Origin of the sequence: Streptomyces sp. NPDC079141, assembly GCF_040686775.1 — a bacterium.
Lineage (GTDB): Bacteria > Actinomycetota > Actinomycetes > Streptomycetales > Streptomycetaceae > Streptomyces.
The window spans coordinates 1-57,671 of the sequence record NZ_JBFBLP010000004.1; the positions used below are offsets into that span (position 1 = coordinate 1).

The following is a 57,671-nucleotide window of genomic DNA, read 5'->3' on the forward strand; positions in this document are numbered from 1 at the left end:
TCGCCGACGTACAGGCGGATCCGAAGGTGCAGGAGGTCTATCTGGGGCACGCACCCGCCGAACCCGCCCCCACCCGCCGAAGGACACAACAGCGGCATCGTTGGTTCGTGGTCCAAGCCGCCGCCAAGGAACACCTCTCACCGCTCGGCGAACGCGCAGTTCCGCAGCTGACCGAGACCCCTGACGACCGCTGGGATTGCGAACGACTGATCGGATGACGGGCCCTTGAGCCCTGCCATTAGGAAGACGCGCATCCCCTGCCAGGCGAGGACCAGCACACCACGCCAACCAGAGGACACCTCTATGACCACTGTGTTCTGCGGTATCGACTGGGCCACCGACCACCACGACATCGCCCTGCTCAACGAGAGGGGCACCCTCCTCGCCAAGCTCCGCATCGACGACAGCCCCGAGGGCCTGGCCCAGCTCCTCGACCTTCTGGCCCGCCACGGCGACCGTTCCGACAACCCGATCCCCGTCGCCATCGAGACCTCTCACGGACTCCTGGTCGCCTGTCTGCGTGCCACCGGCCGACCGATCTACGTCATCAACCCGCTCACCGCCGCCCGCTACCGCGACCGCTACGCACTCAGCCGCAAGAAATCGGACCACCTCGACGCCAAAGTCCTGGCCCACATCCTGCGCACCGACCCCGCCGAACACCGTCCTCTGCCCGCAGACAGCCACCTCGCTCAGGCCATCACCGTCCTGGCCCGAGCCCAGCAGGACGCCGTCTGGGACCGCGTCCAGACCGGCAACCGGCTGCGCTCCCACCTGCGCGAGTACTTCCCCGCCTTCCTCACCGTCTTCAGGCACTTCCGCGAGGGCCTCGCCTCACCCGTCACTCGCACCCTGCTGGCCGCGGTCCCCACACCCACACAGGCCGCCCAGCTCACCCGTTCCCAGCTCCGGTCCATCCTCAAGACGGCCGGCCGCCAACGCGAGATCACCGGCGAGGTCGAACGCCTCTACGCCTTACTGCGCGAACCGCAGATGCACCAACCGCCCCTCGTCGAAGACGCCATGGGGACCAAGACCCAGGCCCTACTGCGGCAGTTCAACGCAGCCTGCGCAAGCGCCGACGAGCTGGAGGCTGCGGTCGTCGACGCCTTCACCACCCACCAGGACGCCGAGATCATCACCAGCTTCCCCGGCCTCGGCCACCTCACTGGCGCCCGCGTCCTGGCCGAGCTCGGCGACGACCACACCCGCTTCGCCACCGCCCGCGCTCTCAAGGCCTACGCCGGATCCGCTCCCATCACCAGATCCTCCGGACGCAAGACGACCGTCCTGGCCAGACGCATCAAGAACCAGCGCCTCGCCTCAGCCGGCTACAACTGGGCTTTCGCCGCCCTCACCGCGTCAACCGGCGCACGAGCCCACTACGACCACCGCCGAGCGACCGAAGAACGACACGTCGCAGCCCAACGCAACCTCTTCAACCGGCTACTCGGCTGCCTCCACCACTGCCTCACCCACCGCATCCCCTACGACGAACAGGCCGCCTTCCCCGACACAGTTTGACTGATCAACCGCATCGGATGTCTGTCTCCGCCCCGCTCCAGCCCGGCCGGCGCCCGTTCCGCGCTCAAAGCATGCAGCCGCCTGATGCCAGAGAAGGGGTACGTCGTGGCTGGGGCGGTCGGCTCCACGGCTTTAGCCACCTCCCCGGTCCGGGTCCCGCGTCGAGCAAGACCAGGGGACCACTCGTGCTAATTGCGGTCAGGCCCAAAGCCTGCCCGAGTTGCTGGCCAGCGTACGGTCCCCTGATCATGCTCGACCCCAGACCGGGCAGGCCACCGGCCAAACCCGCTCCGCCGACCTCATAGGTGAAGCTTCTGCTCCGTGATCCTGCCAACAGACCAGCGCCGTCCCTATGCTGCTCAGAGGAGCACTGTCGCAGGAACTGTGGCCGACATCGGAGAACTGTCTTGTACATCGAGAGAGTAGTACTCAAGAACATTAAAGGTTTTGAGAGCGCAGACCTTGACTTCTCCGGTTTCGATGGAGAACACGCAGGCTGGGCAGTGATCACTGGCGACAACGGGTCTGGAAAGACTGCCCTCCTGAAATCCATCTGCATGGCGATTCTAGGGCCAGATGATTCACGCGTACTCCTAACGGACACCCGAGGATGGGTTACCGAGGGCGAGGAATCAGGAACCATCTCGGTTGAAATCAAACCCTTCAGAGAGTGGGATCGCACCGCTAAGGGTGGATTCCCCGTCCAAAATACTTTTTGGGCCGAAATTGGCTTCTCTCGCGAAACAAGCGCGTGGGTAATTTCTTCTGTAGACGTGTACAGAAACAAAAAGAAGGGAGCATTCAACGGCCCGTGGGCTCCAGGAACACAAGGCTGGTTCTCCCTTGGATACGGACCCTTTCGTCGCCTCTACGGCAGTTCACCCGACGCGCAGCGACTGATGGTAATCCCTGGGCGTGTTCCCAGATTCGCCACTCTTTTTAAAGAGGATGCAACCCTTGCAGAGTGCGAACAATGGGTTAAACAGCTTAACTATAAGAAGCTGGAGCAGCAGGAATCTGAAAAGGTCGCCCTGGAAAGCCTCCTTGAGCTACTTAATGACGACTTCTTGCGTCAGGGAATGGCAGTCAGCGAAGTTAACTCTGAGGGGATCTGGCTTACGGATTCTGCTGGCCGGCGGATGCCTCTCGCGGACATGAGTGAAGGGTACCGATCTGCACTCGCAATGCTGATCGACATCTTCCGCCATATGGTGGACGTTTACGGAACAACAGATTTGACCAAGAAACGCGATGACGGATCCACTTACATCAATCGCCCAGGCGTGGTGATCATTGATGAAGTGGACTCACACCTGCACCCTGCTTGGCAGCGAGAGATTGGATTTTGGCTTAAGAAGCATTTCCCGCTGGTCCAATTCATCGTCACGACGCACAGCCCGCTCGTATGCCAAGCAGCTGACAGGGGCAGGGTGTACCACATGCCTCAGCCCGGTCAGGGGCAACCGTTCCAGCTTGCCCCTGATGATTTCAATCGGGTGATCGCGGGGAAGCCGGACCAAATCCTCCTCACGCCTGCTTTCGGAATGAGTCACACCCGCTCTCCACGAGCCGTTGCAGCTAATAAGAGACACTCCCGACTGCGAGCAAAGCAGATCGCTGGAAAGCTCACAAATGATGAATCCAGCGAGTTGGAACAGCTGTCGCTCTTCGCTGAAGCGGAGTGACGGGAAGCAGATGAGAAGGATCTACCGAACCAATCTTGACTTTTCTACGCGTTGCGACCTAGCGGCAAGGCGAAGGAAGGCAACAAATAAAGAGACCGCGAGGACGGAGTGGAACAGCTATCGCAGATCAGTAAAGAGCCGGCCAGTACTTGAAGCGTTGAAAGAGATGAACGGTCAGCGCCAGCGCTGCGTTTACTGTTGCGATTCTCGTTCCGCTGACGTTGACCACTTCACTCCGATCTCAGTGGACTACTCCCAGGCTTTCGCATGGAACAACTTCATCCTGGTATGCCCAGAGTGCAACAGGAAGAAAGGCGCAAGGTTCCCCAGGGACAAGGACGGGAAACCTTTGATTATTAATCCTACGAGAGAAGACCCCTGGGACTTTTTGATCCTTGACACCAAAACCGGATACTTGGCAGCCCGTTTCCTCGACGAGGATTTCGACCCTAAGGGTGAGTCAACCGTGGAGGTCATATCCTTCATTAATCACGAGGCTGTCGTTGAAGGGAGACGCCGCGTAATCGCACGATACAACGAAGCCGTTGACTACCTACTTTCGAGCGTCGAACCAAAAAAGTCCACGGGCAAACTCCTGAGAGAGATCCGTGAAGACGAGCACGGCATCGGGGAATGGTTTGCACGTCGAGAGGGCTCATTAGAACCACGTTTCTCGGAATTGAGGGCCCGTTTCCCTTCGATCTGGAGGAGATTCGTCCGGGAAGCGTGCAGCGCCTAGGATGATTCCAGTCGAGACAGAGTTCTCTAGCTGCTCGGGTACTTTAACGATGAGACGCCGTCGCCGTAAGGCGTTGCGCTGTCAGTTGTGAACGCTCTCTCATGCCCGTGTCTCAACGCGGCGCAGGCCCTAGGTAGTCCTCAATGCCTTCTGTGCCTGGTAGCCCGCGACGTGCATCGCTGACGAACATCCCAGAACGGACTTGATCAACGCAGAGTTGCGCGCTCTGCAAGACAGAGATGAACTGCGGATTCCGGCACCTTGATTCGTTACACCGCCTGGCGGGACGCCACCAATGTTTTAGGATCGCCGGGACAGATGAATACCCTTTTGCGCTTTGTTCTTAAGTATCTTCTGCATCCCCGGCTTGTCTGCAACACGCCACATTCTCTCCCATGCGCGCATGTCTGTCAGGTAGCCCGGAATCTTGATTTCTCTTTCGCATGCACATTCAATGAGCGCTTCAACGATTGCGACAACCCGACCTCTACTTGGGTGAGTAACTCCCTTAAGATAGGAAGCCAGCTTCGCGACCTCGTAACCGGTCTTCGACGACACAATATCGAGATCGGGTGCTCCAGCACGGCGATGCAGCGCGCGCAGCTGAGAAGCAAAGGCGAAGCGGAAGTCTTTCGGCGTCGCTTCTTCTACCGTCTTGCCCATAACTGAAACCAGCAGATCGATGGCACCTGCCAGCTCATAGTCAGCTTGTCGTACAGATGTGACTCGCGTAGGTTTCGTTGTTATCGTGCCGCCACTGATCTGACTTCGAGCCGGAATGCCGAGGTCATTTCTGCAGGATTCATTCAGTTTATTCTTCAAAGGGACAAGCACTTTATGGCCCTGCCCTGCGACAATGACCGTATCATCGTTCACGTGCTGCCAGTAAATTTGCTCAGATTCTGGCTCGAACAGCATGAGAGTGACTGGAAGTGAGTGATTCATCCAATACTCGACATGGTTCGCGTCGCAATAGAACCACCACCCGAGATCTGTCGACTTTGTGAATTGACTGGCGCCAGACTTTATCTGTACAGCCAACAGTCGGCCAGTTCCTCGTCCAGAGGCGCTGCTAGGGAGGTCAGCCCCCTCGACCACCTCAATGTGGGCGTCAATTCCAATATCACTGGTCTCCTGTTCACGGAAGATCCAGCCCAATTGGGTGGTGACCAAGTATGCGGCCCGAGACACTCCAGCCCGGTCCACCAGGTGGGTGGGAGGGACGACTGTCAAAGTTGCATCTCCTCATGCCTGCTCCGGCCAACCAACGAGTCCCTAGCCTAGAGGGAGGGACTGACAGCTGGTACGTAACTCAACCTCGCGGAAGGGGGGGTTGGTCTCGTTGCCGAAGGTCAGGCAGATGAACGCCCCGTGCGTCACGACCTCACCATCTCGGTCCGCAGAGGCACAGCGAGAACACGCTACGTCCTTGAACAGGCCGCACTGCCAGCCGACCCGCGTTCGAAGGCCCAGCTGAATGCCGAGGGCCGCCGTTGGCATTGGGGGCACACAGCGCTGTTCGACTTCACCTTCAACCAGCTCGGGACTGGCTACCGACCCGGTGAGCGCGTGCCACACGCGTGCCAGAACGGGCGGGGAACAGCGGGGAATCACGGGGCAAAGAGGCAGCGCACCGAGGGGTGGCGATCAAGCCGTTTCGGCAGGCCAGAGGTCCGGATGATCTCCAGATGACCTAAGCTTCCCAAGCTGAGAGCGCGAGTTCGATTCTCGTCACCCGCTCCATGATTAAGGCCCAGGTCAGAGACCTGGGCCTTGTTTGTTGTCTAGACCGGTGGGCGCCTGCCGCACCACAACCGCACCATTAGCTCTCGGCAGCCTCCTCATTGTGGTGCGCCGGGTCGTCCTTGTGGTGCTTCGCACGCTCGGCGCGCACCAGGTCGTCGAGTCGGGCGGCCACCTCGCGCTGCCGCTCCTCGTCGGAGTGCTGAAAGATCAGCGCGGCCTTCTCGGAAGACTGCCCGGCGCGAACCATCGTGTCCTTCCGCGAGGTCGGCGAGGCGCTCGGAGCGGCCTTGCCGGGGCGGGATCGCGCTGCTGTCACCCATCCTCCCCGACCAGCCGTCAGGCGTTCGCCTCCGCCGGCGTCAGGTCTGCCGTGCTCCGCGGCGAACGGGAAGCGGTCAAGGCGAAAAATCTGCGGATCTTCGCGGCAACCTTTTCGGCCTCTCGGACCACTAGGCGTTGTCCGGCCAAGTGGTCCGGTCAAATGCAACGGCTGAAAGAGAGAGCGCAGGCATGTCCCTGGAACCAGAGCACAGACATGTCCCAGGCCCACCCAAGTCACCGGTGGCGTCCCGCGTCGGCGGCCACCGTGCCGACGGCGGCGCGCGCGGTGACCGCCCGAAGCATCGTGGCCGTCGGTTGCTCGCGCGTCGGGGTCTCTGGGGAGGTCTCGCCCTGGTGGTCGTGGCCGGCTCGGCTGTCGTGGTCAACCAGGCTTCGGCGGACCAGAAGACCCTGGATCTGAAGAAGTGGTACGTGCTGGTCAACCGCAACAGCGGCAAGGTGCTGGACGACCGCGGCTCCGCCAAGAACGACGGCGCGGCGGTGGTGCAGTGGAGCCGTCACGGCGGGGCCAACCAGCAGTGGCGGTTCGTCGACTCGGGTGACGGGTACTACCGGCTGCAGAACCGGACCTCCGGCAAGGTGCTGGACGACTACGGCTGGTCGAAGACCGCCGGCACCGCCGTCGTGCAGTGGAAAGACCTGAACGCCACCAACCAGCAGTTCAAACTGGCCAAGTCGTCGAACGGCTACGTGCGTCTGGTCAATCGCTTCAGTGGCATGGCTGTCGGTGTCGAGAACGCCACCAAGGCCAACGGGGGCGACGTCGTCCAGAACCGCGACCGGGGCGGTGCCAACCAGCAGTGGAAGCTCGTCGCGGCCGGTAGCGTCGCCGGCGGCACCGGGAACACGGGGAACTCCGGCAGCACGCCCACGCCCGGCGGCAGCACTCCGGCATCGCCGCCGACGTCTCCGACCCCCGCCAACGGCAGCTCGACGCCACGTTTCATGGGCAGCGACAAGGTGTTCATCGGCGGTTCGATGACTGACGCCTCGGCGAACGCCGCGCCGTTCGACGTGCGCTACGCCTATATACACAGCCAGCCCGCGCCCTCGTCGGACGCCTATACGGCATCGCGTTGCAAGGCTGAGTGGTCGGCCTGGTGGGGCTGCTGGGGCGGCACCAGCACGGCGCCCGGAAACCAGGTGACCTGGCAGGACAGCGTGGCGGCCAAGGCGACCTACCAGGGCAAGTCGCGACCGCAGAAGTACCTGTGGACCTGGTACTCGTTGCGCGACCTCGGCGACATGGCGGGCGAGGGTGACGGCCCGGGCGAGGTCAAGGCCATCGACAGGCGTGACCTGCTCACCAAGTACCTGAACGACTACCGGTTCTTCCTCCAGAAGATCGGCAAGTCCCACGACATGATCGACCTGGAGCCCGACTTCTGGGGCTTCGCCCGGTCGCTCGGCAATCTGCACCAGGTTCCCGCGCAGGTCACGGGCGCCAACCCGACGGACTGCGGATCGCAGGAGAACAGCGCCGCCGGACTCGCCCAGTGCCTGATCTCGATGGCGCACAAGTACGCGCCGAACGCCGCCGTGGGGCTGCACCTCTCCTGCTTCGACTGGGAGAGCAACCTCCAGAAGTGCGTCAAGGACTACGCGGACCTCGGGGCGAAGAACGCCGACTTCCTGGTCACCGATGTGTCGGACCGCGACGCGGGCTGGTACGCACAGCCGGCCCACGGCAGCCGTGACACCTTCTGGACCGACCAGAAGGCCGCCGCCTCGCTGAAGTTCTGGAAGACGATGGCCGAGTCCGTGGGCAAGCCGGTGGTCCTGTGGCAGATCCCCGTGGGCAACATGGCGGGGAACAACACTCCCGGCCACTTCAAGGACGACAAGGTGGACTGGCTCTTCGGCCACATGGACCAGGTGGCGAACGCCCACATCGCCGGCCTGCTGTTCGGTGCGGGGTGGACGGAGCAGACGACGCCCGAGACCGACGGCGGAAACCTGATCCGCAAGACGATCGCGTATCACAACTCGGGTGGTACACGACTCAAGTAGGCGAAGCCGGCGAATGCGCCCCCATCTCTTCGATGGGGGCGCATTTCGTCGTCTGCGTCGGGCTGAGGACTTCTCCGGAAGGGGACGATCGTGCTGACCGGTGACGGCGGGGAAGCCGAGTTCGACCGCGAGGCCGGGACAGTGCGGGCCGTCCGGTCGATGAATGCGCCGATGCGGCGGAAGGTGAATGCGGCTCGGGACGCCGGCACCCACACCGCGCAGGAGGACCAGGAGCCCACCCATCAGCCCGACAAGCCTCGCCGAGCCTCCGTCTGGTCCCCAGACGACTGGAACCCCAGCCGGCGCACGGCTGGGGTTCCTCGATGCGGTGAGGAGCGGTCAGCGGGTGGAGGTGCCCACGCCGTAGACCGCTCGTCTACGCGCCGGTGCGGCGCACCCGATCGCCATCACCGTGGCGGGTCAGCGCTTCAGGGTGAGGATGCCGGGCCGGTACGGCAGGTTGTCGTAGGAGGTGTTCGGCGGTGTGTTGGGGGACTTGCCCTGGTAGAGGAACTGCAGGTTGCAGGGGTCGATGGTCATGGTCTGGTCGGGGTTGGCGCGGACCAGGTCGCCGTGGCTGATGTCGTTGGTCCAGGTGGCGCCGCTGTTGGCCTTGCCTGCGAAGGGGTTGGACTCGGTGGCGGCCTGCGGGGTCCAGGGGCCGTTGAGGCTGGTGGCGGTGAAGGAGCGGAAGTAGCGCTGCTCGCTCGCACCGCGGGCCTCGACGATCATGAGGTACTGGTTCTGGCCCTGGACCTTGTAGACCTGCGGTGCCTCGAACAGGTTCTTCACCGTGTCGCTCATGACCGTCGTGTACGAGGAACCGAAGCTGCCGGGGAAGTTCCCGATCGGCATGCTCGACTTGTAGATCTTGCCGTTGTCACCGGCGAAGAACAGGTGGATGTTCTTGTCGTCGGCGATCAGGGTCTGGTCGATCGGCCCGGTCGGGGAGTCGGTGCGGGGGATGCTGCCGGTGAACAGCGGCTGCGGCGCGGACCAGCCGTCGGGGTTGGTGGGGTCGCTGGAGGTGCGGTAGCTGAAGGGCGACGGACCCCACTGGTACGCCAGCACCCAGATCTTCTTGGGCGCGAAGTAGAACAGCGTGGGCGCCACCGTCTTCTGGCTCATGCCGGTCTGGCGGGCCGACGCCATGTCCGACCAGTTCGTGAAGGGGCTGAACGCCATCGAGCCGTAGGCCGATCCCGAGTAGTTCGACCCGTAGACCAGGTGCTTGCCGTTGTACGTCGTGGTGGTGAAGTCCTTCAGCGAGGCCCACCCGTTCGCCGGCTGCGCCAGCGCGCCCGTCGAGGTCCACCGGTACGTCGACGGAAGAGCACACGTGTCGCTCTTCGGCGCCGTGGTCGGCTGGAAGTTCCAGCGTTGGTTGCCGCCGCCGTTGGTGTCCCAGATCTGGACGGGAGTGCCGTTGGCGGTCCGGCCGCCGGGGACCTCCAGCGCGCGGCCGCTGGCGACGTTGGTGAGGGTGTAGGAGCCGTCGCTGTTCTGGCGGGCCTTCCAGCGCTGGTGGGCGCCGCCGTTGGCGTCCCAGACCGTCATCCTCGTCCCGTTGGCCGTCCGGCCTGCCGGCTCGTCCAGTACCCGGCCGCTGGCGATGTTGGTGAGGGTGTAGGAGCCGTCGCTGTTCCGGTTGGCCCGCCACTGCTGGTTGGCGGCGCCGCTGGCGTCCCACACCTGGAGCGGGGTGCCGTTGTCGTTCTGTCCCGCGGGCTGGTCGAGAACGCGTCCGGAGGCCGCGTTGGAGAGCGTGTAGACGGTGCCGGAGGTGATGCCCCCGGCCTGTGTGCCGCCACTGCCGCTGCCGCTGCTGCCGCCCAGGGCGCTGAGCACCGCGCTGTAGGCGGGCTTCTTGTTGCCGCCCGCGTCGAACAGCAGGGCATTCTCACCGGTGCGCCAGGAGTCGCTGTCGCGGATGCCCCACACCGTGATGCCCGTGCAGCGAGCGACGTTCATGCACGCCTGGACGGCGTTGCTGTACGCGGTGGCGGACGCCTGGGCGATGTCGAGCTCGGTGATCTGGACGTCCACGCCGAGCGCGGCGAAGTTGGACAGGGTGGTCTGGAAGCTGGCCGGCGGGCCGCCTGCGCCGAAGTGGCTCTGGAGGCCGACGCAGTCGATGGGCACACCGCGGGACTTGAAGTCCTTGACCATCTTGTAGACGCCCTGGGTCTTGGCGTCGGACCAGTTCTCGATGTTGTAGTCGTTGTAGCAGAGCTTGGCGGAGGGGTCGACGTTCCGGGCGGTGCGGAAGGCCTCCTCGATGAAGCCGTCGCCCAGTACGTCCTGGAACACGGAGCTGCGGTGCCGGCCGCTGCCGCCGTCGGCGAAGGCCTCGTTGACCACGTCCCAGGCGTAGATCTTGCCCTTGTAGTGGGACATCGTCTGGGTGATGTGGTCCTTCATCACCGTGCGCAGGGTGCCTGCGTCGGTGATGGACTTGACCCAGGCGGGCAGTTGGGAGTGCCAGACCAGGGTGTGGCCGCGCAGGCGCTGGCCGTGCGCGGAGGCGTGGCTGACGATCGAGTCGGCGGCGGCGAAGGTGAACTTCCCGCGGGAGGGTTCGATGGCGTCCCACTTCATCTCGTTCTCCGGGGTGATCATCTTGAATTCCCGGTCGAGAATGGCGGAGTACGTGGAGTCGCCGAGCCTGCCCGCGGCCACCGCCGTACCGAAGTAACGGCCGCTGCCGGCCGCCGCGTCGGCGGCCGTGGCCGGTGCGGAGGCCTCCGGCGTGAGTGCGGCCAGGGCGACCAGTGGTACGGCGGCACCCGCAGCGGCGAGAACCACGGCGACGGCGATCACGCGGCGGGTCGCCGGACGGCGGCGATGAGAGCGGTTCTGATCTGACAACGGTATGTCCTTCTGGCACAGCGGGCCTTGATCCGGCCCCGGATACCTGTCAGTTGCCGCCCCGCACACAAAGGTTGCCGCGATCAAGGGAAGCATTTTCACGGCCGCCGTCGTCGCCTTGCCGCGCAGCGGCGTTCACCGTGCCGGGACGAACCCTCCCCGGACCGACGCGGAGCCGCCCGAACCCTGTGCGTCGACGCGATAGCCGTCGCCCGCGGCACTGCGCGCGCCGTCGGTGCCGTTGTTGAACTGCGCGGCGAACTCATGGCTCCCGGCCGGCACGGTCAGGCCCGGCTTGAGGACCCAGCGGTAGACCAGCGCGCCGCCGGCCTCCTGGACGGTGAGGGTGAAGTCACCGCTCGGCAGGGTCTGCCAGGTGCCGGTGTTCTTCGTACCGCCGGTCTGCACGATCCGGATCTCGACCGTGAGCGAGGTGAGCGGCTGCGTCGTCTTGAGGACGAGGTTGCTCTGCGTCCAGTAGACGGTGCTCTTCGGATCCAGCGAGCCGGCCGACCGCAGCGGCCCGTTCCGGCTCTCGTCGGCGGTCGGCGAGGGGCTGGTGCCGGTGCCGGTGGCCGACGGAGTCGGGCGCGAGCTGCCCGGGGTGGTGGCCGGGGGCGGCACGACAGGGGTCGGGCGGGCCGATGTCGGGGGCGGGGAGCTGACGGCCGGGGGCAGGCTGGCGGGCGTGGTCACGGTGGGCGGCGACGGCTTCGCGACGATGGCGGCGACGGCGAGGCCGCCGGTCGTCAGGATGCCGCCGGCGGCGAGCCCGGCGAGGGCGACCCTGGTCCCGGACCTCGCGAAGGGCCGCGCACGGTGACGGACGGCGGGGCCGGCCATGCCGCGTTCCACCCGGGCCAGCATCCGCGCGCGGTCGGGCCGGTGGGCCTCGGCGGCCTCGCGCAGCCGACGGTCGATCTCCTCGTTCACCGGTTCCTCCTCCCTGGCACCAGGTCCCCGGCCGCTCGTGCGCCCAGTAGCTTTTGCAGCTCGGCCATCCCCTTCGAGGTCTGGCTCTTCACCGTTCCGACCGATATGCCCAGCGCCGCCGCCGTGTCCTTCTCCGACAGGTCGAGGGCGTGTCGCAGCACCACGCAGGCGCGCTTGCGGTACGGCAGCCGGGCGAGCGCCGCGCGGACGTCCAGCACGGCCGTCGTGTCCGGCCCCTCCACCTTCTCGGGGCTGCGGGACCAGAACAGCGTGATCCGACGTCGCTCCCGCACCGAGCTGCGGATCCGCCCCCGCGCCAGGTTGGCCACCACACCGCGGGCGTAGGCGAGCGGGTGGTCGGCCTGCCGCAACCGGTCCCAGCGCTGCCACAAGGCGACCAGGGCATCCGCGGCGAGGTCGTCCGCCGCGTCGGTCTCGCCGGTCAGGAGGTATGCCAGACGGGCGAGTTCGGCATAGTGGCGTTCGAAGAATTCGTGGAACTCCGCGGACGCGTCATCGAGGACCATCCCCCGGTCGCCCTCTCCTTGCCATGATGTGCGCATTGGTTGCGTGTTTAACAACAACGGGGGGCGCAGCCTAACAGTGCTCCGTCTGGGATTCGAACGGTGGTCGTGCTCGGTTGCGGGGCGGTGAAGGCTGACCGGCGAACTGGTCGATGCCGGGCGAACCGGACGCCGGTCGGCTGCGCGATGTCCGGCTGCACGGCGGTGCCGTCGACGGTCAGCCGCTCCCCGTAGATGTCGGTGGTACTTCACCGCTTCCGCTCTCCGGGGGGACGGCACGCCAGCACACCGCCGACCAGCAGCGCAAGGGAATGCCCGTGGCCAGTCCGCGCCTGCGCCACGGTTGCGGCGCGGCGTGCTTCGTTGCCCACATGCCCGTCCATCCGGTAGTTCGACTCGGCCTTCCGGCTCCCAGTTGCCGCAGATGACGAGAAGGTTGCCGCCCCGACGCTGTTTTCTCGGAGACCGGCCAGGTGGGCAGGTCCTCAATGCCCCTGGCGCCTCGTCCTCCCCGACGGGCGACGTAGGTGGAATGGCGAACTTCTCCGGGTTTTTGAGATCCCGGGTGCCGGCCACCGGTCTTCACGTCCGTAAGGATCCCGGACAGGTGATCGCCGCACCCTCGCTGCGCGAGCGGCTCGCCGGTGGCACCCTGGGCCGCACCACCGGCCGCGAGGACTCCACGCTCGTAGGCGAGGAGGCCCAGCGCGGACACCGGTCCCCGGGTCGCATCCCATCTCGAAGGTGAGAGTGCAGGTCTGGGAGGTGCTTTCGCCTTCCCCTCCGTCAAGTAGGGCGTCGAACTCGCCGCGATGGAGGCACCCGCCGCGGGAGTTCCGCTGGTGGTACGCGATCTGCCCGTACTGCGCGAGGCGTTCGACGGCGCCGCCCGTTTCACAACCACCCACCAGGACTTGGCCGCTGGGCTCGGTGCCGCGGTCACCGACCACATGCTCGCGCGGGGCAGGCGTGGGGACCCGCCAGGCAGGACCTTAGGCGGGAGTTTGCGTACGCGTCCGCAACGTCACGTCAGCATCTGATCTCCGCACGCGGCAGCCCATGCATGGTTGTACCGCCGGAAGCGTCGGCCTCTCCCCTTCCGAGGCCCGCGCCCTCCGCGTGCCCGTAAGAGCGGAAAACAGCGGTCAAAGGCGGTGCGATCCGCCCCTCACAACCACCTCAGAGGGAAGGTACCTACGCAGGTCAAAGCAGAGGAGCCCGCCCAAGCGCCGTCGCTTCCCAAGCTGAGAGCGCGAGTTCGATTCTCGTCACCCGCTCCAGGATGAAACCCCAGGTCAATGGCCTGGGGTTTGTTTGTTATCTAGTCCATTTTGGGGGCCGTGCCCTCTGTGTGCCCTAGATCGAGGAAAACCCTCAGAGCTCTCCGCCTGTTCGGCGCGCCGCCCAGTCAGGACGGGCCGGGGTGGTCGTCCCGAAGCCCTGGGTCAGGTCAGCTTCTTGAGCAGTTCGGCTGCGGCGGGTCCGGCGGAGGCGGGGTTCTGGCCGGTGACCAGGTTGCGGTCGACGACCACGTTCGGGGCCCACGGCTCGCCCTCCTGGTAGTCCGCGCCGATCTCGACCAGGCGGTCCTGGAGCAGCCACTTGGCGCCCGCCGCCAGACCGCTCTGGATTTCCTCTGCGTTGCTGAAGCCGGTGAGCCGGTAGCCGGCGAAGGCGTTGCCGCCGTCGGCATCGGTGGCTGCCAGCAGCGCGGCCGGGGCGTGGCAGACCACGCCGAGCGGCTTGCCCGAGGCGAGGGTGTCGATGAGGAGCTTGCCGGAGGTGGCGTCGACGGCCAGGTCCTCCATCGGGCCGTGGCCACCGGGGTAGAAGACGGCGGCATAGTCGTCGAGGACGACGTCCTCCAGCTTGACGGGGTGCTGGAGCTCGCTGATCGAGGCGAGGGCGTCCGCCACCTTCTTCGCGCCCTCCTCGCCGCCGTTGAACTGCGGCGCCAGGCTTCCCTGGTCCAGGGGCGGTACGACGCCGCCCGGCGTGGCGACGACGATCTCGTGGCCGGCGGCGGTGAACGCCTGGTACGGGGTGACGGCTTCCTCGGCCCAGAAGCCGGTCGGGTGCTTGGTGCCGTCGGCGAGCGTCCAGTGGTCGGCGCCGGTCATCACGAAAAGGATCTTCGACATGGTGCGGTCTCCTAGAGGCGGGTTCAGCTGGGTTGTTGTTCGGTGCCGGCCAGGGCAGCGAGGATCAAGTCGCTGACGGCCTTGGTGGACACCGGGTTCTGTCCCGTGATCAGGCGGCCGTCGCGCACGGCGTGCGGTGTCATCGGGATGGTGGAGCGCACGTACTTGGCGCCCTTCGCGCGCAGTTCGTCCTCCAGAAGGAACGGCACCCTGCTCTTCACGCCGGCCAGTCGTTCCTCGACCGTCGCGAAGCCGGTGACGGTGCGGTTCCGTACCAGAGGGTTTCCGTCGGTGTCGCGGAGGTTGATGAGGGCGCAGGCGCCGTGGCACACCGAGGAGACGATGCCGCCGTCGGCGTAGATGGCCTGGGCCGTGCGCTGCAGGCCGGCGCTGTCGGGGAAGTCCCACATGGTGCCGTGACCACCCGTGAAGAAGATCGTGGAGTAGTCGTCCGGATCTGTGTCGGCAACGGAAGGGGTGGCTTTCAGGGCGTCCATGAAGGCTTGGTCGTCGAGATCCGCGAACCGTCCGGTCGACGAACAGGCGACCGAGGCTACGAGGGTCGAGCGGCACCTCGCCGCCCGCCGGGCTCACCACGTCCACCGTGTGACCGGCCTTCACGGCCTTGTCGTAGAAATGGACGAGCTCGGCCAGCCACAGTCCGGTCCGGTGCTCGCTCGCCCCATAGGTGGCCTGATTGGTCACGACCGCAAGAATCTTTTTCCGTCTCACTTTTCCCTCGTCTCCTGGGCGGCCCCTGGCTTCGAAGCTAAAGCTGTTGATGTATCGGCGCCAATGAAGAGCCCGATACCGGGTATCGAAGAACCGATGGCTGGCCCGGGGACATACGGCACCTGGCCGGCCTGCCTACCTCGTAGGCTCGAAGCCGTGAGCGATCACGACATTCATGGCTCCGGTCCGCTGGACCTGAACCTGCTGCGCACCTTCCTCGCGGTGCACCGCCTGGGCTCCTTCACCGCCGCGGCGCGCCGGCTGAGCCTGTCGCAGTCCACCGTCACCACGCACATCCGGGCACTGGAGAGACGCCTGGGCCGCGAGCTGTTCGTACGCCGGGCGCAAGGCGTCACTCCGCTGCCCCACGCGGACGAACTCGCCGCCCGGCTGTCGGCGCCCCTCGACCAGTTGGCCGTCATCAGCGGCGAGGAACCGAGCAGTACCGAGGCGCCGGTCCATCTGGCGGGACCGGCGGAATTCCTGGGCACGCTCGGCCTCACGGTGCTGGCCCAGCTGGTCGCGCAGGGCGTACGACTGCGGATGGCCACCGGGCTGACCGAAGCACTGCTGGAAGAACTGCGGGCCGGGCGCCACGACCTCGTCGTCGCCACCCGGCGGCCCCGTGGCCGGACGCTGCACGCCGAACTCCTCGGCGACGAGGAGTTCGTCCTGGTCGCCGCACCGGGATGGGCAGAACGGCTCAAGGGGCAGGAGCTGCCCACTGCCCTGGAGAGCCTCCCGCTGATCGCCTACGCCGAGGATCTGCCCATCGCCCGCCGCTACTGGCGCCACGTCTTCGACCGCCGTCTGCACGCCCAGGCCGCGATCACCGTCCCCGACCTGCGCAGCGTCCTCACCGCCGTCACCGTCGGCGCCGGCTGGAGCGTCCTGCCCAGCTATCTGTGCCGCTCCGAACTCGCCTCCGGCGCCCTCCGTCTGCTCCACCAGCCGGAGGACCCGCCGATCAACACCTCCTACCTCGTCCAGCGCCCGGGCAACTCCGCGAACCCGCACGTGACACTCGTCCGCGAGCACCTGCTGGCCGCCGCGAAAACCTGGTGAGCCAGCTCGGCGGCACCGGGTCCTGACTCGATGCCGATGTACGATGCCGAACTGCCCGCCCGGGACCCGTGTTCTCGCAGCAGCAGGGACTCGTCTGGATTTGAATGCGATGGAGTGCGCCCGGACGATGACCGGGACGCTTGGGCGAGCGGGAGCCTCTGGCCTTCCCGCACATCCGCCTTCAATCCTGGGCAGATGACCGAACAGAGGCTCCCGGTGCGCACCTGCAATACGGCATGTAAGCGACTCCCGCCCCCGGTGAAGCAGCGCCGCAACGGACGAGTCGAGCCCTGCACAGCATCCAGGCGTCGGCTCGTGCCCAAAGCGTGCCCATAAGACCGGACAACCACGGTAATCAGCGGTGCAAAACCAGCCCTCGAAGCTGCACCGCAAGCGACATATTCGCAGGTCAGGAGCTCACCGTCCGCGCAAGCGCCGTCGCTTCCCAAGCTGAGAGCGCGAGTTCGATTCTCGTCACCCGCTCCATGATGAAACCCCAGGTCAGTGGCCTGGGGTTGTTTGTTGTCTAGTCCAATTTGAGGGTGGCGTGCCCTTCGTGTGGCCTAAGTAGCCTGCGCCACTGCCGTGCGCCATGTCTGCGAAGTCGCTTACGTAAAGCGGCAGATCACAGATGAGGCGTGCGAGGCCCTTCGTCGGCAGCTCCCCGCCACGCGGCCGTGTCGCCAGGCTGCAGCACAGGGGCGCCCACAGCCACAGCGCCCGTTCCTGCGACGGTCGCGCCAGCCAGACGACTGGGCCGCGGATCTCTTGCACGCGGCGCGGGGCTGACGTCAACGGCTCACGGCGCATAGCCGCGCAGCAGAACCGCGATTGTCTCGGCCAGGCCATCCTCGATCTGCTCTGTGGAGAGTGCGCCGCTCAGCGCCAGTACGGTGAGGCCCTGGAGCGAAGCGGTCAGCGGCACGGCCAGGCGGGCGAACGGACCCTCGCGGACCTCGCTCCGGCACTGTCCGCTCTCAATCAACTCACGTAGGTACGGGCGAGCGCGGTGAGCCGGTCGGCGGAAAAGTCGGCGGCCTGCTCCAGTGCCCCGGTCAGTGTGACCTCCGGGCGAGCGAAGCCCTCCAGCGCCGGCGCGTCCAGCAGCGCCTGCCTGCCCTTGACTGCTTGTGCTACGCGCTGGCCGACGCCGGCCATCCGCTTGTTCTGGATGGCGTGGGATCCGGACCGCATGGGCCCACCGGATGTTCCTCGACGACCAGCGGGAACCGCTTGGCCGCACCGTCAGCTCCGCCGGACCGCCCCAAGCTGGGCCCGGTGCAGGTCTGGGGCGGTGAATCGCTGCGCCACCGTGCGCAGGACGCGGGCCATCGCCTGGGCGGGTGGGGTGGCGGGGCGTGTCGCGGCGCGTGCGAGGAGGATGCGGCGGGTGGGGGCCGGGACGTCGGAGGCGAACGGCAGGAGGCGTACGTCGCTGCGTCGGCTGGTGAGGGCCAGGCGGGGTGCGAGAGCGATGCCGAGACCGGCGGCGACCATGGCCTGCGCCTCCTGGTAGTCGTGCGATGAGTAGGCGATGCGCGGCTCGAATCCCGCCTGGCGACAGCTTCGGCGCAGGACGTCGGCGACGGGGTGGTTGTCGGCGCGGATGATCCACTCCTGGTCGGCGAGGTCGCCGAGGCGCACGGAGGGATGTGTGCGCAGGGGTGAGTCGGCAGGGACGACCAGCACTGTGGGGTCGTCCAGCAGGTGGGTGAGGGCGAGCGCCGGATCGTCGAGGCGGTTCCATTCGTAGTCCCAGAGCAGCCCCTGCTCCACCTCGCCGGTGTGCAGCATCTCTCTGAGCTCCGCGAGGACTCCGGCGCGTACCTCGATGCGGATGCCGGCGTGGCGGCGGCGGAAACGCGTGAGCGCCAGCGGCAGCAGGGACGCGCTCGCCGTGGGGAAGGAACCGAGCCGCAAGGTGCCCTGGTCGAGGGCGGTGAAGGAGTCCAGGTCGGCCTGGGCGGCACGCAGTTCCCGGCGGATGGCCTGACCGCGTTCGGCCAGCGCGGCACCCGCCGGGGTGGGGCGGATACCGCGTGGCAGCCGCTCGATCAGCGGCTGCCCTGCCTCCTGCTCCAGCAGGGACATCTGCTGGGAGGCGGCGGAGGTGGTCATGCCGAGGGCTTGTGCCGCGGCAGTGAGTGAACCGCGTTCGGTGGCCTCGGTGAGCAGCAGCAGACGGCGCACGTTGAGCATGCCGTCGACTTTAGCTGAGCTAAACCCAGGTGAAGCGAACCGCGATTGTTCCGAAGTCATGCCTCTGCGAAGGTCTCCGCAATCGCCGAGCGGTTCACCGGCCCGCAATGCGCCCGTAACCGCTTCTCGGCCCTCCCTACCTCCGTTGATCCAGGAAGAGCCTCAGACGTGCACATTCCCGCGACCCTGGTGCGTGGCGGCACAAGCAAGTGCTGGCTGTTCAACCAGGTCGAAGTCCCTGCCGACCGTGGCGACCTCGAACGGCTGCTGGTCTCCGCGTACGGCGCCACCGACCCCGTGGAGCTGGACGGGGTGGGTGGAGCGACCCCCACCACCTCGAAAGCGGCCGTGGTCAGCGCCTCACTCCAGCCTGGCGTCGACGTCGACTACCTGTTCGCTCAAGTCGGCATCGGGACGGGCTCGGTGGAGTGGACGAGCAACTGCGGCAACTGCGCCACCGGCGTCGCCCTGTACGCGGTGAGCAAAGGAATGGTTCCGGTCACCGGCGACCGGACACGCGTGGTGATGCGCAACACCAATACCGGCGCGGTCCTCGAAGGGATCGTCGACACCCCCGGAGGCGTGGTGCACCACTTCGGCCGCCAGACGGTACCCGGCACCCGGGCCGGCGGGGTCGCGGTCGGCCTCACCTTCCGCGACCCGGCCGGTGGCACCACCGGCTCACTGCTCCCCACCGGCCAGGCCGCCCAGGACCTGCGGGTCGGCGCCGCCGAGCCGGTACGCGTGAGCATGGTGACCGCGGGAGCTCCGGTCGTCCTTGTCGACGCCGCCAGTGCCGGGCGTACCGGTGCCGAGTCACTGGAGCGGATGAGCGCGGACGTCCCCTGGCTGCGCACCGTCCGTCATACCGCCGCACCCCTGATGGGGCTGCTCCGGCCGGGCGAGGAACCGGGCGACGCGGTGCCCAAGGTGGGCCTGGTCGGCCCGCCGGTGCCGTACACCACCACCCTCGGTGAACCGATCGGTGCCGAGGACTACGACGTGTCGGTGCGCATGCTCTCCATGAACGCCCCGCACCCCGCGATCGGCCTGACCTCTGCCGTGGCCGTCGCGGCGGCCGGGCTGCTGGAGGGGTCCGTGGTCTCCCGGACCACGGGCGGCCCGACCGACGAGTGGCTGCGCCTCGGCACACCCGCCGGTGTCGTCGCGGTCCGCTGCACCGACATAAGGGACGGCCTGCCGCACCGGGTCACCGTGCAGCGCGCGGCCCGTCTGCTCGCCGACGCCCGAATCTACGTACCGCAAGCAGCCGGCCCGCAAGTCGCCTGAGCCGCGACGAACATCACCTCGGTCAGGCCGGTTCCCAGCCGTCCGCACCGGGATACCCTCGCGCCCTTGGGGCGCGCCACCCCGTCCCCACCGCACCAAGGACAAAGATGTCTGCTGAAGTGATCTCCATAGGCGCCCTGCTGGTGATGTTCGTGGTCGGCACCGTGCTGCCGATCAACCTGGGCATCCTCGCCTTCGTCGCCACCTTCGCGGTCGGCACCGCCTCGCTCGGCCTCACCGAGGACGAGATCTTCGAGGGGTTCCCGGCGAAGCTCTTCGTCACCATCGTCGGAGTCACCTACCTGTTCTCCGTCGCCCGCCGCAACGGCACCATCGACTGGCTCGTCGCGGCCGGGGTGCGGCTGGTACGCGGCAAGGTGCAACTCATCCCCTGGGTGCTCTTCCTGGTGGCCGCCCTGCTGACGGCGTTCGGTACGTTCACCCCGGCCGCGGTCGCGATCCTCGCGCCGATCGGCATGAACTTCGCCTACCGCTACAAGCTCAACCCGCTGGTCGTCGGCATGATGGTGATCAGCGGCGGACACGCGGGCGCGTTCTCCCCGCTGGCCGTCTCCGGTGCGCTGGTGCTCGGCCTCGTCGACGAGACCGATCTGCAGGTCTCCGCCGTGGCGCTGTTCAGCGCCAGCTTCGTGATCAACCTGCTGCTCTCGATCCTCACCTACGCCCTGCTCGCCAAGCGTCCCGCCCCGCTGGTCGAGGGCGCCGCGGAGGCAGCCGACGACGAGGACCTCGCCGTCTCCGGCAGGCCCGACTGGCGGCAGTGGCTCACCCTCGCCTCCCTGGTGGCCCTCGTCGTCGGCGCGCTCGGCTTCCACCTGGAGATCGGCTTCCTTGCGCTGGCTGCCGGCGCCCTGCTGGCCCTGGTGGACATAAAGCGGCAGGAGAAGGCCGTGGACGGCGTCAGCTGGTCCACCCTGCTGCTGGTCGCGGGCATGATGACGTACATCGCGATGCTGGAGAAGGCCGGCATCATCGAGGAGATCTCCGAACACGCCGCGGGCCTGGGCGCCCCGCTCGTCGTCGCCCTGCTGCTGTGTTTCACCGTGGCCATCACCTCCGCCTTCGCCTCCTCCACCGCGATCCTCACAGCGATCATCCCCATCGCCGTACCGCTGCTGCTCTCCAGCCACCTCAGCGCCGTCGGACTGATCGCCGCGCTCGCCGTCTCCACGACGATCGTCGACACCTCCCCCTTCTCGACCAACGGAGCACTCGTCCTCAGCAACGCCCGTGGGGTGGACGCCCGCCGCTTCTACCGCCAGGTCATCGGCTACACCGGCGGAATCGTCGCCCTCGGCCCCGTCGTCGCCTGGGGCGCCCTGGTTCTGCCCTGGTCATAGCGCAATGACCGACGACGGACATCGGAGGGCGCCGAGCCGGACCACGCACGGCGCCCTTCGTGCTGATTCTGTGCGCAGGACCAGGGGGATACAGACGCAGTCGGCGACGGGCAGTGTGGGATTTTGAACCCACCGCGTCATCGCTGCCACGACGGTTTCAAGATCGCTCGGACGCCGACGAGCCGAAGATACCGGCGAGTTCCATTCGCGCACGACGTGGCACAGCTCTCGGCTCGGGCCCTGCTCGCCCGGCGCAGGACCGGAGCCTCGGGTCGCCCGCCCGCGGTGATCGACGCGACCTGGCTGCGTGAGCTGTGCCTGGCGGCCGGTGCGGACGACGCGGCCGCGGTGAGCCTGGACCACCCCGACCTGGCCGGCGAGCGCGAGTACGCGCAGTCCGCGCTGCCCGGCACCCGCAGCCTGATCGCGATGGCGGTCCGGATGAACCGCGACAACTGCCGCTCCCCCGCCCGCAGTGTGGCCGACCAGGAGTTCCACCAGGCCGACGAACAGGCCAACCACGCCGCCCGCAGCGTCACCCAGGCGCTCCAGGACGCCGGATACCGCGCGCTCAATCCCTCCGTCGGCTTCCCCCAGGAGATGGACCGCTTCCCCAGGGAACGGATCTGGGTGGTGGCACACAAGACGGTCGCGGTGGCCGCCGGACTCAGACGATGTCGTGGATGTTGTGCTCGGTCAGGTCGGATGCGTGCCGGGTAATGGCTCGGTAGTCGGTGTCGTCGTGCAGGACGGTCAGTCCGTGATGGGCTGCGGTCGCGGCGATGACGAGGTCCACCGCCGCAGCGCTGCGGTGCTCACCTGCCTGGGCCATACGGTGCTGCACTGCGCCGATCCAGCGCCCCGCGTTCTTCGGGACGGCCGCATCGGGGCAGAGGTCGGTGAACATCTCCGTGATCTCGTCGTACTCGCGTCCGTTCCGGGCACTGTGGAGGAACTCGGCGCGCTGCACGTAGCAGGATGCGATGGCCCCGGCGTCGATCGCGTCGTACCAGGCCGATTGCAGTTTCGGGTCGCGGAGCAACCGGACCAGGCCAGAGGTGTCGAGCAGGTAGATCACCGGCTGTTCTTCTCCGCCCGGTGCAGACGCTCGGCGTCCTCGACAGCACCCCACTCACGCGCTCGCTCGAAGTGGCGGCTGATGCGCGCGGCACGCTCCTGCTGCTCGGCGTAGAAGCGCAGAGCGAGGTTGACGGCCTCCTTCTTCGTCCTGACCTTGGACAGAGCCATCACACGTTCCAGGGCGTCATCGTCGATGTCGATCTGGGTCACCGGCAGTCAGAACACGCAGAGGACACCGGAGGTGTCGCGGGAGACGGGGACCACTGGCACCCCATCGGAAACCGACGCCGAATACGATCACGTTAACGCGGCTCCCCAACCCTTTCCTCACAGGCCACGCACAGAGTAGGTTCCCCTCGCTGCCCCCCGCGCTTCTTCACTCTCACACCAAGGAGAGCCATGGGAAGAGCCATGGGCAGAGCGAGGGTCCGCGTACGCGCCGCGAGTTGTCTCGCCGCGGCAGGCCTCGTCGCCGGTTCCTTCGCCGGTGTCGCCCGAGCACATGACGGTGTCTCCGCCGACGACGGCGGTATCGACAACGCCGGGGCCACACACGATCACCACAGCCACCAGCACGGTGGTGACGAGGGCCATCTCCCCGCCGGAAGTGAGAACGTCCGGCTCGTCAGCAAACTCGGCCTGAAGAACGTCGAGCCCGAGAAGATCGCCGACGTCGGCGTCTTCAAGGGGTACGCCTACCTCGCCGCCTGGGGCGGCGCGACCTGCAAGTACAACGGCGTGCACGTGGTGGACATCCGCAAGCCCGCCGCGCCCAAGGAGGTCGCCTTCATCCAGGCGAAGGAGGGCAGCGCACCGGGCGAGGGCATCCAGACCCTGCACATCGACACCCCGTACTTCAACGGGGACGTGCTGGTCAGCAACAACGAGAAGTGCAAGGAGGCCGCCGGCTTCGGCGGCATGAACCTCTACGACGTCAGCGACCCGACCCATCCGACCCCGCTCGCCGAGGGCGTCGGTGACCACACGGTCATGGGCCAGGGCAAGAAGGACGCCAACGACATCCACAGCGTGTTCGCCTGGGATGCGGGCGACAAGGCGTACGCGGTCATCGTCGACAACGAAGAGGGCCCCGATGTCGACATCGTCGACATCACCAACCCGAAGAAGGCCAAGGTCATCGCGGAGTACGACCTCGACGAGGCGTTCCCGCAGATCGTCCAGGACGCCCCGGCCAACCTCAGCGAGATCTTCCTGCACGACATGGTCGTCAAGGAGATCGGCGGCCGGCAGATCATGCTCGCCTCCTACTGGGACGCCGGCTACGTCACCCTCGACGTGACCGACCCGACCAAGGCCACCTACCTCGGCGACACCGACTTCGCCGCGCTCGACCCCGAGGCGCTGGAGAGCGGGTTCGAGGTGGCGCCCGAAGGCAACGCCCACCAGGCCGAGTTCACCCTCGACAACAAGTACGTCATCGGCGCCGACGAGGACTTCGGGCCGTACGCGCTCACCGCCCGCAACGTCACCGACGGCACCGACATCACGGCCAGCCAGGGCAGCAACACCACGCGCCTGGAGGAGGGGCAGACCATCACCGGCGACTCCGTCTTCGTCGGCCGGGCCTGCATCGGCGACCCGGCGGTCCCCGCCGGTGACCCGAGCGCGGTGGACGTCGCCGTCGTCGAGCGCGGAGTGTGCAACTTCAGCGAGAAGGTCGCGAACGTCATCGCGGCCGGCGGCTACGACGCCGTACTCGTCTTCAACCGCACCGGAACGGACGCCTGCGACCAGACCCTCGGCATGAGCGTCGAGGGCGACATCCCGACCTTCGGCGTCGCACCGCGCGGCCAGGGCTTCGCCATCTTCGGCCAGCCCTACGACGACGCGGCCTGCATGGCCGGAACCGGCCCCGCACAGCTGCCCGTTGCGCTCGGCACCAAGGGCGACCGGCTGACCTTCTCGTCGTACTTCGACGGCTGGGGCTACGCGCATCTGTACCGCAACGAGAGCGGCAAGCTCACCGAGCTGGACACCTACGCCGTTCCCGAGGCGCACGACCCGGCCCTCGCGACGGGATCCGGTGACCTCTCCATCCATGAGGTGGCCGTCTCCGAGAAGCGGGCCGACCTGCTCTACTTCTCGTACTACGCGGCCGGTCTGCGCGTCGCGAAGATCGTCGACAACGAGATCGTCGAGGTGGGCCGCTACATCGACGAGGGCGGCAACAACTTCTGGGGCGCCCAGGTCTTCGAGTCCGGCGGCAAGGAGTACGTCGCCGCCTCCGACCGCGACCACGGGCTCTACATCTTCGAGTACACCGGAGGACTGTGAGCAGCGGGCGCGGTCCGGAACGGGGCCGCTGACGACGGGACCTGAACGGGACCACTGACAACGCGGGGCCGCGCCGATGCAGGCGCGGCCCCGCGCGTTGCGCTTCAAGGGTCACACGGCCGCCGCGCGCCACGAGGCAACCCAAAAAAAGTTCCCGGCTCGCGGCAACCCTGTGCGGCGTCTGTGACCACAAGGGAGCGGATCCGGTCGATTTCGGTGGCCGGGATCCGGGTTTCTGTGGTGAACGGCTTACAAGGAGAACACCCCCCTCATGAACAACCCCACGAACGGCGGGCGGCGCGGGCGTCATCGTCGGCGCTGGACCGCCACCGGTCTGCTGCTCGGCGTGCCCGCTGTCCTCGTGCCGTATCTCCTGTTCGCGCAGGAGGACTCGCAGGCGGCGACGGTCGACGGCGATGCCTACTACGAGCTGGTTTCGGTGCGCAGCGGCAAGGTGTTGGACGTCAACGGCTTCTCCACCGCTGACGGCACTCGTATCCAGCAATACACCGACCAGAACACCGCCAATCAGCAGTGGAGGCTGAAGTCGGCCGGGGACGGCTACTACGAGCTGGTGAACCGCAACAGCGGCAAGGTGCTGGGCATAGCGGGTAATTCGACCGCTCAGGCGGCCGCCGCCGAGCAGCAGACCGACAGCTCCTCCACTTCGCAGGAGTGGCGGATCGACGAGGTGAGCGGTAGCGACGCCGTCACTCTCACGTCCCGCAGGAGCGGCCAGGTCCTGGACGTCTCCGGAGGCTCCACTGCCGACGGCGCGGTAGTCGTCCAGTATCCCGGCCGTGGCACCACCAACCAGCAGTGGAAGCTGGTGAAGACCGGTGAGACTCAGACGACGGCCGCGGCCGGATCGTATGCGTGGAAGAACGCCCAGGTGGTGGGCGGCGGTTACGTCACCGGGCTGGTGTTCAACCAGCGCGAGAAGGGCCTGCTGTACGCGCGCACCGACATGGGCGGCGCCTACCGCTGGGACGCCGGGGCCGAGCAGTGGATCCCGCTGACCGACTGGATCGGCGAGAAGGACTGGAACCTGCTGGGCATCGATTCGGTGGCCACCGACCCCGTAGACCCCAAGCGGCTCTACCTCGGGGCGGGCACCTACACCAACGACTGGGCGGGCAACGGCGCGATCCTGCGCTCCACCGACAAGGGCCGCACCTTCAAGCGCACCAACCTGCCCTTCAAGCTGGGCGCCAACGAGGACGGCCGCGGGGCGGGCGAGCGGCTGGTGGTCGACCCCGCGAACAACGCCAACCTGCTGCTGGGCAGCCGCAAGAACGGCCTGTGGCGCAGCACCGACTACGGCAAGACATGGAGTCAGGTCTCCTCGTTCCCCGTCAAGGACGGGGCGAGCAGTGGCGGGGGCATCTCCTTCGTGACGTACGGCCCGGCCGGCAGCAAGACGGTCTACGTCGGCGTCGGCGACAAGTCCACGTCCCTGTACCGCTCCACCGACGGCGGCGGCAGCTGGCAGGCCGTCTCCGGGCAGCCCACCGGTCAGCTGCCGCAGCACGGCGTGCTCTCCGGTGACGGCTCGCTGTACCTGACGTACACCGACAACCTCGGGCCCAACGGCGTGACGGCGGGTTCGGTGTGGAAGTACACGCCGGCCGGCGGGACCTGGAAGAACATCTCCCCGTCCCAGGGCAGTTACGGGTTCTCCGGTCTGGCCGTCGACCCGCGCAAGCCGTCCACGGTGATGGTCACCACCCTCGGCCGCTGGTGGCCCGAGGACGAGATCTACCGGACCACCGACGGCGGCGCGAACTGGAAGGCACTGGCCGACAGGTCGGAGCGGGACGCCTCCGGCGCTCCTTACGTCGGCACGCACACCGGGCACTGGATGACCGCCCTGGCCATCGACCCCTTCAACTCCGGGCACGTGCTGTACGGCACCGGCAACGGCATCCTGCGCAGCAAGGACGCCAATGCCTCCGACAGCGGCGGCACCAGCCACTGGAGCATGGGCGCCCGAGGGCTGGAGGAGACCGCGCTGATGGACGCGATCGCGCCTCCCGGCGGTGCCGCCGTCATCACCTCCATGGGCGACCAGGGCGGCTTCCGGCACGGCTCCCTGACCAAGGTGCCCTCCGGGCGGCTGAGCAACCCGATGATGACCAACAGCACCGATATCGACTTCGCCCAGTCCAAGCCCGCGCTGATGGTCCGCGTCGGCCGTGGCGGCGCGCAGGACGGCGCCTACTCCACCGACGGCGGCAGCAGCTGGACCGGCTTCAAGGCGGAGCCGGTGGCCGGTGCCCAGGACGGCCGTGTCGCGCTCGCGGCGGACGGCTCCGCCATCATCTGGACCCAGGCCGGCCAGTCCCCGTACCGCTCGACCGACAACGGGGCGAGCTGGTCGCGGGTCAACGGCCTGGGCACCGACGCCGTGGTCGTCGCCGACCGCTCCTCGGCCAAGACCTTCTACTCACTGTCCGGCGGCACGCTCTACGCCAGCACCGACGGCGGCGCGACCTTCACCGCCCGGGCCGGCAACCTGCCCACCGGCCGGCTCACGGCCGTCCCCGGCATCGCCGGTGACCTGTGGATCGCCGGCGGTGACAAGGGACTGATGCACTCCACCGACGGCGGCCGTACCTTCACCACGCTCAGCTCGGTGAAGGCCGCCTCCGCCCTCGGCTTCGGCAAGGCCAAGCCGGGCGCCTCCTACCAGGCGCTGTACCTGATCGGCACCGTCAAGGACGTCACCGGCGTCTTCCGCTCCACCGACAAGGGCGCCACCTGGCTCCGCGTCAACGACAAGGCCCACCAGTGGGGCGCCATCGGCGGCGTGGGCGTCATCACCGGCGACCCGGACGTCTTCGGCCGGGTCTACGTCGGCACCAACGGACGCGGCCTGCAGTACGGCAGCCCGTCCTGACCCAGGCGCCCCAGCGGGGCCGCAGCCGCGACGCTCTGCGGCCCCGCACGGTTGAAGGACCTCGCGCAGGCGTGGGCCGCGCGTGAACGACCCGCACTGCCCACTGCGCGTCACGACTTCAGCGCCCTTGAGGTCACCGGCCGCCCCGACGGGAAAGCGCGCTATGGTCGAAGAACTGGCGCCATCGACAGCGTCCTGGCCTCATCGGACGGGTCGGCCGGCTGCGATGAGAGTGCGTGCGGCGAGCGTCCGCCCATGGGTGAGCCGCCGGTGGCAAGGGGCGCATGGCGTCGGGTCGGTCCCTCTCGGGAAGGACGGCTTGCCATGAAGAGCGACCCCGAGGTTCTTGAGTTCCTCAATGAGCAACTGACCGCGGAGCTGACGGCCATCAACCAGTATTTCCTGCACGCCAAGATGCAGGAGAGCAACGGTTGGACGAAGCTCGCCCAGCAGACGCGACATGAGTCGTTCGACGAGATGAACCATGCGGAGACTCTCACCGACCGCATCCTGCTGCTCGACGGCCTGCCCAACTACCAGCGGCTCTTCCATGTGCGGGTGGGCCAGAGCGTCACCGAGATGTTCCAGGCGGACCGCGAGGTCGAGGTCGAGGCGGTCGACCGTCTCCGGCGCGGCATCGAGGTCATGCGCGCCAAGGGCGATGTCACCTCGGCGAACATCTTCGAGTCGATCCTCGCCGACGAGGAACAGCACATCGACTACCTCGACACGCAGCTTGCGTTGATCGAGAAGCTGGGCGAGCCGCTCTACCTCGCCCAGGTCGTCGAGCAGCCCGAGAGCTGACCGCCGGGCCGGCGGTGCCGGATTCACGGTACGGGGACGATCTCACCCCGACACCTCACAAAAGTAGCCACACGCGGCATTTGTGAGGTTAGCCTGAACTAAGGAAGTTTAGCCTGACCTAACCAGGACCCGGCATGACCGGTGGCGGAGGAGCGGGATCGTGAGCATCTCCGGGATGAGGCCCCTGCTGGCATCCGCCCTCGGCGGTCTGTTGGCCCTGGGAGCCACGGCCTGCGACTCCGAGCAGGCCGCGGGGACAGCCGAGGCCCAGGCACGCACGGACGAGAAGATCACCGTGTACAGCGGCCGGAGTGAGTCGCTGGTCGAGCCCGTGCTGGAGGACTTCCAGGAGGCGAGCGGCATCACCGTCGAGGTGCGCTACGGCGATACCGCGCAGATGGCCGCCCAGTTGCAGGAAGAGGGCAGCCGAAGCCCGGCGGACGTCTTCCTCGCGCAGGACGCCGGGGCCCTGGGTTCCGTGGCCGAGAAGGGGCTCTTCGCCGAGCTGCCCGACGAGGTGCTGGACAAGGTGCCGTCCGCCTACCGGGACGAGGACGGCGAGTGGGTCGGCGTGACGGGCCGGGTGCGCACGATGGTCTACAACACCGACCAGGTCCCCGAGGCCGATCTGCCCGAGTCGGTGTTCGAGCTGACCGAACCGGAGTGGAAGGGCGAGGTGGGCATCGCTCCCACCAACGGCTCGTTCCAGGCGTTCATCACGGCGATGCGGGTGGAGCACGGTGACGAGAAGACCGAGGACTTCCTCGCGGGGCTGAAGAACAATGACGCCCAGATCCGCGAGGGGAACTCGCAGATCGTCGCCGACGTCGACTCCGGCAGGCTCGCCACCGGGCTGGTCAACCACTACTACGTGTACGAGCTGGCCAAGGAGGAGGGCACCGACGTGGACGCCCTCAAGGCGAAGAACCACTTCTTCCCGAACAAGGACATCGGCAGCCTGGTCAACGTCTCCGGCGTGGGCGTACTGGACAAGGCCGACGACGATCCCGATGTCCGCGAGTTCGTCGACTACCTGCTGGGCACCCAGGCGCAGACCTACTTCGCCGAGCAGACGTACGAGTACCCGCTGATCGACGGCGTCGACGCCGACCCCGGCCTGCCCGCGCTGTCGTCGCTGAACACGCCGGACATCGACCTGGGCGACCTGGACGACCTGGCGACCACCATCGAAATGATCAAGGAATCGGGGCTCGTCTGACCACATGGACCACCCTGCGCCGGGCACGGCGGCTGGTGCCGCGCCCGGCACTGGCCTGCGGGGCGGCGCTCGCCGTCGGCGTCGCGCTCATTCCGCTGGCCTATCTGGGGATCCGGGTCGGCGAAGCGGGCTGGGACCGGATCGCCGACGAACTGTTCACCGAGCGCACCGGAAGACTGATCGTCCGCAGCCTGGCGCTGGCCGCGGTCGTCACCTCGGCCTGCACGGTCCTGGGCGTGGCCGCGGCGTTCCTGGTCACCCGCACCGACCTGCCGGCCAGGCGGCTGTTCGGCGTACTCGCCGCGCTTCCCCTCGCGATTCCCAGTTACGTCGCCGCCTTCGCCTGGGTGTCCACGGTGGAGGACTTCGAGGGCTTCTGGGCGGCGGCCCTCGTCCTCACGCTGGTCTCGTACCCGTACGTCTACCTGCCGGTCGCGGCCGCGCTCGTAGGCGTCGATCCGGCGCAGGAGGAGGTGGCCCGGTCGCTGGGGCGCGGACCATGGCGTACGACCGTCGGCGTGACGCTGCGCCAGGTGCGGCCGGCGGTGGCGGCGGGCGCGCTGCTGGTCGCGCTGTACGTGCTCTCCGACTTCGGCGCCGTCTCGATTCTGCGGGTGAACGTCCTGACCCGGGCCGTCTTCACCCTGATCAACCTCGGCTTCGACCGCACCGGGGCGCTCGTGCTCGCCACCGCCCTTGTCGCCCTCACCACGGTGGTTCTGCTGGCCGAGCAGCTCAGCCGACGGCGCGCGGCCCGCTACGCCCGCCTCGGCGGCGGGGCGCCCCGGCCGCCGACGCGACTGCGGCTGGGCCGGTGGCGCGGGCCGGCCGTGCTCGGGCTCGCCGGTGTGATCGGGGCGGCTCTCGGTGTGCCGGCGGTGAGTCTGCTCCGGTGGTTCGGCGAGGGGGTGTCGCGGCCGGGGTCGCTCGGCGAGCTCGCCGACGCGGCGGGGAACTCGCTGTGGGTCGCCCTGCTGGGCACGGGCCTGACCCTGCTGCTCGCGCTGCCGGTGGGGCTGCTGTCCGCCCGCGCCCCCGGTCTGCTGGCCGTGGCCCTTGACCGCCTCGCCTATCTCTCGCACGCGCTGCCCGGCCTGGTCATCGGGCTGTCGCTGGTGTTCTTCGGCATCAATGTGGCCTACCCGCTCTACCAGAGCGTGTGGCTGCTCGCGCTCGCGTACGCGGCCCTGTTCCTGCCCCTCGCGGTCGCGGCCGTCCACGCGGCCGCGGCCCAGGCCCCACCCGTACTGGAGGACGTGGCCCGCTCGCTCGGCCGGCGCCGGACGTACGTACTGCGCACGGTGACCCTGCCCCTGGCCGCGCCCGGCATCGGCGCCGGTGCCGCGCTGGTCTTCCTCACCTGCATGAAGGAGCTGCCCGCCACGCTGCTGCTGCGCCCCACCGGAATGGACACCCTCGCCACCGGTCTGTGGAAGCACACCTCGGTCGCCGCGTACGCGGCCGCCGCGCCCTACGCGGCCCTGCTGGTGCTCATCGCCGCCGTGCCGACGTGGTGGCTGTCGGCGCGCACCGGCGTTCTCACCCGTACAGGCGGCTGACATGGCGGAACTGAGCATCATCGGCGTCCACAAGGCCTACGGCCGTGTCCGGGCGCTGTCCGGCGTGGACCTCGACGTCCGCTCCGGGACGCTGGTCGCCGTGCTCGGCCCCTCCGGCTCGGGCAAGACCACGCTGCTGCGCTGCATCGCGGGCTTCGAGGCGCCGGACGCCGGAGAGATCCGGATCGACGGCCGCCCGGTCGCCGGCCCCGACACATCGGTGCCGCCGGAGCGGCGGCGGATCGCGGTGGTGCCCCAGGAAGGCGCGCTCTTCCCCCACCTGTCCGTCCTCGGCAACGTCGCCTACGGGCTCGGCCGCGCCGCCCGCAAGGCCGGCCGGGCGTCCGCCGTGCTGGACCTGGTGGGTCTTGCGGGCTTCGAGAACCGCATGCCGCACCACCTCTCCGGCGGACAGCAGCAGCGCGTCGCGGTCGCCCGGGCACTCGCGCCGCGCCCCCCGATCGTGCTCCTCGACGAACCGTTCAACGCACTCGACGCCGCCCTGCGGGCCGAGCTGCGACGGGACGTCTGGCAGGCCCTGCACGCCGACGGCGCCACAGCCGTCCTGGTCACCCACGATCAGGCGGAGGCACTGTCGATGGCCGAGGAGATCGGTGTCATGCGGGACGGCCGCATCGTCCAGACCGGCCCCCCGGAACTCCTCTACGGCTCACCCGCCGACCCGTGGGTGGCCGGGTTCGTCGGCGAGGCCGTATGGCTGCCCGGCGTATCGGAGGGCGGCCGGGCTCGCACCCCGCTCGGCACGATCGGCCTCACACCGCTCAAAGCCGGCGCGCCGACCGGTCCGACCCTCGTGCTGCTACGGCCCGAGCAGATCACCCTCGCCCCGCCGGACGCCCAGGACGCGGTCACCGCGACCGTGACACGCCGCGACTTCTACGGCCACGACGCGATGCTCACCCTGCGCCTGCCCGACGGCACACCGGTCGCCGCCCGCATCTTCGACCCGGCAACCCTGCCACCCACCGTCGGCGACCGCGTCGGCCTACGCGTCCACGGCACCGGCCGCGCCTTCCCGCCCGACGAGCGACCGGGCGGCCCCGCTCAGCCAGGCTGAATGTTCTTGTTGTGGTGGAAGGCGTTGTCGGGGTCGTACTTGGCCTTGACCTCGGCCAGTCGGCGGTAGGTGGGTTCGCCGTAGGCCTCTCGGACGCGGCTGGTGTCGTCGTCGGCGTCGAGGAAGTTGACGTAGACGGTGTTGGCGCGGTGGGGGTGGAGGGCGTGGAGGAAGCGGCGGGCCCAGGCGGTCTCGGCCGTGGTGTGTTCGGGCGGCTCGCCGGGGAGCCATACGGCGTCGATGTTGATGTTGTGGGTGACGTCGCGGCCGGCGTAGGCGGTGGCGGTGGGGGTGACTCGGCGGACGGCGCCGCCCATGTGGAACATCACGGCGTACGACCGGGGCGAGCCGGCGCTGTAGGCGTGGTCGGCGATGACGGAGATGGTGTCGTCGGACAGGTCGGCGAGGTCCGTGGACTTCCAGTAGTAGTGCCAGCCGTGGGGCACTGTGTCGTCGGTGGCGGCCTGGAAGGCGGCGTACGGGTTGGGTGCGAGCAGGTCCACCAGCGGCTTTCCCAGGCGGCGCAGGGGCTCCACCGCGCGCTCGCCGTCGGCGATCGGGCCTGCGTAGCAGCAGACCACGGCGATGGCGGGCCGCCAGTGCAGTTCCTGGGGGACGGCGGGCAGCGGGGGAACGGTTCCGAGACGAACCACGGTGCCGAGTTCTTCGGGTGCCGCGGCGGTGAAGTCCCGGTAGAAGCGCAGTACGTCGGTGGTGTCGTCGGCCGCCCAGAAAACGGGGCCTGCCAGGACCGTCGGGCCGACGGGGTGCAGCGCGAACCGGAACGTCGTGACGACGCCGAAGTTTCCGCCGCCGCCGCGCAGCGCCCAGTACAGATCGGGGTGGTCGTCGGCGGACGCGCGGAGGATGCTGCCGTCGGCGGTGACCACCTCTGCGGTCAGGAGGTTGTCGACGGCGAGCCCGTGTTTGCGCATGAGGAAGCCGATGCCGCCGCCGAGGGTCAGCCCGGCGACGCCGGTGTGGCTCACGATGCCGCCGGTGGTGGCCAGGCCGTGGGCCTGCGTCTCGTGGTCGACGTCGCCCCACAGGGCACCGCCCTGGACCCGGGCCGTGCGCTCGGCGGGGTCGACCGACACGGCCCGCATCGCGGAGAGGTCGACGACGATCCCGTCGTCGCACACCGCGGTACCGGCGACGTTGTGGCCGCCGCCCCGCACGGCGATCTCCAGGTCGTGGTCCCGGGCGAACCGTACGGCCGCGGCCACGTCCGCGGTGCCCGCGCACCGGGCGATCAGCCGCGGGTGCCGGTCCACGGCGCCGTTCCAGACAGCCCGGGCGGTGTCGTGGTCGGCGTCGTCACGGGTGATCAGCCGGCCTCGGAATCCGTCGATCTTCATCGCGGTCGCCTCCTCGCACGGTGGCCGACATGCTCGGAGGTCCTGCTCTCCTCCTCGCCCATCGGTCTCATCGCACCTCCTGAGGCCGTGGCTGTGAAGTCACGAATCTGGACTTCAGGGCCCGGGGCAGCGGTGGGACACTGAGGGCGTGCGGAGCTATGGGCAGTACTGTCCGATCGCCCGCGGCGCCGAGATCTTCGCCGAGCGCTGGACGCCGTTGATCATCCGCAATCTGTACCTGGGCTGCGGAAGCTTCGGCGAGATCCTGGAGGGCGCCCCCGGGCTCTCCCGCACCCTGCTCTCGCAGCGGCTCAAGCAGCTCGAACGGCTCGGCATCGTCAGCGCGGAACCCAAGCCCGACGGGCGCGGCAGCCACTACGAGCTCACGCCCGCGGGGCACGACCTGTTCAAGGTCTGTGTGTCACTCGGCGAGTGGGGTGCCGCCTGGCTGGAGATCGCCCCCGAGCACCTCGATCCCTTTGTGGCGCTGTGGTCGATGTGCAACATGCTCCGCCGGGACCGGCTCCCGGACCGGCGCGTCGTCGTCCGCTTCGACTTCACCGGCCGCCCGCACCCCGAGCGGTACTGGCTGCTGATCGAGCACGGAGAGACCGAGATCTGCCGGACGTACCCCGGACTCGACGAGGACCTCTACATCACGGCGGAGGCCGAGGCCTTCGTCAAGTGGCACGCCGGCCAGCAGACCTGGGCCGACGCCGTCCGCGACCAGCGCATCCAGCTCCACGGGCCCTCCTGGCTGGTACGGGCGTTCCCCGCGTGGAACGCCCGCAGCGCCTTCGCCCACATCAAGCCGGTAAGGCCGGCAGATGGGTAGGTCTGCCGATGCGCGCCCGACCGTCGTGGAGCGAGCCTGATGCTGTCCCTTCGAGGTCGAGTCGAGCAGAGGAGCGGCAGCGATGGCACGCATCGGCGGGGGCGCCGTCGCCCCGACGGAGCCCATGGAGTTCGTACAGGTCAACGGGGTGCGTCTGGCGTACGAGGCGATCGGGGAGGGGGCGGTTCCGCTCGTTCTGGTGCACGGCAGTTGGGGTTCGCACCACAACTGGGATCCGGTCGTGCCCGGCCTGGCCCGGCGGTTCCGTGTCTTCACCTACGACCGGAGGGGTCACAGCGACAGCGAGCGTCTGTCCGGCCAGGGCAGCTTCACCGAGGACGTGGCCGACCTGGCCGCGCTGATCGAGCGTCTCGGGGCAGTCCCCGCATGGGTCGCCGGCAACTCGGCCGGCGCGGTCATCACGCTGCGGCTGGCGGCGGCCCGCCCGGACGTGCTGCGCGGGATCGTCGTGCACGAGCCGCCTCTGTGGTCCCTGCTCGCCCCGGGCAGTCCCGAGGCCGCCGCGTACGAGGCCGCCGGGCGTGGGCCGCTCGCGGAGGTGCTGCGCCGTATCGCTGCGGGTGACCACGCCGGGGCGGCGGAGTTGTTCGTCGACGGGGTGGCTCTTGGGCCCGGCAGCTGGGCGCGGATGCCCGAGGGCATGCGGCGGACGTTCGTCGAGAACGCCCCGACGTACTACGACGAGGGGAACGACCCCGCCGCCGACACCATCGACGAGGCCGCGCTGGCCCGGTATCGCGGGCCGGTGCTGATCACCTCCGGCGACCGGAGCCCGCCGCTGTTCCGGCCGGTGCTGACCCGGCTCGCGGAGCTGCTGCCGCAGGCCGAGCACGCCGTCTACGCCGGTGCGGGACACATTCCGCACGTGACACATCCGGAGTCGTTCGTGCACGAGGTCATGGCGTTCATGTCCCGGCCGGACGGCGGGACCCGTGAGGAGGCACGGAGATGAAGAGCGTGAGCACTGGCCTCGCCGCCGACCGGTTCGACGTCCGGGCACCCGACGGGACCGCGATCGCGGTGTGGGTCGAGGGCGAGGGACCCGCGCTGGTGATGGTGCACGGTTCGCTGCAGGACCACACCGTTTCGTCCGCCCTGGTGGGCGAACTCCGTACGGACATCTCCACGTTCGCCGTGGACCGGCGCGGCTTCGGCGCGAGCGGCGACGGCACCGCGTATGCGATCGAGCGGGAGTTCGAGGACGTCGCCGCCGTGGTCGACACGGTCGCCGCGCGGGTCGGCGGCCCGGTCGCCGTATGGGGCCACTCCTACGGGGCGAGCCTCGCGATGGGCGGCGCGACGCTCACGGGGAACATCAGCCATCTGCTCCTGTACGAGCCCAGTCTCGGGCTCGCCTACCCCGAGGGTTGGATCGAGAAGGCCGAGAAGGCGCTGGCCGACGGCGACGACGAGGCGGTCGTCGTCCTGGTGCTCCGGGACGTCCTCGAATTCACCGACGACCGGATCCGTGCCGTGCGGTCCGGCCCGGAATGGGCCCGCCGTGTCGCCGTGGCACCGACCGTGGCACGGGAGGCGCGTGCAGAGGAGGGCTGGGTGTACCGGCCGGGCCGGTTCGAAGGAATCACGGCGCGGACGCTGTTGCTGTCCGGCTCGGAGAGCCCACCGGCCCTCAAGCAGGCCACCGACGCGGCAGCTGCGGCGATCCCCGGCGCCCGGATCCGCCTCCTCGACGGTCACGCACACATCGCCCACCGCACCGAACCCGCCATGGTGGCGGCCGTCGTACGGGAGTTCCTCGCGTCGTGACCGCGCGCAGCAGCGTGGCGGCTCAGCCCCGCAGCAGGTCGTGCTCCATGGCGAACAGGGCGGCCGCCGCGCGCGTGGAGCTGCCGATCTTGCCGTAGATGTGCTGGACGTGGTGCTCGGCGGTGCGGGGCGAGATCACCAGCCCTCTCGCGATCTCCTTGTTCGTCCGGCCGCGGGCCAGCAGCCGCAGGACGTCGACCTCCCGGTCCGTGAGCCCGGCGGGCCGGCCCGGCCGGACCGGCGACGGCGCCTGTCCGGCGGCGGCGACGACGGCCCGCACGCAGTCGGGGTCGAGGCGGCCGGCCGCGGCTTCCCCGGCCAGCAGGTCGGCGGCCCCGGCCGGGCTGCGGGCCGGCCGGTGCGGGCGGTCCTGGGTGGCTGCCTGGAAGGTGTCGGCCGCCGCGAGGATCCGGGCCGCCATGGGGATCCCGGCGGCCGGCAGCCGGCGGTGGTAGCCGCTGCCGTCCAGTCGTTCGTGATGCAGACCCGCGATGTGCCCCAGCGGTTCGAGGACCTGCGAGCAGGCCAGGATCCGCTCCGTGTGGTACGGGTGCAGCCGGATCTGCTCGCGTTCCGTACGGGTCACCGGGCCGGGCCTGTCCCAGATCCCGCTGGAGACGCCGACGCGCCCCAGGTCGTGCAGGAGGGCGGCCCGCCGCAGGTCCTCGACCTCGCGTTCCGCCAGCCCGAGCGAGCGGCCGGCTCCTTCGGCCAGCTCGGCGACTCCCGCCGAGTGCCCCAGCAGATAGGCCGCCTTGAGATCGACCATGTCCGCAAAGCCGCGCGCCACTTGGTCGAACTCGCTCCCGGCGATGTACCTCACGGGCGCCGGTTCGGCCGCCAGGACCGCCTCCCACGGATCCACGGCGTCGATCTCACGCAGCAGGGCGCTCCCGTGGCGCTCGAAGACGTCGACGACCGACGGGTCGAACCAGCCACCGGTACGCCGGTCCACCATGGCCATGGCCGACTCCGGGCCGCCCTTGAGGTGGAACAGCAGTGCCTGGTTGGCGACTTCGCTGATCCGGGCCGGGAGCACGATCTCGTCCTTGGCCAGTCCCTCCGGCAGCCCCTTGCCGTCCCACCGCTCGAACTGCTGGTACAGACAGTCCCGGACCTCCTGGCCGAGCCCGAGGCGTCCGGCGAGCAGAGAGCCCGCCTCACAGATGGACCGGAAGATCGTCTTCCCGTACTGAAGATCTCCCACGACGGCCCGGGTGAGCAGGCGCGGCCGGTGCACGCCCGTGCCCCGGCCGGTGCCGAGTGTCAGGGCGAGCATCTCCCGGGCGCTGCCGAAGTCCGCGGGTTCGGCGGCCGACCGGGACGCGAGTTCGTCGCCCCCGTACACGCGGGCCTCCACTGCCGCGGTGGCCGTACAGCCGAGGTGGCGCAGCAGCGAGGCGAGGTAGACGCCGCGTACCTGCCCGTCGGGCAGGTCGAGGGCGCGGGCCAGACCGGTCGCCAGCAGGCAGGACCGGACCGCCGTCTCCGGCGGTCGCCCCATGCCGAGATCGGTGGCCACCGACAGGGCGGCCAGCAGATCCATCAGCCGCAGCTGGTCCCGCATGGTCACTCCCCAGCCATAGGCGCAGGTCCATTTTCCCACCTGCCCGGGCCACCGGCCTCGCCGTCGTGCTGTCACCCGGTTCAGATCAGTTCCGGCTGGCGCTCCGGTTGGTCTGCCCGTGCGGGGGCTTCCGGTTCCCACTGGCGGACGGTGCGTACGTAGCCGTAGACCACCGAGCCCATCGCCAGCAGCAGGAGCGGTCCCGCCGCCCATGCGTGCTGGGCCATCTCCAGCGGCAGGAAGCGGTACGACGTCAGAAGGGCTACGAAGACCGTCGCGCCGTACGCGGTCAGCCGGACGCCGGCCCGGTCCCAGCCGCGGTCGTACGTGCGCAGGGCCGTCTCGATCGTGAGCGTGAAGACCACGCCGGCTATGAGGTCCACGCCGTAGTGGTAGCCGAAGCCCAGGGTCGCGGCGAGCGTGGCTATCAGCCAGAACGTGCCCGCGTAGCGCAGGATGCGCGGGCCCTTGCGGGAGTGGATGAAGATCGCGGTGGCCCAGGCCGTGTGCAGGCTGGGCATGCAGTTGCGCGGGGTGAACTCGTCGAACGGCATGGAGTGCGGGATGTCCAGCGGCGGTGGCGTGTCCGGCCACACGTGGGCTATGGCCCACTGCGCGCTGGGCGCCATCTTCGGCGACCACAGGCTGATCGGCGCCCAGTGCTCGGCGCCGGTGCCGTAGGCGAAGAGCGGTCCGACCACCGGGTAGATCATGTAGATCGCGGGCCCGAGGAGGCCGATCACCAGGAAGGTGCGCACCAGGTGGTGGCGGGGGAAGCGGCGCGCCGTCGCCACGTTGCGCAGCTGGTACAGCGCGACCACGACCGCGGCCACCGCGAGCTGGCCGTAGACGGTGTCGAGGAAGTTGAAGCCGATCGGGCCGGTGGCCGTGACGACGCGGCCCATCAGCCAGGACGGGTTGCCGAGGGCGTGGTCGGCGGTCGCCATGTACTGGTCGAGGACGACGGGGCGGGTCTTCGAGGTGATGAGCAGCCAGATGTCGCCGGTCTTGCGGCCGGTCAACAGCAGCAGGCTCAGTCCGACGCCCTTCAGCAGCAGGACACGTTCCTGGCCGGTGCGGCGAGTGACGGCGAGGACCGCGCAGCCCAGAATCACCCACAGCGCGCCGTTGCCGAAGGGGTGGCCGTGGGTCACCTCGGCGCCGACCGCCCAGCGGGCCGTCGCGAAGGCGAGGTCGATACCGATCGCGGTGCCGAGCGCGACGAAGCGCTGCCGCCAGGTGAGCACCACCATCATCAGCGCCATGGCCGCGTACAGCATGCCGCCGGACTTCGGGGGGAACACCACCTCCCGCATCTGGATGGTGATCGGCCCGGGCAGGCCGTAGTGACGTGCGGCGATCTCCAGGGCGACAAGGAATCCGAGGGCCACGACGCCTGCTACGGCCCAGAGTCTCGCTCGTGGCTGACGCCACACCGAGAGCGCGATTCTGCGGTCTGCCGGCGCAGGAGACCGCGGAGGTATGTGTGTCAATTTCTGCCAGGTTGCTAGTCGTCGGTGAAAGGGCATGAAGAACCGCCCGTCCGACGGGGGAAGACGGAAAGTTCAGAGGCCGGGTTCCGGCCCGGCTCCGGTGCAAGGCGTTGCCGGACGCCCGCGACGGCACTGGCAGGCGCTTCCTGCAACGCGGTCGTCACGGCCGCCGATGGACCTTGCCAGCCCTCGCGCTGAGCGAACCACAGCGAATCTGCGCAGGTCAATAGGGATGCGGGCGAGTGAACACGGTCACCTGGCCCCGGCCTCAGTAGTGTGGTGCACCCACTCCGTGACGAAGGTGCCATGCACGCCGAGAACCTCCCCGCCGACCGTGCACCGGACGGCGACCAGCCCTCCTACAGCATGGGGCGGGCCGCTGCCGTGCTCGGGGTCACGCCCGCGTTCCTGCGGGCCGTCGGCGAGGCCGGGCTGATCACGCCCTCGCGCTCGGAGGGCGGTCACCGCCGCTACTCGCGCCGTCAGCTGAGCATCGCCGCACGCGCGCGTGAACTGGTGGACCAGGGCACGCCCATCGGGGCCGCCTGCCGCATCATCGCGCTGGAGGACGAGCTCGCGGAGGCCCGTCGGCTGAACGAGGAATTGCGCCGGCGGCACGGGGACCCCGGCGCGGGCGGAGCGACCTGAAAATATCTGTCGCGGCCGCTGTAGATATTTCTTCCGATGCCACTGGATTTGCTGGTCAGAGGCCCGCTGTGAAGAAAACCTCCGGACCCCGCACCAAGGCCTGTGGTACCGTGGAAATAGTTGCAGTTTTGGTTACCAGAGACACCCAGAGATTTCATTTCCGGGAGCTTTCCGGATATTTCCGGAGGGGCGATCATCGCGGCGACTCCGGTTTCTGCAAAGTGCGGAATCCGGCCACTGCCCCAAAGGGAGATACAGCATGGCAACTGGCACCGTGAAGTGGTTCAACTCGGAAAAGGGCTTCGGCTTTATCGAGCAGGACGGCGGCGGCCCCGACGTCTTCGCCCACTACTCGAACATCGCCACCCAGGGCTTCCGTGAGCTTCAGGAGGGCCAGAAGGTGACCTTCGACGTCACGCAGGGTCAGAAGGGCCCGCAGGCCGAGAACATCGTTCCCGCCTGACGCCGACGCGTCGCGTTCCACGTGACCGGGGCCCGCACTTTCGGGTGCGGGCCCCGATTCGTTGTTTTTCCCTCGGCCTTTTCCCCGTCGGCCAACCGCAGGCTCACTCTTGCGAATCCCGGTACGGCTCCCCACCGTCGGCGGGAATTCCTCGATACGTGCCGCATCGAGGAAGGTTTGCAAAAACCGTATGAACCGCATGAACCGTACCAACGGCACGAGCCAAACGAACCGCTCGAACCAAACCAACCGCTCGAACCGCTCGAACCGCACGTCCGCCGGAGCCGGCCGGCGCGGTCGTCGCCCGAGCGGCGCCCCCGCGGCCCGCGAGGAGTTCGCGCCGCCGGTCACCGGCACCCCGGCCCTGCCGCCCGTCGAGACGTTCGACGAACTCGATCTGCCCGAGGCGCTCCCGGCCGCGCTGCGCGCCGAGGGCGTGACCGTGCCGTTCCCCATCCAGGGGGCCACCCTCCCGGACTCGCTGGCCGGACGTGATGTCCTGGGCCGCGGCCGTACCGGTTCGGGCAAGACACTCGCCTTCGGCCTCGCCCTGCTCGCCCGCACCCATGGACAGCGTGCCGAGCCCCGCAAGCCGCTGGCCCTCGTCCTCGTGCCCACCCGGGAACTGGCCCAGCAGGTCACCGACGCGCTCACGCCCTACGCCCGTGCGCTGCGCCTGCGGCTGACCACCGTCGTCGGCGGTCTGTCGATCGGCCGCCAGGCGGGCGCGCTGCGCTCCGGCGCCGAGGTCGTCGTCGCGACTCCGGGGCGGCTGAAGGACCTCGTCGAACGGGGCGACTGCTCCCTCGGCCAGGTCGCCATCAGCGTCCTCGACGAGGCCGACCAGATGGCCGACATGGGCTTCATGCCGCAGGTCACCGCGCTGCTCGACCAGGTGCGTCCCGACGGTCAGCGGCTGCTGTTCTCCGCCACCCTCGACCGTGACGTCGACCGGCTGGTGCGCAAGTACCTGCACGACCCCGTCGTGCACTCGGTCGATCCCCCGGCGGGCGCGGTCACCGCGATGGACCACCACGTGCTGCACATCGAGGACGACGACAAGCACGCCACCACGACCGAGATCGCCGCCCGCGACGGGCGGGTGATCATGTTCCTGGACACCAAGCACGCGGCGGACCGGCTGGCGAAGAAGCTGCTGGCGGTCGGCGTGCGCGCGGCGTCCCTGCACGGCGGCAAGTCCCAGTCCCAGCGCACCCGGACGCTCGCCCAGTTCAAGGACGGCCATGTCACCGCCCTGGTCGCCACCAACGTCGCGGCCCGCGGCATCCACGTCGACGAGCTCGACCTCGTCGTCAACGTCGATCCGCCCGCCGACCACAAGGACTACCTGCACCGCGGCGGCCGTACCGCACGCGCCGGCGCGTCCGGCACCGTCGTCACCCTGGTCCTGCCCCACCAGCGGCGCGCGATGACCCGGCTGCTGGACGATGCCGGTATCGCCGCACGGACCACCCGGACCCGCCCGGGCGAGGCCGAGCTGAGCCGTATCACCGGGGCCCGGACGCCGTCCGGGACGCCCGTCGTCCTCGCCGCCCCGGCGCCCGCCGAACGGCCCAAGAGCACCCGCCCCGCCGGCCGCCGCCGCTCCTCGGCCAAGCCGAAGCAGAACGGCAGCCCGAGGCAGGGCGGCAGCCCGAGGCAGGGCGCCAGCCCCAAGCAGAGCGGCAGCCCGAAGCAGAACGTCAGCCCGAGGCCCAAGCAGAACCAGAAGCCCAAGCAGAACCCCAAGCCCAGGCCGAGCACGAACGCATAGCCCGTACGGCGCCGGCCCCCCGGCCGGCGTACCCCCTAACGCTGTGGAGGCACCATGCGCTGCGTCATCGCCCGTTTTCCCTTCGACTTCACCAAGGCCGAGGTGGAGCGGTCCATGGAGGGCATCAAGCCCGAAGCCGTCACCGGGGTGTCCGTGGCCATCGGCCGCCGCACCTACCCCGTCATGCAGGTCGGCGAGGTGATCACCCGGCAGGACCGCCGCGACTTCACCGTGGGCGAGGTCCGCAGGGCGCTGACCCGGCTCGGCTTCGTCTGCCAGGACGCCCCGCCCGCGCCGACCCCCGACCCCTGGCAGCCGACCCCCACCCAGCCGTAGGTCCGTCGGTCCCGACGCCGCCTACGGCACCCCGAGCTCGAACAGCGCGTACCCCGCATACGAACCGGACGCCAGGGCCGCGAGGCCCAGCAGCGTGCAGAGCTCGGCCGGGGCGAGGCGGCGCAGGGCGAGGGCCGGGGGGACGAAGAGCGGGAAGAGCGGGAGCAGGTAGCGCGAGACGTTGGCGAAGATCTGCTGGCTGCCCAGGACGAGGACGAGCGTGAGGGCGGTGTAGGTGACCAGGACCGCCGGGGGGCGCAGCCGCACCAGCAGCGGAAGCAGGGCGAGGGCCAGCAGGACCACGCCGGTCGCGATCAGGTCGGCGTAGGGCCATACGAAGAGGTAGTCGGAGTGGCCGACCGGGACCGAGGTGAGCACGTCCACGGTGTGCCGGCCGTAGTCCCACTCGTGGGCCCAGGCGCCTGACTGGAGCTTGAAGTAGCCGCCGTAGTCGCCCATGCGGTGGCCCGTCCAGGCCAGGTAGGCGAGCAGGCCGAGGGGGGCGAGGGCCATCGCGGTCACCGGGCGCAGGATGCCGTCCTGGCGGCGGCGGAGCGCGAGCAGGGCCGCCACGGCGACGGCGCCGATCAGTGCCACGGCCGTGGGGCGGTTGAGTCCGGCCGCGCAGGTGAGGAGGCCGGCGGTGAGCCAGCGGCGGGTCATGACGGCATGGCAGGCCCAGGCGGCCAGGGCCACGTAGAGGGAGTCGGAGTAGACCGCCCACTCCACGCCCGAGCCGGGCCATACGGCCCACAGTCCGGCCGCGGCCAGCCCGGCCCGCGTGCCGCCCAGCCGGGCGGTGACGGCGAAGATGCCGAGGGCGGCCGCGAAGGACGCGACCACGGAGACCAGCAGGCCGGCGCCGTACAGGCCGAGGCCGGTGAGCTCGGAGACCAGGCGCATCGCGGCCGGGTAGAGCGGGAAGAACGCCGCCGAGTTGCCTTCGAGGGTGATCAGGCCGGTGGCTCCGGGCACCGGGACCAGCTCGGGGTGGTATCCGTGCGCGGCGACCTGCTGGTACCACCAGCCGTCCCAGGTGGCCAGGACGTCCCACGGGTGCTCGCCGCCGCCGAACCGCGGGTGCTTCTCGCGGTAGTCCCCGGCGGAGTGCAGCAGGTACATGAAGACGCCGAAGCCCAGGAGCTTCAGCGTGCCGTACAGGGCGAGTACGGGGCCGTACCGCTCGGCGGCGCGGCGCCATCGCGGGGCGGCGGGCTCCTCCGACAGCCGTACGTTCCGGGCGAGTGTCGTCGTCATGCGCGGAACACCCACGCCCTGAAGAGCAGGAACCGCAGGAGGGTCGCGGCCAGGTTCGCGGCGAGCAGTACGGCGAGTTCGGTGCCGTGCGTCGCGGACGGCACCGCCTGGTGCAGGGCGGCCAGTGCTCCGCCGGTGAGCGCCAGTCCGACGAGGAAGACCACAAGGCCCCTGCCCTGGTGGCGCAGCGCGCCGCCGCGGCCCCGGAGCCCGAAGGTCAGCCGCCGGTTCCCTGCGGTGTTGGCGACGGCGCAGACCAGCAGCGCGAGCGCGTTGGCGGCCTGGGCTCCCGTCGCCGGACGCAGCGCCGCGTACAGCAGCAGATGTCCGAGGGTGCTCAGCGCTCCCACGACGGCGAAGCGCAGGAGCTGGGCGACCAGCCCGCCCGGGGGTTCGGCGCGGCCGCCGCGGCGCAGGGCGGCCGGCGGAAGGGTGCCGCGGGCCAGCGCCCCGCCGATCCTGGCGATGCCCCGCAGGTCGGCCAGCGCGGTGGCGAGGAGGTCGACCCTGCTGTCGGGGTCGTCCACCCAGTCGACCGGCACCTCGTGGATCCGCAGCCCGGCCCGTTCGGCGATCACCAGCAGTTCGGTGTCGAAGAACCACCCGGAGTCCTGCACCAGGGGCAGCAGCCGCTCGGCCACATCGCGCCGCACCGCCTTGAACCCGCACTGCGCGTCGGAGAAGCCCACGGCGAGGGTGGAGCGCAGGAGGGCGTTGTAGCAGCGGGAGGTGATCTCCCGCTTGGGACCGCGCACCACCCGGGAGCCGGGGGCGAGCCGGGTGCCGATGGCGATGTCGGAGTGCCCGGATATCAGCGGGGCGACGAGCGGCAGCAGCGCGGCCAGTTCCGTGGACAGGTCGACGTCCACGTAGGCGAGCACCGGGGCCCGCGACTGCGACCAGGCGGCCTGCAGCGCCCGGCCGCGGCCCTTCTCGGCCAGCCGCAGCCAGCGCGCTTCGGGGAGTTCCTCGGCCAGCCGGGCGGCGATGCGCGGGGTGTCGTCGGTGCTGGCGTTGTCGGCGACGGTGATGCGGAACGGGTAGGGGAAGGTCTCGCGCAGGTGGGCGTGGAGCCGTCGCACGCTCGGTTCGAGATCCGTCTCCTCGTTGAACACGGGGACGACGACGTCCAGGACGGGCTCCGGGTGGTGCGTGGGCACGGGTGCGCGTCGCGGCAGACAGCCCAGGGCCGGCGGTACCTGGTTTCTCATGGTTTGTCCTTGTCTGTGCAGTGGCGCAGGGCGTGCCGAAGCGACGTTGCTCGAAGGAGCCCGCTACTCGGATCCGGAGGGCGCGGTGAACGTGGGCAGCGAGGACGCGTCGATCGACGGCTCGCTCTCCGCGGTCGCCGAGGGCGAGTTGGTGGGCGGTGCGGTGGTGGCCGTGCTCTCGGGCGGAGGCGCGGAGGTCGTCCCGGTCGCCCCTCCGGTCGTGGCCGAGGGATCGGGGGTCTCGGGCGGCACGGGGGTCTCGGTGGCCGGGAAGGACATGCTGGGCGTGGCCGAGGGCGAGGTGCTCGGGGACGCGTCCGGGGTCGGGGACGAGGTGGGGGGCGCGGGGCTCGTCGCGGGCTTCGGGCGGGGCCCGGCCGGCTCGACCCGGGTCGCGTCGCCGGGCAGCAGGAACACCCCGACGCCGAGACCGGCGACGACCAGGACCGAGCCGACGGCCTTCTGGACGGCCCGGGCGCGCCGACGGGCCCGTACGGCCGTCCGCAGCCGGTCCCGGTGCCGTGGCTCGAAGGGTGCGGGCTCCTCGGTGTCGCGCATCAGCTGCGCCAGCCGGCGCTCGAAGTGATCCATGAGGTCCTCCTTCACCGCGCCGGCTCGATGACATCGGCCAGGAGCCGCCGCAGCCGCGCCACGCCACGGGCGGCATGGGAGCGGGCGGTACCGACCGGGCAGCCGAGCACCTCCGCCACCTGCCCTTCGGGGAGGTCCTGGTAGTAGCGCAGCACCACCGCCACGCGCTGCCGCGGCGACAACTGGGCGAGCGCCGCCTCCAGCCGGGAGCGCTCCGCCACGTCCGCGGACACATCGCCGAGCTGCGCCACGTCCGGCAGCCGTTCGACGGGGCGTTCACCCCACCACAGCCGCCGGCCCGAGCGTGCCGCGGCGCGCACCATCACCTTGCGGACGTACGCCTCCGGCGCGTCCTCCGCGACCTTGGGCCAGACGAACCAGAGCTTGACCAGGGACTCCTGCAACAGGTCCTCGGCCCGGTGCCGGTCGCCGCCGACGAGCAGCCGGGCGAGGTGGAGCAGCACCGCCCATCGGGCCGTCACGAACGCGTCGAACTCACCCGCCCGAGCCTGCTCCATGCGCCCCGTCCCCGTTCTCGCCAGTTGCCTACACCAGGGGAAAGGCACTGGACGGCGCCCGGCGCTGCACTTGGGGAGCGTGATCTGGGTCACTCCGACAGCAGTGGGCCCCCTTCGCCGGGACACGGCGAAGGGGGCCAGGTGCCCTCAGGTCACAGGACGTCGACGTAGTCGCCGGTGACCGTGGCCTTCGCCGTGGTGGTGGAGCCGGAGAAGGCGTAGCGCCAGTGGCCGTCCGTCGAGGCCGTCGCCGTGGCGGTCAGCTTTCCGGTGCTGGAGGTGGTGACCGTCTTCACGGTCGTGTACGTGGTCGCCCCCTTCTTGCGGAACTGGAGCTTCACCGACTGCCCGGCGTATCCGTGGTAGCCGCCGAGCGTCTCCCAGTCCGCGCGGGAGAGCTTGCCGGTGATGGTGAGGGTCTTGCCCTTGGCCACCGGCTCGGGGCTCGCGTTGACCGAGAGCGTCGAGTCCCGCAGGACGGGCACCGACTTGGCGGCGTGCAGGTCGACATGGCCCGTACCGTCCGCCGATTCCGCCCAGGCGGCCAGCTTCCAGGTGCCGGCGAAGGAGTTCCGGCCGAGGTTCCAGCGCGGCTCGATGTAGGCGAACTGCGCCTGGCAGGTCGACGTCGTCTCGGTGACCTTGGTGCAGGACGCGGGCCAGCTGCCGTAGAGGACGGCGCTGGGGCTGTCGTACGCGCCCTTGTACAGGTACATGTCGCCGCTGGCGATCCCCGAGGGGTCGGTGGCGGTGAACTTCGCGGTGAACTCCTGCAGCGGCTGGTCGTTCAGCTCCACCGGCTTGCTGCCGTTGACCACGATGTCGGAGATACGGGTCGCGCCGACCGTCTCGTCGCCCTGCGCCGCCGGGCCCGCGAAAGCGCGGCCGATGGTGCGGCGCAGGCTGCCGCCCTGGTCGTCGGAGGCGGTGACGCGGAGGCTGACGTAGGAGGCGGTGGCGGGGACGTCGAGGGTCGCCGAGCCGTCGGCGGCGAGGGCCAGGTCCGTCCAGGTCGTGCCGTCGTCGGCGGACCAGGCGAGCCCGGTGACCTTGGTGTTGGCCGCGGAGGACTCCGTGTTGCGGGTGGTGGCGCTCGCCTCGATCCGGACCGGACCGGCGGCGGCGCGGCCGAATCCGTCGAGGCCCGGGACGTTCAACCGGGCGTCGATCAGCGGGAGTTCCTCGCCCGAGGCGTACTGCGAGCGGAACGTCCACAGGCTGTGGACGTCCGTGGAGAGGCGGGAGTACGGGACGCGGCGGTGGACGGTCTGGTCGAGGGTGTACTGCGTCGAGATGTTCGGCAGGGTCGACGACGTCAGCGTGTCGTACGCGTCGAGGCCGTCGGCCTGGGCGTACGTGACACCGGCGGCGGAGGCGAGCTTGTACGAGTACCTCGCGCGGCTGTCGATGCCCCGATGTCCGGCCGCGTCGCCGTAGGCGTGCGGCTCGTACAGCCAGATCTTCCCGGCGTTGCGCTGCGAACCGCCCCACTCCCGGCGCAGCGGCTGGAGCGGGGCCGCGCCCAGGGTCTCGCCCGCGTTCGTGCCGGCGGCCAGGGTGCGGTCGGGCAGGTCCAGGGTCAGGTCGCCGGAGCCGTGGTTCAGCAGTCGGCTGTAGGTGACGCCCGGAGTGGCGTACTCGGTGAGCGAGGCGGCCACCGGCACGGAGGAACCGATGAACACGCCCGTCCACTCGCCGAAGGAGGGCACGCTCTGCAGGTAGGCCGTCGTGCGGGTGCCCGGGGCGGCCACCTTCGTGACGGTCTTCGCCAGCGTCGACTTGCTCACCGTCTTGACGGGCGTGGCCGGCACGGTGGAGGTGAAGCTGTGCGTGAGGTCGTAGCGGTAGGGGCTCGGCACGCTCGCCGAGGCGCCCTTCTGGGCGAGCACCTCGTGCAGGCGCAGCGAGACGCCGCTCACCGAGAACGGGGTGACGTACACCTTGTCGGGGCCCGCGCCCGCGAAGCCCGCCAGCCCACCGCCCGGGACGCTGATCCACACGGCGGCGGAGTGCCGGGTCGCGGTGGTGTCGTCCGTGCGGATCGCCGTCTCCTTGGCCGCACTCTCGTCGAAGGTGACCGTCTTGGCGGCCGTACCGACGGAGAAGGTGCGGGTGAGCAGGTAGCCCGGCTTCTGCCAGTCCTGGTGCAGCGCGACGGCGAAGTAGTCGCCCGGCGGCAGCTGCACGGTCGAGGAGGGGTTGTAGGTGTCGCCGCTGGGGACGTCGTACGACGCCCAGGTGTTGCGGTTCCAGACGTAGAAGCTCTTGGTGACGACGTCGGCGTTGGTGATGCTCAGCTTGACCGAGTACGTCGCGGCGGCGGCGTACGTCGTGTTCTCGGCGGCACCCGTCGGCAGCGCGAACTTCGCGGCCGCACGGTCCGCCGCGGACTCACCCGTCGGCCGCACGGTCAGCGTGCCGCCCGCCGAGGCGACCGAGTAGCGGCCCTCGGCGCCCTCCCCGTCCGCCGTCACACGGACGTCACGCCCGTCGACCAGCTCGACGCGTCCGCCGTTCCCCAGCTCGGCGCTCTGCTCGGTGCGGGGCGCCGCCCCCACCGTGCCGGGCTGCTCGTCGGACGACGCCGTCGCCGTCGCGGTGGGCGCGAGCAGCAGCGACGCGCTCAGCGCCGCCCCGCCCAGCGCCGCGGCGGCGCGTCTTCGCAGCCGGACACCCCTGAAAGCGGACATCAATGGCCCTCCCCTGTCCCATCCCGTTGATCAGCACACTTTAAGACCCGCTGCGGACGGCCGGCATTTGGCCTGGGCGGTCTACGTGCCCGCATGCACGTAGGCCGCCCAGATGTGCGGGCGGTCGGGGATGCGGCGGCGCAGTTGGCGGACGGTGTCGTGCAGGGCGTGGGCGGGGGTGGGGGCGTCGGGGGCCGTGGTGCGGCGGTAGAAGGCGCGGGTCATGTGGTCCGCGTGGGTGCTGTCGATCGTCCACAGGGTGCCGACGGCGGTGGGGAAACCGGCCAGCAGGAAGGAGCTGGTGATGTGGATGGCCTCGTCGGTGAGGCGTTCGGCGGTGCGGGCGGTGCCGCAGGCCGCGAGGAAGGCGAGCTGCGCCGCGCGGGGGCGGGCCCGGCAGATCTCCAGGACCGACACCGGCTCGCCGCTGGGCAGATGGAGCAGGGCGCCGGAGGGTTCCGCCGGGTCGGTGGCCGCGTGGCAGCCGAAGTGGGCCCAGGAGGCGTCGTGCAGCGCGGCGAGCACGGCCTCGCGGGTGGCCGTCGGGCCGATCAACGGCTGCCGTGCGCCGAGGAGTTCGGCCGCGTAACCGGCCGCCTCCGCTACGCCGGGCAGGTCGTCCTCGGGCGCGGCGACCAGCAGGGCGTCGCCGTGGTCGGCGGTGTCGCGCCGCCGGGTCCGGGCCCGCGCGTACGCCAGGGTCTGCAGGCCCGGCACGTACGAGGACACCACGGCGTCCAGTGCGGCGCCGCAGCCGTCGAGTTCGCAGTCGGGCTCCGTGCACTGGGCCGCGTGCAGCGGCAGGGCGCTGAAGGCGCCGGTCGGCACCCACCAGATGCGCGGCCACTCGCCGTGCCGGGGTACGGGCTCCGCCGACCCGGCGAGTTCCAGCACCGGGCGCACGATCTCGTGCCAGGTCCACGCCAGTGTCTCGCGGACGGTCCGGCCTGCGGCGACGAGCCGGAGCGGGGACGGCCGTGCCGTGCCCTGCGCGTTGATGGCGTCGACGGCCTCGCGCAGCCGCCGTGCCGTGGCGGTGATCTCGTCGGCCTCGGCGTCGAGCGGGAGGACGGTGATCGAGCGGTCGGTGACGACGAAGGCGTGGCAGTACCGCTTGCCGCCGTGGTTGAGGACGACGATCGGGCCGTCGGCCGCGAGCGCCTTCAACTCCTCGGCGGTGAGCGGCCGTAGGAAACCCTCGAAGCCGGGGAGGGTGCGGATGCGCCCCACGAGTGCGTCGAGTTCGTTGGATGCGCGCAGGCCTGCCAGCCGCGCCCACTCGGCGTCTCCGGCGGCGGCCGTCTCGGGCCGCGCGTCGAGCTGCTCGGTGAGCCGCTCGAACTCCTCCGCCACTTCGGGGTGTTCCGTGCGCAGGTCGCCGATGTCGGCTCGGGCCTCGATCCGCCGCGCCAGCAGCAGTCCCCGGCCGCGTTCGAGGAGTTCGGCGAGGCGGTCGACCTCCGGTCCTTGGAGCGTGCGTTCCAGAGGGGCGAGTTCGGGCGGGGCCTGTCCGGCTTCGACCGCGCGTACGGCCTGTTCCAGGGCCTGGAGGTGGGCGGGTACGCGGACGGCGGCCTCGCGGAGGGTGAGCCGGCCGAGGATCAGCTCGACGATCGACCGGATGTCCCCCTCGAACGTGGACAGGCCGTGCTCGGCGGACTGCTGGTCGCTGCCCCGGTCGGTGACGGCCGCCATCGCCTCGATGCCCGCTTCGAGATGGTCGAGGGCCGCCTGGGGCCGGCCCCGGCCCACCGCTCCGGCGGCGGCGCCGATCTCGCCGTGGGCGCGCATCCACACCGGGACCACGGCGCTCGGCCGGGCCTCGGGGTCCGCGACGCCGGCGAGGCGTGCCTGGACGGGCCCGAGCAGGGAGGCGACGAGCTCGTGCGGCGTGCTGCCGCCGGGGGTGTCCGTGCCGGTGGCCTCCGGCATCCCGCCCCGCCCGATGACGTCGATGAACAGGCGCATCACCGAGGCCATGTCGACCGGTGAGCCGTCCGGCGACCCCTCCTCCTCCAGGACCCGGCTCAGCGCCTCCGCCTCGGAGACGAGGGCCTTCGCCCGTTCCGGTTCGGCGGCGCGGAGCAGGACGGAGCGCTGGACGAGCGCCCGGGCGAAGGTCGTCGCGGCCATGGGCCGCATCGGGTGTCCGGCGGGACACGCCTCGAACGTCCTGCGGCACTGGTCCACGACCTCGTCGCCGAGGTCCGGTCGCGGACCGCCGCCCGGGCCCAGGGTCTCGACCAGGTCGATGTAGGCGTCGCCCATCAGGTCGTACCAGGGGACTTCGTCGCTCGCGGGCGCGGCGCGGATGATCTCGCGCATCCGGTGAGCGATGCTCCGGGCCCGTTCGAGCTGGGCCGGTTCATGGCCGAAGAGGTAGTTCTGGACGGCGATGCTGAGCTCGCTGCGCGCCGCCAGGACCGCCTGGTCGGTCTCCGTCACCACCCTGTCGCCGTACGGGATCTCGTCCACAGGCTGGGGATGGGCCGCCGCCGAGGCGCGCAGGGCGTCGGCCTCGCGCGCCGCCTCCGCGTCGAAGGTGCCGATCGACCGGGTCGCGAGGGCGTCGGCGAGGATCCGGTCCAGTTGTCCGGGCATGTCGGTGGTGTGCTCGCGGGCGTAGCGCAGCAGCTCCACGACCTCTTCGAGCTCGGCGAAGTCGCGCCGCTCGGCGGAGCGGGCGGACAGGGCGGTGCCGAGCGCGGCGGCCAGGTGGGGCCGCAGGAAGGTGTCGTCCTCGTCCGTGTCGGCGAGCATCCCGCGGAGGGTGTCGATGTCGGTGTCGAGGTTCTCGGGGGCGTCGAGGCGGACCTCGGTCAGCCGGGTCAACTGGGTGAGCAGGCCGCTCAGTTCCTCGGGCACGTCCTCGTCCGCGGTGAGGGTCATGACGGCGACGGGCAGCGCGGCCTCGAAGAGGCCCTGGCGCAGCAGGTCCGAGGCCGGGTAGCCGGGCGGGGCCGCGGCCAGCGCCTCCTCGGTCAGGCTCCGGGACTCCGCCGCGAGCGGAGCCGCGGCCGCGGTGCCGCCCAGTGCCTGCGCCCGCAGTCCGGTGAGCGCGGCCAGTACGGCGACGTAGGCGTGGCGGTTCGGCCGGTCGGCGGGGAGGGCGGCAAGGGCCGTACGGTAGCGGGCGATCCGTTCGTCCGCGCTGTCGTCGGGTTCGAAACCGGCGGCCAGGTCGAGGACTTCGAGGTCGATGTCGACGGGGCCGCCGCGCCGGCGGACCTGCTCGACGAAGCGTCCGAGCGCGGGTCCGGCCCGTTCCAGGTCGTCCGGGTCCTCGCTGTCGCCTATCCGCTGCAACTCGCTGTACGCGGCGAGGAACTCGTGGTGCTCGTCGCTCAACGCCCCCACGGAGTCGAGCAGTTGGACCCCTTCCAGGGCCGCATCCTCGTCCTCGCGCTCCCTCGCGAAGCCCACCAGGGTCCGGCCGAGGGCGGTGGTGACCTGGGGGTGGGCGGGATGGTCGGCCGGGGTGGTGGCCAGGGCCGTCCGCAGCCGTCGTACGGCGCAGGCGATACGGCCCGCGTCGTGCTCGGCGATGCCCGCCTCGGCGATGGCCGCGCCGATGTGCAGATCGCGTTCGCCGGGCCAGTTGACCGGCTTGCCGTCCAGCAGGCGCAGGAAGTGCAGTCCCTGTTCCGTCTCCGGGGTGAGCGCGCCGGCCGGTGCGGTGGCGACGAGCCGTTCGACGAGGGCGAGCGGAGGCGTGTCGAGCAGCCGGGCGGAGTCCACCACCGTGCGCAGACAGGCCGCGGCGGCCATGCGCGTGCTCTCGGGGTCGAACAGGCCCGGCCCGGCGGCGAGCCGGGTGCACACCGCGCGTCCGTAGCGGGCCGCGGCGGCCAGCCCGTCGGGGTCCGCCGCGGACTGGAATCGGGCCAGCTGGAGGTCGTGGGCATGGACGGCCAGCTCCACGAATCCCGCGTCGTCCTCGGGCCGTACGTACTCGAAGGCCGTGTCCGCCCAGGCGAGCGCCGGGTCGAGAGCGCCGGCCTCCACGCACGCCTGGCTGACCAGAAGGGCGAACCGCGCGTCGTGCGAGGGGTCGGCGGGGTCGAAGCCCTCCGTGAGCGCGTCGGGCAGCCCGGCGCCCTCCGGCGCGCGCGGGTACAGGAAGCCGAACGTGCCGAAGACGACCGTGAGGTTCCGCGCCGCGTCGGGGTCCTCGGCGCCCTGGTGCCGGAACCAGAAGGTCCAGAAGACGGCGGCGACCGAGTCGAGGTCGATCGAGTCGTCGGGCGACGGCGCGGCCTCGCACAACAGGGCCAGCGCGTCGTCCACCGCGTCCTGTGCGCGCAGGGGCGCGGGATCGCGGGCTTGTTGGGCCTCTACGAGGCGTGCGACCACTCGTTCCCGAAGCTCGGACATCGTTCTTTACATTAGTCTGACCATCTGTCAGGGGGCAGTGGTTCTCGGGACTTTCAGGGAGGCCGCCGTGGGGGACGGGGCAAAGGCGCGCAGGGTGTACGAGGACGCGGTGGAATACCTGTGCCGCAACGTCGAGGAGCTGCGCCCGCTGATCGCCGCCGCCGTCTGGGAGGCGTCCTTCCCGGTCGTACGGGACGCGGATCCGGCCGCCGCCGAGTGGCGGGACGCCGTACGCGCGCTGCACGACGCGGTCGAGGCGGCCGGGGTCCCGAACGGGCTCGGGCTGCCCGCCACCATGGGCGTGGGCGACTGGCCCGGCGCTCCCACCCCGCGGTCGGTCGGCTGGGTCTGCCCCACCAACCGCTGCGCCCGGGTCGAACTGCGCGCCGGAGCCTCGGCCGCGACCCCGGACTGCGCCCTCGGCGGCGGGCCGATGCGCCTGGTGGACGGCTGACGGCGGTGGGGCTGCTCATCGAGCTCCAGAAGCGCATACCCGACGGCTGGTTCCTGCGGCGGCTGCTGCCCGCCGCGCTGTTCGTCGTGGTCGCCGTCGTCGGCGGCGGGGAGCTGGGCCACGCCCACTGGAACGACGTCGCCCTCGCCCGCGAGCGGATCGCCGACGCGCTGCGGATGGGCGGCGGCCTGTCCGCCGACGCCGTCGCCTCGCTCGTACTGATCGGGGTGCCCGTCGTGGCGGCCGCGTTCGCGGTGCCCTACGCGGCGGCCGCGGCCGGGGCGCTGGCGTCCGGGGCCTGGCCGTGGTGGCTGATGCCGGTGGGCCGCCGGGTGACCGCGTGGCGGGTACGGCGCTGGGTACCGCCGGACATGCTGGCCCGGCAGTCCGTACGGGCCCGCGCCGACGGCCACGCCCTGCGCGCCGACCGGCTCGACGCACGGGCGGCCCGCGCCCGGGCTTCCGGCCGGCCCGACTCGCCGACCTGGTCCGGCGACCGGTTCCGGCTCACCGAGGCGAACGTCGCACGGCAGACCGGCAGCGACGTCGTGACCGGCTGGACCGCCCTCCTGCTCGGCGCCGAGGACCCGCCCCGGGCCGCCCTGGCCGAGGCCCGCGACGCCTACGACGCGGCCTGCGAGTCCCTCGTCTGGAGCGCGGCGTTCACCGTCCTCGGCGCATGGTGGTGGCCCGCGGCCCTCGCCGGCCTCCTGCTGGGCCTCGCCTCCTGGCGCTCCCTGCGCCACGCGGTGCACGCGCTGTGCCGGACGACGGAGGCGGCGTTCACCCTGCGGGACACGAACCCCCCTCAGTCCTGACCGTTCACAGGGGCCCGAGCATCCAGCTCCCCGACGAACGCGGGTCCTCACTGAAGTAGAACTCGCGGATCGCCTCCAGCAGATCGTCCCGCCCGATCAGCCCGTCCGCGTCCTTGTCCAGCCGCCCGAACACCTCACGTGCGTCCGCCTCCGGCAGGTTCATCAACGCCCCCGACCAGCGCACCTGCTCGTCCCGGGTGAGACGGCCGTCCCCGTCGGCGTCGGCGATGTCCATCAGCGCCCGCAGGAAGGGCACATACCCGGCGTCGAACGACTCGGGCGTCTCCAGCAGCCCCGCGTTGAAGGCCGCCTTGTACTCCTCCTCGCTGATCCTGCCGTCCTTGTCGGCATCGGCGACCTGCGCCAGGTGCTCCCACAGCCCGAGCGTCAGCTCCCGCAGCCGCTCCAGCCGCGGCTCCCCCGCCGCCAACGAGAACGCCTCCCCCAGCCGCCCCACCGCCAGATCGAAGTCGGCCCGCTCGACAAACCCGTCACGGTCGGTGTCATACGTCGCGAAGCGCCGCGCGAGCTTACGGTCCAGGAACTCCGAGACCATCTCAACTCCCCCTGTTTTCAGGCAGATTGACGGAACCAACGGTCAACGTACCCATGCGCCTGCCGCCCCGACACCCTGCCCCTGAGCATTGGCCGGTTGCCGATCGCTCATGTGGGTGACCGGCTCACACCCCGGTAGGCCCCGCCTGCACCAGTCCCGTCTGATAGGCGATCACGACCAGTTGGGCCCGGTCTCGGGCGTGCAGCTTGGTCATGGCGCGGTGGATGTGGGTGCGTACGGTCAGTGGGCTGAGGGTGAGGATGTCGGCGATCTCGGTGTTGGAGTTGCCCTCGGCGGCCAGGGCCATCACCTCGCGTTCGCGGACGGTGAGTTCGGCGAGGGCGTCCGGGGGTGCGAGGTGGGTGCCGGGGGCGGGGGCGGTGAGGAAGCGGGTGATGAGGGAGCGGGTCGCGTTGGGGGAGAGGAGGGCGTCGCCGGAGGCCACCGTGCGGATGCCGGCGAGCAGGGTGTCGGCGGTGACGTCCTTGCCGAGGAAGCCGCTGGCGCCGGCCCGCAGTGCCTGGGCGACGTAGTCCTCGGTCTCGAAGGTGGTGAGGATCAGCACCCGGGTCGCGGCCAGCTCCGGGTCGGCGCAGATCGCGGAGGTGCCGGCCAGGCCGTCCGTGCCCGGCATGCGGATGTCCATGAGGACGACGTCCGGGTGGTGGGCGCGGGACAGTTCCAGCGCCTCCCGCCCGTCGGAGGCCTCGGCGACGACCTCCATGTCCTCGCAGGAGTCGATCAGGATCCGGAACGTGGCCCTCAGCAGGGCCTGGTCGTCGGCGAGCAGCACCCGTACGGTCACGACGTCTCTCTTTCTGCGGCTGCGGCTGCGGCGGCCGGCTGGAGCGGCAGCGCGGTGGTGACCTCGAAGCCGCCCTCGGGGCGGGGTCCCGCGCACAGCTCGCCGCCGACGGAGTGGGCGCGTTCACGCATGCCCATCAGCCCGAAGCCGCCGGTCTGGGCGCTTTCGGGGGCGGCGACCGGGCCCTCGTTGCTGACCGTGATCTCCAGCCGGGAGTCGGCGTAGGTGAACCGGACGTGGGCGGTGCGGGCGGTGGCGTGCTTGGAGACGTTGGTGAGCGCCTCCTGCACGATCCGGAACGCGGTCAGGTCCACGCCCGGCGACAGCGGGCGGGGCACGCCCTGGGTGGTGACGGCGACGTCGAGGCCCGCCGACGCGCACACCGAGATCAGTTCGGGGAGGCGGGCGAGGCCGGGGGCGGGCTCCAGCCGCTCGCTGTCCGGGACGTCGTCCTGCCGCAGCAGCCCCAGGGTCGCCTTCAGCTCGCGCAGCGCGGAGGACGTGGTGCCGGTGAGATCGTCGAGGATCTTCTGGGTCTGCTCGGGGTTGCTGCGCGCGAGGTGGGCGGCCGTACCGGCCTGGGCGTTGGCGAGGGCCAGGTGGTGGGCGACGACGTCATGCAGTTCGCGGGCGATCCGCATGCGCTCCTCGGTGACGCGCAGCCGGGCCTCCTCCTCGCGGGTGCGCTCGGCGTGCTCGGCGCGGGCCTGGACTGCCTCCAGGTAGGCGCGCCGGAACCGGGCCATGCTTCCGGCGGCGAGCGGCAGGGCCAGCCAGAAGACGGGGCCGATCAACCGGAGCACCAGGGAGAGGCTGTCCATGGAGTCGACGACCACGTTCGCGGTCAGCATCACCACGATGATGGTGACGCCGTAGATCCGGGTGGTCTTGCGGTCGCAGTAGACGGCCATCCAGTACATCGCCGCGAGCAGCGGGGCCAGCAGCAGCGGGGTGAGCAGGTGCCCGCGCGCGACGGCGGTCACCGCGACCAGCGCGGTGACCACGACGACGGTGCGCGGCCAGGTGCGGTACTTGAGCAGCACCAGGCAGGTCAGCCCCAGCATGACCTCGGCGAACTTCCCCGGGTCCGGCGGCTCGGCCCCGGGCATGCTCAGCTGCGTACCGAGGACCGCGCAGCCGATCAGGGACAGCACCATCACGACATCGATGGCACGCGGGTAGCGCTCCGCGTACTCCTCGAAGCGATCGGTGTATCGCTCCAGGCTTCTGCTCATGGTGCTCTCTCAGGTCAGGTGCTGATGTCCATGGTGGACGACGGACGGGCCGCCCGGCATGGGCGGCCCGTCGGCCCGGTCAGGCGCGGGCGACTTCCTTCTCGGCCTGCGCCTCCTGCACCGGCGCCGGGCGGCTGAGCCCCTCGCCCTCCACGTCCACCCGCGGCAGGATCCGGTCCAGCCACTTCGGCAGCCACCAGGCCTTGTCGCCGAGCAGGGCGAGTACGGCGGGCACGATCGCCATCCGTACGACGAAGGCGTCGAAGAGCACCGCGGTGGCCAGCCCGAACCCGATCATCTTGATCATGGAGTCGCTCTCGCCGATGAATCCGGCGAACACCGCGATCATGATCAGCGCCGCGGCGACCACGACCCGGGCGCTGTGCCGGAAGCCGGACGTCACCGCCTGGGCGGGGCTCTCGCCGTGGACGTACGCCTCCCGCATCCGGGAGACGAGGAAGACCTCGTAGTCCATGGCGAGGCCGAAGACGATGCCCACCAGGAAGATCGGCATCAGGCTCATGATCGGGCCGGTCTGCTCGACGCCGAAGAGCTCCGCGCCGTGGCCCTGCTGGAAGACCACGACGACCGCGCCGAGGGCCGCCAGGACGGAGAGCAGGAAGCCGAGGGCCGCCTTCAGCGGGACGAGGACGGACCGGAAGACCACCAGCAGCAGGATGACGGCGAGGCCGACCACGACGACCAGATACGGCACGAGCGCGGACTGCACCTTCTCGGAGATGTCGATGTTCAGCGCGGTGGTGCCGGTGACCTCGAAGGACGCCCCGGTCTCGGCCTCGACGCCGG

49 protein-coding genes and 1 pseudogene (1 of these 50 running past the window's edge) are annotated in these 57,671 nt (G+C 69.9%); 25 read left to right on the forward strand and 25 right to left on the reverse strand.

From position 1 onward, the window contains the following. The 4 genes from AB0Q90_RS14130 to AB0Q90_RS14145 all read left to right on the forward strand — a co-directional run. Positions 1–218 (forward strand): hypothetical protein (locus AB0Q90_RS14130; RefSeq protein ID WP_365733143.1); only part of this gene is annotated, 218 nt, incomplete at its 5' end. Positions 219–303: 85 nt separating this feature from the next. Continuing rightward, a complete protein-coding gene (locus AB0Q90_RS14135; RefSeq protein WP_363165199.1) occupies positions 304–1,524 on the forward strand; it encodes an IS110 family transposase in 1,221 nt (406 codons plus the stop codon). Between the two features lie 407 nt (positions 1,525–1,931). Further along, a complete protein-coding gene (locus AB0Q90_RS14140; RefSeq protein WP_363165198.1) occupies positions 1,932–3,209 on the forward strand; it encodes an AAA family ATPase in 1,278 nt (425 codons plus the stop codon). Positions 3,210–3,375: 166 nt separating this feature from the next. Further along, entirely contained in the window at positions 3,376–3,948 is a 573-nt protein-coding gene (locus tag AB0Q90_RS14145; RefSeq protein WP_365733249.1) for an HNH endonuclease, read from the forward strand. A 300-nt stretch (positions 3,949–4,248) separates the two neighbouring features. Here AB0Q90_RS14145 and AB0Q90_RS14150 read toward each other — a convergent pair whose 3' ends face one another. Further along, a complete protein-coding gene (locus AB0Q90_RS14150; protein WP_365733251.1) occupies positions 4,249–5,154 on the reverse strand; it encodes a DUF4365 domain-containing protein in 906 nt (301 codons plus the stop codon). A gap of 616 nt (positions 5,155–5,770) precedes the next feature. Beyond that, positions 5,771–5,956, reverse strand: a pseudogene (locus AB0Q90_RS14155) (site-specific integrase); the annotation flags it as partial. 419 nt (positions 5,957–6,375) lie between these two features. Here AB0Q90_RS14155 and AB0Q90_RS14160 point away from each other — a divergent pair. Next, positions 6,376–8,046, forward strand: a complete 1,671-nt coding sequence (locus tag AB0Q90_RS14160; protein ID WP_363165196.1) for an RICIN domain-containing protein — start codon at positions 6,376–6,378, stop codon at positions 8,044–8,046. A gap of 420 nt (positions 8,047–8,466) precedes the next feature. Here the strand turns inward: AB0Q90_RS14160 and AB0Q90_RS14165 are convergent, their stop codons facing one another. The 3 genes from AB0Q90_RS14165 to AB0Q90_RS14175 form a co-directional block, all read right to left on the reverse strand. Beyond that, positions 8,467–10,866, reverse strand: a complete 2,400-nt coding sequence (locus AB0Q90_RS14165; protein WP_363165203.1) for a non-reducing end alpha-L-arabinofuranosidase family hydrolase — start codon at positions 10,864–10,866, stop codon at positions 8,467–8,469. A gap of 183 nt (positions 10,867–11,049) precedes the next feature. Then, positions 11,050–11,847, reverse strand: a complete 798-nt coding sequence (locus AB0Q90_RS14170; RefSeq protein ID WP_363165195.1) for a hypothetical protein — start codon at positions 11,845–11,847, stop codon at positions 11,050–11,052. After that, positions 11,844–12,374, reverse strand: a complete 531-nt coding sequence (locus tag AB0Q90_RS14175; protein ID WP_363165194.1) for a SigE family RNA polymerase sigma factor — start codon at positions 12,372–12,374, stop codon at positions 11,844–11,846. The genes AB0Q90_RS14170 and AB0Q90_RS14175 overlap by 4 nt, the downstream gene beginning before the upstream one ends. 604 nt (positions 12,375–12,978) lie before the next feature. Between AB0Q90_RS14175 and AB0Q90_RS14180 the strand changes: the two genes are divergently transcribed. Next, complete coding sequence (locus AB0Q90_RS14180; RefSeq protein ID WP_363165193.1) at positions 12,979–13,119, forward strand: hypothetical protein; 141 nt, start codon at positions 12,979–12,981, stop codon at positions 13,117–13,119. Positions 13,120–13,816: 697 nt separating this feature from the next. Here the strand turns inward: AB0Q90_RS14180 and AB0Q90_RS14185 are convergent. Next, on the reverse strand, positions 13,817–14,512 hold the full coding sequence (locus tag AB0Q90_RS14185; RefSeq protein ID WP_363165192.1) for a type 1 glutamine amidotransferase domain-containing protein: 696 nt from the start codon (positions 14,510–14,512) through the stop codon (positions 13,817–13,819). A gap of 23 nt (positions 14,513–14,535) precedes the next feature. Further along, positions 14,536–15,009 carry a type 1 glutamine amidotransferase domain-containing protein gene (locus tag AB0Q90_RS14190; RefSeq protein WP_363165191.1) on the reverse strand — a complete coding sequence of 158 codons (474 nt, stop codon included), beginning with the start codon at positions 15,007–15,009 and terminating at the stop codon, positions 14,536–14,538. Positions 15,010–15,400: 391 nt separating this feature from the next. On the opposite strand from AB0Q90_RS14190, the gene AB0Q90_RS14195 reads away from it, so the two are divergent. Then, positions 15,401–16,309: a LysR family transcriptional regulator gene (locus tag AB0Q90_RS14195; RefSeq protein ID WP_363165190.1), complete on the forward strand. Its 909-nt coding sequence runs from the start codon at positions 15,401–15,403 to the stop codon at positions 16,307–16,309. A 799-nt stretch (positions 16,310–17,108) separates the two neighbouring features. On the opposite strand, the gene AB0Q90_RS14200 is transcribed toward AB0Q90_RS14195, so the two are convergent. The 3 genes from AB0Q90_RS14200 to AB0Q90_RS14210 are packed head-to-tail and all read right to left on the reverse strand — an operon-like array spanning position 17,109 to position 18,508. Next, entirely contained in the window at positions 17,109–17,294 is a 186-nt protein-coding gene (locus AB0Q90_RS14200) for a hypothetical protein (protein ID WP_363165189.1), read from the reverse strand. Then, positions 17,291–17,503 (reverse strand): hypothetical protein, encoded by a 213-nt coding sequence (locus tag AB0Q90_RS14205; protein ID WP_363165188.1) that lies wholly within the window; start codon positions 17,501–17,503, stop codon positions 17,291–17,293. The genes AB0Q90_RS14200 and AB0Q90_RS14205 overlap by 4 nt, the downstream gene beginning before the upstream one ends. Positions 17,504–17,554: 51 nt before the next feature. Further along, positions 17,555–18,508, reverse strand: coding sequence for a LysR family transcriptional regulator (locus AB0Q90_RS14210; RefSeq protein WP_363165187.1), 954 nt, complete (start codon positions 18,506–18,508; stop codon positions 17,555–17,557). 168 nt (positions 18,509–18,676) lie between these two features. On the opposite strand from AB0Q90_RS14210, the gene AB0Q90_RS14215 reads away from it, so the two are divergent. From AB0Q90_RS14215 to AB0Q90_RS14225, 3 genes are all read left to right on the forward strand, one after another. Then, a complete protein-coding gene (locus AB0Q90_RS14215) occupies positions 18,677–19,798 on the forward strand; it encodes a PrpF domain-containing protein (RefSeq protein WP_363165186.1) in 1,122 nt (373 codons plus the stop codon). A 107-nt stretch (positions 19,799–19,905) separates the two neighbouring features. Then, positions 19,906–21,159, forward strand: a complete 1,254-nt coding sequence (locus AB0Q90_RS14220; RefSeq protein ID WP_363165185.1) for an SLC13 family permease — start codon at positions 19,906–19,908, stop codon at positions 21,157–21,159. Between the two features lie 216 nt (positions 21,160–21,375). Then, on the forward strand, positions 21,376–21,879 hold the full coding sequence (locus AB0Q90_RS14225; protein WP_363165183.1) for a hypothetical protein: 504 nt from the start codon (positions 21,376–21,378) through the stop codon (positions 21,877–21,879). Here the strand turns inward: AB0Q90_RS14225 and AB0Q90_RS14230 are convergent. Both AB0Q90_RS14230 and AB0Q90_RS14235 read right to left on the reverse strand, forming a co-directional pair. Further along, positions 21,827–22,237 carry a PIN domain-containing protein gene (locus AB0Q90_RS14230; RefSeq protein WP_363165182.1) on the reverse strand — a complete coding sequence of 137 codons (411 nt, stop codon included), beginning with the start codon at positions 22,235–22,237 and terminating at the stop codon, positions 21,827–21,829. The genes AB0Q90_RS14225 and AB0Q90_RS14230 overlap by 53 nt on opposite strands. After that, entirely contained in the window at positions 22,234–22,455 is a 222-nt protein-coding gene (locus AB0Q90_RS14235; RefSeq protein WP_363165202.1) for a type II toxin-antitoxin system VapB family antitoxin, read from the reverse strand. The genes AB0Q90_RS14230 and AB0Q90_RS14235 overlap by 4 nt, the downstream gene beginning before the upstream one ends. A gap of 195 nt (positions 22,456–22,650) precedes the next feature. Here AB0Q90_RS14235 and AB0Q90_RS14240 point away from each other — a divergent pair, with 195 nt between their 5' ends. From AB0Q90_RS14240 to AB0Q90_RS14265, 6 genes are all read left to right on the forward strand, one after another. Next, the gene (locus AB0Q90_RS14240; protein ID WP_363165181.1) at positions 22,651–24,534 is read left to right on the forward strand and encodes a PA domain-containing protein; all 1,884 of its coding nucleotides are present in this window, start codon (positions 22,651–22,653) and stop codon (positions 24,532–24,534) included. A 271-nt stretch (positions 24,535–24,805) separates the two neighbouring features. Then, positions 24,806–27,433, forward strand: a complete 2,628-nt coding sequence (locus tag AB0Q90_RS14245) for an RICIN domain-containing protein (protein ID WP_363165180.1) — start codon at positions 24,806–24,808, stop codon at positions 27,431–27,433. Positions 27,434–27,757: 324 nt separating this feature from the next. Beyond that, a complete protein-coding gene (bfr, locus tag AB0Q90_RS14250) occupies positions 27,758–28,237 on the forward strand; it encodes a bacterioferritin (protein ID WP_363165179.1) in 480 nt (159 codons plus the stop codon). A gap of 160 nt (positions 28,238–28,397) precedes the next feature. Beyond that, positions 28,398–29,456 carry an iron ABC transporter substrate-binding protein gene (locus AB0Q90_RS14255; RefSeq protein WP_363165178.1) on the forward strand — a complete coding sequence of 353 codons (1,059 nt, stop codon included), beginning with the start codon at positions 28,398–28,400 and terminating at the stop codon, positions 29,454–29,456. A 35-nt stretch (positions 29,457–29,491) separates the two neighbouring features. Then, the gene (locus AB0Q90_RS14260) at positions 29,492–31,015 is read left to right on the forward strand and encodes an iron ABC transporter permease (protein ID WP_363165177.1); all 1,524 of its coding nucleotides are present in this window, start codon (positions 29,492–29,494) and stop codon (positions 31,013–31,015) included. A gap of 1 nt (position 31,016) precedes the next feature. Further along, positions 31,017–32,093 carry an ABC transporter ATP-binding protein gene (locus AB0Q90_RS14265; RefSeq protein WP_363165175.1) on the forward strand — a complete coding sequence of 359 codons (1,077 nt, stop codon included), beginning with the start codon at positions 31,017–31,019 and terminating at the stop codon, positions 32,091–32,093. On the opposite strand, the gene AB0Q90_RS14270 is transcribed toward AB0Q90_RS14265, so the two are convergent. After that, positions 32,081–33,451 carry an FAD-binding oxidoreductase gene (locus AB0Q90_RS14270; protein WP_363165174.1) on the reverse strand — a complete coding sequence of 457 codons (1,371 nt, stop codon included), beginning with the start codon at positions 33,449–33,451 and terminating at the stop codon, positions 32,081–32,083. The two genes, AB0Q90_RS14265 and AB0Q90_RS14270, sit on opposite strands and share 13 nt — an antisense overlap. Before the next feature lie 148 nt (positions 33,452–33,599). Between AB0Q90_RS14270 and AB0Q90_RS14275 the strand changes: the two genes are divergently transcribed. The 3 genes from AB0Q90_RS14275 (at position 33,600) to AB0Q90_RS14285 (ending at position 36,074) form a co-directional block, all read left to right on the forward strand. After that, positions 33,600–34,286: a helix-turn-helix domain-containing protein gene (locus AB0Q90_RS14275; RefSeq protein ID WP_363165173.1), complete on the forward strand. Its 687-nt coding sequence runs from the start codon at positions 33,600–33,602 to the stop codon at positions 34,284–34,286. 82 nt (positions 34,287–34,368) lie between these two features. Further along, positions 34,369–35,259: an alpha/beta hydrolase gene (locus tag AB0Q90_RS14280; protein ID WP_363165172.1), complete on the forward strand. Its 891-nt coding sequence runs from the start codon at positions 34,369–34,371 to the stop codon at positions 35,257–35,259. Continuing rightward, positions 35,256–36,074 (forward strand): alpha/beta hydrolase, encoded by an 819-nt coding sequence (locus AB0Q90_RS14285; protein ID WP_363165171.1) that lies wholly within the window; start codon positions 35,256–35,258, stop codon positions 36,072–36,074. Before AB0Q90_RS14280 ends, AB0Q90_RS14285 begins: the two co-directional genes overlap by 4 nt. A 22-nt stretch (positions 36,075–36,096) precedes the next feature. On the opposite strand, the gene AB0Q90_RS14290 is transcribed toward AB0Q90_RS14285, so the two are convergent. Continuing rightward, positions 36,097–37,641: an HD domain-containing phosphohydrolase gene (locus AB0Q90_RS14290; protein ID WP_363165170.1), complete on the reverse strand. Its 1,545-nt coding sequence runs from the start codon at positions 37,639–37,641 to the stop codon at positions 36,097–36,099. 80 nt (positions 37,642–37,721) lie between these two features. Further along, complete coding sequence (locus AB0Q90_RS14295; protein WP_363165169.1) at positions 37,722–39,077, reverse strand: phosphatase PAP2 family protein; 1,356 nt, start codon at positions 39,075–39,077, stop codon at positions 37,722–37,724. Positions 39,078–39,440: 363 nt separating this feature from the next. On the opposite strand from AB0Q90_RS14295, the gene AB0Q90_RS14300 reads away from it, so the two are divergent. From AB0Q90_RS14300 to AB0Q90_RS14315, 4 genes are all read left to right on the forward strand, one after another. Then, the gene (locus AB0Q90_RS14300) at positions 39,441–39,782 is read left to right on the forward strand and encodes a helix-turn-helix domain-containing protein (RefSeq protein ID WP_363165168.1); all 342 of its coding nucleotides are present in this window, start codon (positions 39,441–39,443) and stop codon (positions 39,780–39,782) included. A 259-nt stretch (positions 39,783–40,041) separates the two neighbouring features. After that, positions 40,042–40,245: a cold-shock protein gene (locus AB0Q90_RS14305; RefSeq protein WP_037570240.1), complete on the forward strand. Its 204-nt coding sequence runs from the start codon at positions 40,042–40,044 to the stop codon at positions 40,243–40,245. Between the two features lie 190 nt (positions 40,246–40,435). Further along, the gene (locus tag AB0Q90_RS14310; protein ID WP_363165167.1) at positions 40,436–42,019 is read left to right on the forward strand and encodes a DEAD/DEAH box helicase; all 1,584 of its coding nucleotides are present in this window, start codon (positions 40,436–40,438) and stop codon (positions 42,017–42,019) included. A gap of 54 nt (positions 42,020–42,073) precedes the next feature. Beyond that, on the forward strand, positions 42,074–42,355 hold the full coding sequence (locus AB0Q90_RS14315; protein WP_363165166.1) for an SCO5918 family protein: 282 nt from the start codon (positions 42,074–42,076) through the stop codon (positions 42,353–42,355). A gap of 21 nt (positions 42,356–42,376) precedes the next feature. Here the strand turns inward: AB0Q90_RS14315 and AB0Q90_RS14320 are convergent, their stop codons facing one another. The 6 genes from AB0Q90_RS14320 to AB0Q90_RS14345 all read right to left on the reverse strand — a co-directional run bounded on the left by AB0Q90_RS14320 (position 42,377) and on the right by AB0Q90_RS14345 (position 52,996). Further along, entirely contained in the window at positions 42,377–43,612 is a 1,236-nt protein-coding gene (locus AB0Q90_RS14320; RefSeq protein ID WP_363165165.1) for a hypothetical protein, read from the reverse strand. Next, a complete protein-coding gene (locus tag AB0Q90_RS14325; protein WP_363165164.1) occupies positions 43,609–44,823 on the reverse strand; it encodes a glycosyltransferase in 1,215 nt (404 codons plus the stop codon). The genes AB0Q90_RS14320 and AB0Q90_RS14325 overlap by 4 nt, the downstream gene beginning before the upstream one ends. Positions 44,824–44,886: 63 nt before the next feature. Then, on the reverse strand, positions 44,887–45,414 hold the full coding sequence (locus AB0Q90_RS14330; protein WP_363165163.1) for a hypothetical protein: 528 nt from the start codon (positions 45,412–45,414) through the stop codon (positions 44,887–44,889). 11 nt (positions 45,415–45,425) lie between these two features. Continuing rightward, entirely contained in the window at positions 45,426–45,932 is a 507-nt protein-coding gene (locus AB0Q90_RS14335; RefSeq protein WP_363165162.1) for a SigE family RNA polymerase sigma factor, read from the reverse strand. 152 nt (positions 45,933–46,084) lie between these two features. Beyond that, positions 46,085–48,622 (reverse strand): hypothetical protein, encoded by a 2,538-nt coding sequence (locus tag AB0Q90_RS14340; protein ID WP_363165161.1) that lies wholly within the window; start codon positions 48,620–48,622, stop codon positions 46,085–46,087. An 81-nt stretch (positions 48,623–48,703) separates the two neighbouring features. Beyond that, positions 48,704–52,996, reverse strand: coding sequence for a CHAT domain-containing protein (locus AB0Q90_RS14345; protein ID WP_363165160.1), 4,293 nt, complete (start codon positions 52,994–52,996; stop codon positions 48,704–48,706). Between the two features lie 67 nt (positions 52,997–53,063). Between AB0Q90_RS14345 and AB0Q90_RS14350 the strand changes: the two genes are divergently transcribed. Then, positions 53,064–53,450, forward strand: coding sequence for a hypothetical protein (locus AB0Q90_RS14350; protein WP_363165159.1), 387 nt, complete (start codon positions 53,064–53,066; stop codon positions 53,448–53,450). 5 nt (positions 53,451–53,455) lie between these two features. Beyond that, positions 53,456–54,268: a hypothetical protein gene (locus AB0Q90_RS14355; protein ID WP_363165158.1), complete on the forward strand. Its 813-nt coding sequence runs from the start codon at positions 53,456–53,458 to the stop codon at positions 54,266–54,268. A 4-nt stretch (positions 54,269–54,272) separates the two neighbouring features. Here the strand turns inward: AB0Q90_RS14355 and AB0Q90_RS14360 are convergent, their stop codons facing one another. The 4 genes from AB0Q90_RS14360 to AB0Q90_RS14375 all read right to left on the reverse strand — a co-directional run. Next, complete coding sequence (locus AB0Q90_RS14360) at positions 54,273–54,824, reverse strand: EF-hand domain-containing protein (protein ID WP_363165157.1); 552 nt, start codon at positions 54,822–54,824, stop codon at positions 54,273–54,275. A 124-nt stretch (positions 54,825–54,948) separates the two neighbouring features. Then, positions 54,949–55,629, reverse strand: coding sequence for a response regulator transcription factor (locus AB0Q90_RS14365; RefSeq protein WP_363165156.1), 681 nt, complete (start codon positions 55,627–55,629; stop codon positions 54,949–54,951). After that, entirely contained in the window at positions 55,626–56,864 is a 1,239-nt protein-coding gene (locus AB0Q90_RS14370) for a sensor histidine kinase (RefSeq protein ID WP_363165155.1), read from the reverse strand. The genes AB0Q90_RS14365 and AB0Q90_RS14370 overlap by 4 nt, the downstream gene beginning before the upstream one ends. A gap of 79 nt (positions 56,865–56,943) precedes the next feature. Continuing rightward, a protein-coding gene (locus tag AB0Q90_RS14375; protein ID WP_363165154.1) for an MMPL family transporter crosses the window boundary here: on the reverse strand, positions 56,944–57,671 show its end. 1,474 nt of this gene lie beyond the right edge of the window; 728 of the gene's 2,202 nt are visible here — the last part of the coding sequence; its start codon lies off the right edge, out of view; its stop codon occupies positions 56,944–56,946.

What these genes read in the sequence shown, in the direction of transcription:
- AB0Q90_RS14310 (WP_363165167.1), top strand. Translation starts at nt 40,436, where the DNA reads ATGAACCGCATGAACCGTACCAACGGCACGAGCCAAACGAACCGCTCG.
- AB0Q90_RS14135 (WP_363165199.1), top strand. Translation starts at nt 304, where the DNA reads ATGACCACTGTGTTCTGCGGTATCGACTGGGCCACCGACCACCACGAC.
- AB0Q90_RS14300 (WP_363165168.1), top strand. Translation starts at nt 39,441, where the DNA reads ATGCACGCCGAGAACCTCCCCGCCGACCGTGCACCGGACGGCGACCAG.
- bfr (WP_363165179.1), top strand. Translation starts at nt 27,758, where the DNA reads ATGAAGAGCGACCCCGAGGTTCTTGAGTTCCTCAATGAGCAACTGACC.
- AB0Q90_RS14240 (WP_363165181.1), top strand. Translation starts at nt 22,651, where the DNA reads ATGGGCAGAGCGAGGGTCCGCGTACGCGCCGCGAGTTGTCTCGCCGCG.
- AB0Q90_RS14280 (WP_363165172.1), top strand. Translation starts at nt 34,369, where the DNA reads ATGGCACGCATCGGCGGGGGCGCCGTCGCCCCGACGGAGCCCATGGAG.
- AB0Q90_RS14175 (WP_363165194.1), bottom strand. Translation starts at nt 12,374, where the DNA reads ATGGTCCTCGATGACGCGTCCGCGGAGTTCCACGAATTCTTCGAACGC.
- AB0Q90_RS14320 (WP_363165165.1), bottom strand. Translation starts at nt 43,612, where the DNA reads ATGACGACGACACTCGCCCGGAACGTACGGCTGTCGGAGGAGCCCGCC.
- AB0Q90_RS14205 (WP_363165188.1), bottom strand. Translation starts at nt 17,503, where the DNA reads ATGCGGTCCGGATCCCACGCCATCCAGAACAAGCGGATGGCCGGCGTC.
- AB0Q90_RS14185 (WP_363165192.1), bottom strand. Translation starts at nt 14,512, where the DNA reads ATGTCGAAGATCCTTTTCGTGATGACCGGCGCCGACCACTGGACGCTC.
- AB0Q90_RS14330 (WP_363165163.1), bottom strand. Translation starts at nt 45,414, where the DNA reads ATGGATCACTTCGAGCGCCGGCTGGCGCAGCTGATGCGCGACACCGAG.
- AB0Q90_RS14210 (WP_363165187.1), bottom strand. Translation starts at nt 18,508, where the DNA reads ATGCTCAACGTGCGCCGTCTGCTGCTGCTCACCGAGGCCACCGAACGC.
- AB0Q90_RS14190 (WP_363165191.1), bottom strand. Translation starts at nt 15,009, where the DNA reads ATGGACGCCCTGAAAGCCACCCCTTCCGTTGCCGACACAGATCCGGAC.
- AB0Q90_RS14360 (WP_363165157.1), bottom strand. Translation starts at nt 54,824, where the DNA reads ATGGTCTCGGAGTTCCTGGACCGTAAGCTCGCGCGGCGCTTCGCGACG.
- AB0Q90_RS14345 (WP_363165160.1), bottom strand. Translation starts at nt 52,996, where the DNA reads ATGTCCGAGCTTCGGGAACGAGTGGTCGCACGCCTCGTAGAGGCCCAA.
- AB0Q90_RS14220 (WP_363165185.1), top strand. Translation starts at nt 19,906, where the DNA reads ATGTCTGCTGAAGTGATCTCCATAGGCGCCCTGCTGGTGATGTTCGTG.
- AB0Q90_RS14245 (WP_363165180.1), top strand. Translation starts at nt 24,806, where the DNA reads ATGAACAACCCCACGAACGGCGGGCGGCGCGGGCGTCATCGTCGGCGC.
- AB0Q90_RS14290 (WP_363165170.1), bottom strand. Translation starts at nt 37,641, where the DNA reads ATGCGGGACCAGCTGCGGCTGATGGATCTGCTGGCCGCCCTGTCGGTG.
- AB0Q90_RS14145 (WP_365733249.1), top strand. Translation starts at nt 3,376, where the DNA reads ATGAACGGTCAGCGCCAGCGCTGCGTTTACTGTTGCGATTCTCGTTCC.
- AB0Q90_RS14315 (WP_363165166.1), top strand. Translation starts at nt 42,074, where the DNA reads ATGCGCTGCGTCATCGCCCGTTTTCCCTTCGACTTCACCAAGGCCGAG.
- AB0Q90_RS14335 (WP_363165162.1), bottom strand. Translation starts at nt 45,932, where the DNA reads ATGGAGCAGGCTCGGGCGGGTGAGTTCGACGCGTTCGTGACGGCCCGA.
- AB0Q90_RS14285 (WP_363165171.1), top strand. Translation starts at nt 35,256, where the DNA reads ATGAAGAGCGTGAGCACTGGCCTCGCCGCCGACCGGTTCGACGTCCGG.
- AB0Q90_RS14270 (WP_363165174.1), bottom strand. Translation starts at nt 33,451, where the DNA reads ATGAAGATCGACGGATTCCGAGGCCGGCTGATCACCCGTGACGACGCC.
- AB0Q90_RS14265 (WP_363165175.1), top strand. Translation starts at nt 31,017, where the DNA reads ATGGCGGAACTGAGCATCATCGGCGTCCACAAGGCCTACGGCCGTGTC.
- AB0Q90_RS14305 (WP_037570240.1), top strand. Translation starts at nt 40,042, where the DNA reads ATGGCAACTGGCACCGTGAAGTGGTTCAACTCGGAAAAGGGCTTCGGC.
- AB0Q90_RS14340 (WP_363165161.1), bottom strand. Translation starts at nt 48,622, where the DNA reads ATGTCCGCTTTCAGGGGTGTCCGGCTGCGAAGACGCGCCGCCGCGGCG.
- AB0Q90_RS14325 (WP_363165164.1), bottom strand. Translation starts at nt 44,823, where the DNA reads ATGAGAAACCAGGTACCGCCGGCCCTGGGCTGTCTGCCGCGACGCGCA.
- AB0Q90_RS14370 (WP_363165155.1), bottom strand. Translation starts at nt 56,864, where the DNA reads ATGAGCAGAAGCCTGGAGCGATACACCGATCGCTTCGAGGAGTACGCG.